This is a genomic window from Ruegeria sp. CH11, from assembly GCF_056537105.1.
Genome location: NZ_JBQFQX010000002.1, coordinates 223,283 through 280,707 on the forward strand (window position 1 = coordinate 223,283; position 57,425 = coordinate 280,707).

The window sequence follows — 57,425 nt, forward strand, 5'->3', positions numbered from 1 at the left end:
CGACAGCATATTTTCTACGGGGCGGCCTATCACGGCTTTCTCATGTTTTTGAACCGTGGGTACCGCAACTTTCGCAGACACCGTGAATTGCCGGTCGCGCGTGAGTTTCAACTGTATTTCAAACGGTTGATGCTGATGCCCCTGCACCGGCTGCAACGCCGCTGGGCCACCGCAATGGTGCGCCGGGGGGGCTTTCCCTATCATCTGGTGCTATTGCAACTGGGCCATGACAGTTCGGTCCAGTCGCATTCCGAGTTTTCGGGCATGTGCGATTTTCTGGACACGGTCATTGCGGGTTTTGCAACCGGCGCACCCGCGCATCATCGTCTTGTCATCAAGGAACACCCGCTGGAAAACCACCGCGAGCCACTTCGCAAGCGCGTGCGCCAATTGGCCCGGGACCACGGACTCTCTGACCGTATTCACTATGTCCCCGGCGGGAAACTGGCACGGCTGTTGGATGACGCGCGTTCGGCTGTCACAATCAATTCGACAGCTGGTCAACAGGTGTTGTGGCGCGGGATTCCTTTGCGCATCTTCGGACGTTCGGTTTATGACAAACCGCAATTCGTGTCGCAGCAATCTGTTGCTGCATTCTTTGCCAGACCCGATCCCCCAGACGCAGCCGCCTATCGCGTTTATCGGCGGTTTCTGCTCGAGACCAGTCAGGTGCCGGGCGGCTTTTATTCGCGCCGGGGAAGACAACAACTCTTGCGACGCGCCGTTGATATGATGCTGCGGGATCGGGACCCCTACGAGGCCGCCCTTTCCGGCAACGCGACCAACGCGCCACAGTTAAAACTCGTTGAATGACACGAAGCCAGCTGTCGCTGGATGTTTGTCAGTGAACAGGGTAACTTGCGCAAAAGAACAATAAACTGAGGACATTCGGCAGTGACGCGCATCCCAACCCGATGGATACGGGCGGTCTCCTTTGTGGCGGCCGCTGGACTGCTGGCAGCGTGCCAGCTTCCGAAATCCGGCCCGAACAAAACCGAAATTCTGGCTGGGTCCACGGCGAATGGCGGGAATGCCTTTGTTGTCGAGGTGGATGACCGGGTGACCCGCGAAACTGCAGCCATACCTCAGTTTGGATTCTCGCAAACTTTCCGCAGCGCCCAAAGCGTCGCCTCGGATACAGTGCGCCCAGGTGACGTTCTGGGATTGACGATCTGGGAAAACGTCGAAGACGGCCTGTTGACCTCGCAAGCCGGTACCGCCACGGCGCTGGACGAAGTTCAGGTCGACAATGACGGCTTCATCTTTGTCCCCTATGCCGGACGTCTACGCGCTGCGGGCAACACGCCCGAACAATTGCGCACGCTGATTTCCGAGAAACTGCAGGAACAAACCCCGGACCCGCAGGTGCAGGTGCGCCGCGTGGCGGGTGATGGCGCGACTGTTTCGCTGACCGGAACGGTCGGTGCGCCGGGTGTCTACCCGATCGAACGCCCGACCGGAAACCTGTCCGGCATGCTGGCCAAGGCGGGCGGCGTGTCCGTGTCGTCGGACATTGCACTGGTCACGGTCATTCGTGGCAGTCACAAAGGTACGGTCTGGTACGACGACCTGTTCCGTTCGCCCCAAACGGATATCGCCCTGCGTGGCGGTGATCGCATTCTGGTCGAGGAAGACAGCCGGTCCTATATCGCGTTGGGGGCGACCGGAGGACAATCTCGGGTGGCGTTCGAAAGCCAGGATCTGTCGGCGCTTGAGGCCATCGCACAGGTTGGCGGGTTGCAATCCCTGTCCTCGGACCCAACCGGTATTTTTGTTCTGCGCAAGGAACGTCAGGACATAGCGCGCAAAGTTATGGGCCGCGCTGACCTGCAGGGTGATCAGCGTATGATCTATCTGCTGAACCTGACCGCGCCCAATGGCCTGTTCATCGCCCGCGACTTTGTCATTCGCGACGACGATACGATCTACGTGACCGAGGCTCCTTATGCGCAGTGGACCAAATCGATCTCGTTGATCGCAGGAGGCCTGACACCAATCGCGAACGTGGCCACTCTGACAGGCAACTAACGCGTGTTTCCGGACATCGACCCAACGGTTGAAGACGAACGCAAACGGTTGTTTGTCTACAACGGCGGGTTTCTGACGCAGCGGCGGCTGCGCCGTATCCTCTCGCTGTCAGGGTACGACATCCGGCTGGGACTGCCCAAAGAGGGTGATCTGGTCGGTATCTGGGGCGATAGCCCAACGGCGCATCGTGGCTTGCGAGTCGCCGAGAAACGCGCGGTCCCTGTTCTGCGGATCGAGGATGCGTTTCTGCGATCGCTACATCCTGGCCGCAGCGGAGAAGCCCCATTGGGGCTTTTGTTGGATCGGTCCGGTGTGCATTTCGACCCGTCCCGCGCTAGCGATCTTGAGCAGTTGCTGGCGACGCATCCTCTGGACGACACCGCCTTGCTGGACCGCGCACGCGGCGCGATGGAGCGGCTGCGCGAACTGCAACTCAGCAAGTATTCAGCCTTTGACCCGGATATTTTGCCGCCTGACCCGGGTTATGTTCTGGTTGTCGATCAGACGCAGGGTGACGCGGCGGTCACCGCCAGCGCGGGCGACCTTGCGCGCTTTCGTGAAATGCTGGTCATCGCGCAGGAAGAAAACCCGGGCGCGCGCGTGATTATCAAATCCCACCCCGAAACCCTTTCAGGCTACCGCGGCGGCTACTTTTCGGATCAGGACCAAAGCGATCGCGTAACGTTGCTGAAAGAGCCAATCAGCCCCTGGCCCCTGCTGGAGGGTGCCGTTGGTGTTTACACCCTGTCCTCGCAACTTGGATTCGAAGCGATCCTTGCAGGCCACAAACCGCGCGTGTTCGGGCAACCTTTCTATTCCGGGTGGGGGTTGACGCAGGACGAAGACCCCCTGCCCCGCAGGCAACGCGCGTTGACACGGGCACAGCTGTTTACCGCAGCAATGATCCTCTATCCGACCTGGTACGATCCCTATCGCGATCAGCTCTGCGAATTGGAAACCGTGTTGGACACGCTCGAGGCCCGAACCCGTGCCTGGCGCGAGGATCGCAAGGGATGGACCGCCTCGGGAATGCGCGTGTGGAAGCGTCGGCATCTGCAACAGATGTTCGGATCACATCACAAGTTGAGGTTCACCAACGAGCCGCCCGCTAAACCGGATCGACCTCATATGGTCTGGGCGCGCCACGCTGGTCAATTGCAAGATGTGACCCGCATCGAGGACGGGTTTCTACGCTCACGCGGGTTGGGGGCAAAACTTGTACCGCCGCTGTCCCTGGTGACGGATGATGAGGGCATCTATTACGACCCGACACGTCCAAGCCGATTGGAGAACCTGATCGCAGCACGGGAAAACCTGCGTTCGGATCAGCAATTGCGCGCTGAACGGTTGGTATCGCGGCTGCTTTCCGAGGGGTTGAGCAAGTACAATGTGGGCCAGGCTGCACCCGATCTGCCCGAGGGTCACCGGATACTGATTCCAGGGCAGGTCGAAGACGATGCCTCAATCTTGTTGGGCACCAGCGCCACCCGCACGAACCGTGATCTTCTGGTTGCGGCGCGCGAGGCAAATCCCGATGCCATCCTTATCTACAAGCCCCACCCTGATGTCGAAGCCGGGTTGCGTGATGGCGGGATGGATACCGGTGGGCTGGCCGACATGGTGGTCAATGGCACCGACCCTGCCGCGCTGCTGCCGCAAGTTCACGAAGTCTGGACCATGACATCCCTGCTAGGGTTCGAGGCGTTATTGCGCGGCGTGAGGGTGACGACTCTGGGAGCGCCATTCTACGCCGGATGGGGGCTGACGACCGATCTGGATATCGTACCGGCGCGGCGCGGGGCGCGGCCTTCCCTGTGGGGGCTGGTCCATGCGACGCTGATCGACTATCCGCGCTATCTGGACCCGGTCACCGGTCTGCCCTGCCCGGTCGAGGTCGCTGTTGATCGGTTAGCATCGGGACAGCAACCTGCCACGGGTCTTGCGAACCGCTTGCTGGCAAAACTTCAGGGCGTATTGGCGACGCAATCGCATCTTTGGAGATAGCCCTAGCGGGCCATCCGGCCCCAACGATGCAAAACGTCCGGGCCGATAACCTGTGTGTCGATCAGTTCGAACCGGGGGGCAGCTTCCAACGTCTCGAGCCCTAACGCCCCAACCGCTGACAACCCTTCGGCACCAATTGTCAGCCCGGCGGTAAAGCCCACAAGCTCGTCTACAAGATCTTCGGCCAAAAGTGAGGCTGCCAACCCTGCGCCGCCTTCGCAAAATACGCGCGTCAACCCGGCGTGACCCAGTTGCTGTAACAAGTCCGCCGCATCAATCTGATGCTCATTCAGCGCGCAGGGGATCAGGCGCGCACCCAAGTCCTCCCATGCCCGCGCCCGTTCTGCGTCAGGGCGGGGCCCGTGGCACAGCCACAGCGGAACCTGAGATGCCGACCGCGCAAGCTGACCTAGAAGGGGCAGGTCCAGATGACGCGACACGACGACCCGGACAGGCTGTTGGTCGATCCCAAGATCGCGCACTGTCAGCGATGGATCGTCGGCGCGCGCGGTACCCGCCCCGACCATCACGGCGTCATGCCGAGACCGCATCGCGTGCACCGTACGTCGCGCTTTGGGGCCGGTGATCCACTTGCTGTGGCCAGTCTCGGTGGCGATCCTTCCGTCAAAGCTGCTGGCCAGTTTCAAAGTGACAAAAGGGCGGCCCTGTTCGGTTTTCAGAAAAAACCCCGACAAATCCCACGCTGCCTGCTCCATCAGGACACCTGTCGTGACCTCAATGCCGGCGGCGCGCAGCATTTCAAAGCCCTTGCCTGCGACCCGTGGATCGCTGTCCTCGATGGCCGAGACGACGCGAGCCACACCTGCGTCGATCAGAGTCTGGGCACAGGGCGGCGTCTTGCCAAAATGGGCGCAGGGTTCCAGCGATACATAGGCAGTAGCGCCGCGCGCGGCATTACCTGCCTGTGCCAACGCCACAGGCTCGGCATGCGGACGACCGCCCGGCTGGGTCCAGCCTCGCCCTACGATCTGCCCGTCACGTACGATGACGCAACCCACGGATGGGTTGGGCCAGCACGTCCCCTGGCCGCGTCGCCCCAAGGACAGGGCCAACGCCATATATCGCTTATCTGTTTCGCTCACTCGTCCGTAGAAGGCTGCGGCGGGCGCAGTTCGTGGACAAACTCCTCGAAATCATCGGCCGCCTGGAAATTCTTGTACACACTTGCAAACCGAACATAAGCGACCGTGTCGATCCGGGCCAGCGCCTCCATGACGATTTCACCGATTTTGTTTGAGGGAATATCCGTATCCCCCATGCTTTCCAGACGCCGCACGATTCCCGAGATCATCTGATCAATGCGATCCGGGTCGATCGGGCGTTTCTGCATCGAGATGCGGATCGAGCGTTCCAGCTTGTCGCGATCGAAATCCTCGCGCTTGCCGTTGGTTTTGATGACAACCAGATCGCGCAGTTGCACCCGTTCATAGGTGGTAAACCGGCCCCCACAAGCCGGGCAGAACCGGCGCCTGCGGATCGCGACATGATCCTCTGCCGGGCGTGAATCCTTGACCTGAGTGTCGATATTTCCGCAAAACGGGCAGCGCATCCGCCGTCTCCTCGTCCCTAGCTTACCTCTTTTTGTAAGCGCTTCGGCTTACTTATCCACAACTATAGGGCAGCCTCTAGGGTTTGGGTAGTCGGAATTTTTCACCGCAATATAAAGGGGTCACACAATATGGGCCGCGACCTTTCGTGTATGCGGTGCCCTGCGATGTTCGAACAGGTATATCCCTTGCCATGTACCCAGTGCGGGTTGGCCATTGGCCATGGGGATCGACAGTGACACCGGCATGACCGCCGCCTTGATATGGGCCGGCATGTCGTCGGGCCCTTCGTAGGTATGACGCAGATAAGACATCGCGGGATCGTCCGATGGCGGAACCAACCGGTCAAAGAAGGCTTTGAGGTCGGTTTGAACCTCGGGATCCGCATTTTCCTGAATGAGCAGCGAGCACGAGGTGTGGCGAACGAACAAGGTCAGCAGGCCAGCACCGGGTTGCTCTTTGACCCAAGCACGAACAGGCACCGTAAACTCATAGAGTCCGGCGCCTTGCGTATCGATCGAAAACTCGGTCTGCACCCTCAATTCCTGAAAAACGGCAGATAGTTGCAACGGGCATTCGCGCCCTGCACCGACATGCTGTCACCCACCTTAAACGGCGAAAGCGGATTGCTGCCCTGTTGCGGAACATCCGTGGGCATCGTCAACGTGAATTGCACCGCGGTTCTGCGCCCTGTCGTTACGCTTGGGCCATATCCGCGCAATACGTAAATCCTTTGCTGCCAACCCGCACCCAGCTTTCTGCGCGCAAAATCGGCAGCCGCGCACCAATAGCCGTCGACGAACTGATCGGTCCTTGGGATTACCTCGAAATCCGTACCGCTCATGGGTTCGGTCCGATAGCCGTTGGGCGCGGCCGAAACCAGCGCGGGAAGACTCAGCAGCATGGCAAGGGCGGAATATGCAATGATCTGTTTCATAAAATCCATCTTTCCTGTTCTGACATGACACATAGGTTAGGTCACCCCTTTTCGGAATACAGGGGACCTCACAGGTATTTAAGGCTGAAGCTGCGCTTCGTGATCACGCGTCAGCCAACCGTGATACCGGATCAACTGACCCAACCCTGGCATTCGGGCAGAAATATCAAAACGGAACCGCCCTAAATCATCTTGCCATTCGCAGGACGAGGATTTCGGCAGCAACGCTTTCGGGCAAGGCACACCCCAAAGCTTTAGCCGGATCACGTCAATGGTCAGTCGATCCCCGGCCAAAACTGGGCGTATCCAGATGGTCAACCCGCCGATCTGTTCCCGAACGCAATTGCGATGCGAGTCGTATGTCAGGTTGGACCGCGTCACATGACCCGCAAAGTCCCGTGACCAGATCCGCCCCTCACCCTTTGGCTGCGTCACCAGCGCGACTGGTAAATCTTGCCCGGACCGTGGGAACCGGCCGACGTGTAATGCAAAAGCCACAAGCACTCCCTTGCCCCGCTCTATATGGCAACGACCGCGAAACGTTCCCGGCTGATCGTGCAGATCAAAAACGGCTTTCGGCAGCGTGGCCCCCTCCGGCAGAGCGCACAAAAACGGGTCGCTCATCGCTTCAGTACCCGCCCGGCGCAAATCGACTGCGAAGTTCGGGTCCGGGAACCAGACAACTGCGGGCGCGGCCAAACAGTTTGTATCGGTTGCGTGCAATCAACCGATAGACCAGGGTCTTCGCGAAGTCGGGCAGATACCTGCATAAGGCCAATCCGCGCCATGGCCACGGCAGCGCGGCCATCGCCGCCGCAAACGCATCCAGTTTTTGGTGAACCTGCCCATTCACAATGACCAGATAGGTTTCAAAATCGTCTGTTCGCAGCCCAGAGGCCCGATACAGGCGCTGACCAAGCCGGGATTGCGCCGTTGCAAAGCGAAACCGGCGCGCTTTGTCGTGTCGGAGCATGAAGTGAAAGAACCGCGAACACAGCACGCATTCGCCGTCAAAGACGATCAGGTCGTGATCGGGCAATGATCCATCTGGCTGCATATCTGCATTCGCCTTATGCTGCATTTCGCCCATGCTGGCATCCCAGCCATTGCGACCGCAATGCGACATCTCGGACAGGTCAGAAGGATGTGGCGTGCCGGGGAACCCTTTGAAACGGTTTTGGTATTCCGCTCTCCCAGGCTCTGGCCCCATCCCCATAAGGGCGCTGACCCGACAACTCGGCAAATCTAGGCACACCACTGGCCCGGGTCTTGGTCTTACGGGACAATTCCTTTCGAGATTCAGCCAAAGGAGCCGCGAATACTGGCAAATCCCAGAGGGCACCTGCATGGGATAGCGGCATGCTGTATTTCTCTGCTAGAGTTACAGGAAGATTAACGCGCTGGCGCGGACTGGGCCATGGAAGTCGATATTTCAAGAATTCAATTGCTGACCAAAGTGTTGGAAGATCAGACGGGTGATCCGTCGGTGGTCGATCATGTCTTGCAGACAAGCGGATTGAGCAGACCCGAAATCGAACCCCCTGCCCAAACCTTCAGCGCCCATAACGAGGCCCGTTTCGTGCGTCACGCCTGTGACGCGCTCGAGGATATCACCTTTGGTGCGCAGGCCGGGCTGCAGTTCAACACGTCGTCGAGCGTGACTGCCTATATCAGCAAGTACTCCCGTGATTTGAGGCAGGTTCTGGAAAACACGACCCGGTTTCACCAGATAATCGACCCGTCGCTGGCCCTTACCCTGCGCGTGTCCGGAAACGCAGCCACGTTAGAGGCTGATTGGAAAGACGCCACATTCTCTCGTTACCATCGCAGGACGGAATTTCTGCTGTTTGCCGCGGTTGCCCGGATGCGGGCACTGACTCAGGTCGCGTTTCATCCGTTACAAATACGGTTTCAACACGAGGTTGGCCAACATGCCTCGCAATACGCCAGAATCGGCGGCTTTCCCGTCGAATTCGGAACCGAGAGCCTAGAAATCATAGTGTCCCTGTCGTCTCTTGACCTGCCGGTTCCGACCTATGACCCCAGCTTGCGGGCGCACCTTCTGGAATACGGCGAACGCCTGCTGGCAGAACGGCAGACACCCAAACAGAGAACACGCGCGCAGGTCGAAGGGTTGATCACCCGTTCGATGCCAGGCTGCATCCTTCAGGTCGAAGACGTCGCTGCGCAAATTGGCGTCAGCCCGCGCACCCTGGCGCGACGCCTGAACGACGAAGGCACGACTTATCGCGAGGTGGTCGATGACCTGCGATGTGATTTGGCACAGACCTTCATCAAGAATGGCATGAATCTATCGGAAATTTCCTATTCTCTGGGCTATGCCGACCATGCAGCGTTTTCGACCGCGTTCAAACGCTGGACGGGACAAGCTCCCAGCGCATTTCGCAAGCGGGTCGATCACCCCTTGCATCCGCACTAGGCGTGGCCGGGGGTCAACAGCGCGTCAGCCTCGCCCCGGCCGGTCCATGAGTGGACACCGGCGATATAGAAGGCCCGCCAGAAAAACCCTTTTGAGTTCTCGCCAAATTGATGTGACGTTGAGACAACGTGAGGCGCACCCGCCAAGAAAAAAGGCGCCCCGTTTGGAGCGCCTTGAATTCACTGATCCAGGAAAGACCGCAACTTTCGCGACCTGCTGGGATGTTTCAGCTTGCGCAACGCCTTGGCCTCGATCTGGCGGATACGCTCGCGGGTCACGCTGAACTGCTGGCCCACTTCTTCGAGCGTATGGTCGGTGTTCATGCCGATGCCAAAGCGCATCCGCAAAACCCGCTCCTCACGCGGGGTGAGCGAGGCCAGAACCCGGGTCGTGGTCTCTTTGAGGTTTTCCTGAATGGCGCTATCCAACGGCAGCACAGCATTCTTATCCTCAATGAAATCGCCCAACTGGCTGTCTTCCTCGTCGCCAATCGGCGTTTCGAGGCTGATCGGTTCCTTGGCGATCTTCATCACCTTGCGAACCTTCTCCAACGGCATTTGCAGCTTTTCGGCCAGTTCCTCCGGTGTCGGCTCGCGGCCGATTTCGTGCAGCATCTGGCGACCGGTCCGAACCAGCTTGTTGATCGTCTCGATCATGTGAACCGGAATTCGGATGGTCCGCGCCTGATCCGCGATAGACCGCGTAATCGCCTGCCTGATCCACCAGGTCGCATAGGTCGAGAACTTATAGCCGCGACGGTATTCGAACTTGTCCACCGCCTTCATCAGTCCGATGTTACCTTCCTGAATAAGATCAAGGAATTGCAGGCCGCGGTTCGTGTATTTCTTGGCGATTGAGATCACCAGACGCAGGTTGGCCTCGACCATTTCCTTCTTGGCCTGCCGCGCCTCTTTCTCGCCCTTCTGAACCTGCTGCACGATGCGGCGGAATTCGGGGATGTCGAGACCGACATACTGACCGACCTGCGCCATGTCATTGCGCAAGTCTTCCACCTTATCGGTCGAGCGTTCGATGAACATCTGCCAGCCCCGGCCCGGCTTTTCGGCCATTTCGGACAGCCAGTTCGGGTCCAACTCGCGCCCGCGATAGGCGTCAATGAACTCACGCCGGTTGATTCGCGCCTGATCCGCCAGTTTCACCATCGCGCTGTCCAGCGACATGACGCGGCGGTTGATGCCATAAAGCTGGTCGATCAGCGCTTCGATCCGGTTGTTGTGCAGGTGAAGGCCGTTCACCAGTTCAACGATCTCGGCGCGCAGCTTCTGATAGGTTTCCTCGTCCTCAGCGCTGAAGGTGCCGTCTTCGTTCAGCGTCGCCGAAATCCGGCTGTCCTGCATCTCGCTGAGTTGTGCGAAGTCGGTCGAGATACGCTCAAGCGTGGTCAGAACCTGATCTTTCAGTGCCGCTTCCATTGCAGCCAGCGACATGTTGGCCTGATCGTCTTCGTCATCATCGTCATCGCTGGCGATGGGGTTGCCATCGGCGTCCAACTCAGGACCGCTCTCTTCCTTCGCGGGTTTGGCGGCCTGGACGGTCGAGGTATCGACAACCGGTTCTTCGACGTCGCCGTCTTCGTCCAATTGATTTCCGAACGTTGTTTCCAGATCAATAACGTCGCGCAACAGAATGTCTTCGCTCAACAATTCGTCGTGCCAGATCGTAATCGCCTGGAAGGTCAAAGGGCTTTCGCACAGGCCGGCAATCATTGTATTGCGACCGGCCTCGATCCGTTTGGCGATGGCAATTTCGCCCTCACGGCTCAGCAGTTCGACCGATCCCATCTCACGCAGATACATGCGCACTGGGTCATCGGTGCGATCCAGCTTTTCGGTTGCGGCACCCGCCAGCGCAACCTCGCGCGGGCCTTCGGTGGTTACCAGTTCGGTCGAGCCTTTGTTCTCTTCCTCTTCGGCCTCTTCATCTTCGATGATGTTGATGCCCATCTCGGACAGCATCGACATAACGTCTTCGATCTGTTCCGAACTCACCTGATCAGGCGGCAGAACCTGATTGAGCTGGTCGTAGGTGATGTAGCCTTTCTCGCGGGCCTCGGCGATCATCTTTTTGACCTGGGCCTGGCTCATGTCCAGCGAGATTTCCTGTTCCTGCTCGTCGGATTTGCGGTCTTCGTTCGTATCCTTGGCGGCCATTCAATGCTCCTGCAGGGATGGGTGATTCGTTTGCTCCGAATCATTAGCGCGTGAAACTGATTCGGCCACCCGTTTACCCGTTTTTCTTTTCCAGTGCCTTACGAAAACATCACTTTAGCGACGTTTCCGTTCGAAATTGATGCCGGACATGATCGCCTCAAACGCGTCTTTCTCGTCGCGGTTGATTCGCGCACCATTGTCGGCGATGTCGAAAACGGCCTTGTCCTCATTCTGGCTGCGGCTCGTGCGGTTGCGCTCTTCGGCGGCTTGCGCCAGCCGGTAGGTCAGCGCCTCATCGGCCAGATCAGACAATTCCTCTGCCGCTTCGGCAATCTCAGCATCCAACCCCCGGAGCGCTTTGATCTTTGCGAGTTCCTCGGCCAGTGTCATCTCGGCCTTTTCGACGTCGCCCGGTTTGTTCACACAGGGGATCACTGCGACATGGCGAAGGGCCAGCAGCTTTTCAAGGGCTTCGCGGCCCAAATTTTGCTCGATGTGATCCTGAAGATTGTCAGGATCGTCAATCGCGTGGCGCAGAACGGCGTCGCGCAGCGCCGCATGGTCGGAGTTCTGGCACTCCATATCCTCAAGCTGATGTTCGAATTGAACAACCACCTGCGGGTTCAGGATCGCGATGGCCAGAATCGCGGCCTCGCGTAGTTGGATATCAGCATTTTCCGACGAGGCCAGAAACGAGGCCCTTGCGCCCGGCGTTGCAGGCTGCGGCGGCTGCCCTTTTCCACGCGGTTGCCAATTGCGGTTCTGAGGCTGCCGCTGCGGGCGGAACAATTGCCAGCGCAGGTCCTTGATCTCTTGCCCGTAGTGAGAACGGATCGAGGGATCGCGGATCAGTTTGATTTTCTCACGCAGGGATTTGTCCAGCGCCGCCTTGCGTTCTGGGCTGTCAAACACCTTTCCCTCGGTCTCGCGCTGCCACAGCAACTTGACCATCGGAATGGCCCCGTCCAGGACGGCCTGCACAGCGCCTGCCCCTTCGGCGCGCAGCAGGTCATCCGGGTCCTTGCCTTCGGGCATCAGCGCAAAGCGAAGCGACTTGCCAGCCTCCAGCAGCGGCAAGGCCAAATCAACCGCCCGCATCGCCGCTCGTAGACCAGCCGTGTCCCCGTCCAGCGCAATGATCGGTTCGTTCGAGACACGCCACAGCAACTGCAACTGATGCTCGGTAATGGCCGTTCCCAAGGGCGCTACTGACGCGCCAAACCCGGCCTCGGCCAGAGCGATCACGTCCATATACCCCTCGGCCACGACCAAAGGCTGGCCCTGCCCGGCCGCCTGACGCGCGGGTCCGTGGTTATACAGGCTGCGACCTTTGTCGAACAACTCGGTCTCGGGCGAGTTCAGGTATTTGGCGTTGTCACTGGGGTCCATTGCCCGCCCACCAAAGGCAATGCAACGTCCGCGCGGGTCTCGGATCGGGTACATGATCCGGTTGCGGAAGGTGTCATAGGGTTTCTTGCCCTTGTTCGACGGTTTGGCGAGCCCAGCGCCAAGGATCAGATCTTCGGGAACGTTCTTGCCGGTCAAATGATCCCATAGCGCCTGCCAGCCATCGGGGGCAAAGCCGATCTCCCACCGATCCAATGCCTGCGCATCCAACCCGCGACGGGTCAGGTAATCGCGGGCCTCGGCCCCCGCCCCGGTCTTGAGCTGAAGGCGAAAGAACTGCACCGCCTGCTCCATCACCTCGGCCAGTTGCGAGCGACGATCCTGCTTCTCCTGCGCTTTGGGATCGCGCGCAGGCATCGGCATCCCGGCTTCACGCGCCAGAATCTCGACCGCTTCGATGAACGAGACATTTTCGGTCTCTTTCACAAAGCTGATAGCATCGCCTTTGGCGTGACAGCCGAAGCAATAATAGAATCCCTTTTGGTCATCGACGTGGAACGAGGCGGTCTTCTCGTGGTGAAACGGACACGGCGCCCACATGTCGCCCTTGCCCTGATTGGACTTGCGCTGATCCCACATGACCTTGCGCCCCACGACCTGAGACAGGCTGAGGCGCGTGCGCAGTTCATCCAGAAATCCGGGGGGCAAAGACATGGATCAAACCTGCCAGAAATGAAAACGCGCGCCAAGGGGATGGCACGCGGTTGTCCACAGGGAATCGGCGCGACTGTGGATTACTGCTGCAAACACAGCTCCAACCAGGCCGCGCCAAGGTCCTTTTTGCGCACATCGCGCATCTTTTGCTCATAAACCCAAGGTGTGATCAGCGGGATCGCCGCATTGTAATTCTCGGGCCATGACGGGCCACTGTCTGACACCGCCTGCGCTACGTCGCGTTCCTTGACCCGGTCCAGACGAGCCTTCTGAATCGCCGCCACAACATCAGCCTGATACTTGCAGCTTTGTTCCTTGGTTTCCTGAGCAGCCACAGGGGTGGCCAGCAAGGCCGCGACGATGGCGATACGCAACATGGGGGTCTCCCGGAATCGTTTCTTTCAGCGCAGCTTACCCGCGCGCGGCGACACCTTCCATGGCCCTTTTCAAATCGTGAACCAAGGTCTGAGCCATTGATCGGAACACCATGATCTGGAACGCGTTTTCGCCAACGCGCGTGATCGACGCGGTCATGTGAAACAACAGCGTCCGTGCTGTATGACCACGTTTGAAATGAACCGCGCGCAGATCGACAGGCACCAGGCGGGCCAAAACGTCTTCGACCCCGGCCCCTTCAAGCCGAACAACAGCCCAGGCGTCGGACTGGTCCACGACCGCTGCATGCTCCGACAGTGTGGCCTCGGGCTCTGGTCCCATCAGCATGGCCTGTTCAGGGCCGAACCAAACGGCGCGGGAACCCGTTTTGCCGGTTGCACGATTGGGCGCCGGAAAGGTCATCCCTAGTGCCGCCTTCATGGCGTCCGACACTGCTTTCGTTTGGCCCTTCAGTGGCGAAATCGAATGGATCGACTCCACCTCCACTTCGCTCAACGTCACCGCTCCAACGGTCAGAGGCAACAACCCGTCGCAGGGCGATTTGGCTGTCAGCTTATCCACGAACGCGCCCTCCCTCTGGGTCAAAGAAGACCGGGTTCACCACTTCGCACAGCGTTGTCACACCGCGCAGATGATCCACCATCTTGACGATTTCACTATATCTTTCAGGGCCATCGGCCAAGAAGCCAAGGCCCAGCATCGTTTCCAAAGTCGGCGAATAACAAACCGAGGTTATGTACCCCTGATCGTTGGTGCGAACCGGTTCGGCCTCTTCCTTGTAGAGATGTGCGCCGGACAGTAGCTCCCGGCTTTCGCCGATCGGCTTGAGGCCCACCAACCGTTCGCGCCCTGCTTCTTCCAGACCAGGGCGTTCGGACATGGTTTTGCCAATACAGTCCTTTTTCTGAGACACCATCCGCCCCATGCCGATATCGTATGCGGTCGTGCGCCCGTGGATTTCGGCATGGGTGATGAACCCCTTCTCAATCCGCAGGACATTCAGGGCCTCCATGCCATAGAGCCCACCACCCAAGGCTTCGGCCCGCTTGGTCAGGATATCGAACAGGTTTGCCCCATAGCGCGCAGGCACTGCGATTTCGTAAGCGTGCTCGCCCGAGAAGGAAATACGGAACAGCCGCCCCTGCACCCCAAGCACCGAGACCGCGCCGCAGGCCATGAACGGCCAGCTTTCATCGTCTATTTCCTCGTCCAACAGGCCGTTCAGCACTTCGCGCGATTTCGGCCCGGCCACGGCAAATTGCGCCCATTGTTCAGTGACCGAAGTGAACGAGACGTCCATGTTCGGGCACAGGCCCTGGTGGACGAACTCCAGATGTTTCATCACCTCACCCGCAGCGGCGGTAGTTGTGGTCATCACGTAGTGGGTCTCACCCAGTCGCGCTGTTGTGCCGTCATCCATGACAAACCCATCCTCGCGCAGCATCAACCCATAACGCGTGCGGCCAACCTTCAGCGTCGAGAACATGTTGGTGTAGACGAAGTCCAGAAACGCCCCTGCATCGGGGCCCTGAATGTCGATTTTGCCGAGGGTTGAGACATCGCACACGCCGACGGACTGTCGCACCATATTGACCTCGCGGTCGCAGGATTGCCGCCACGTGGTCTCGCCATCCTTTGGGAAATAGCTGGGGCGATACCACAGGCCCGCCTCGATCATCGGCGCTTTGCGTGCCACGGTCGCTGCATGCGACGTTGTGAACCGCTGTGGCTTGAACGCCTGGCCTTCGGCCCCCGCACCCAGCGCCGCAATCGCGATCGGAGAGTATGGTGGACGGAACGTGGTGGTCCCGGTTTCAGGTATCCCCCGCCCGGTCGCATCCGCCAAAATGGCCAGCGCCGCAACGTTCGAGTTTTTGCCCTGGTCCGTCGCCATCCCTTGGGTGGTATAGCGTTTCATGTGCTCGACCGAGCGGAAGTTTTCAGTCGCGGCCTGTTTGACGTCCTTCACCGTCACATCATTCTGGAAATCCAGCCAGGCCCGCCCTTTACCAGGCACCGCCCAGAGCTGCGAAATTGTGTATGGGTCATCCTCTGCCGCCGGAACAGGTACCTTTGGCACCTTCAACCCCAGTTCCGTCACCGAAGCTTCGCCAGCCTTGAGCCCATCGCGCAAACAGGCACCGGTCGAGAATGACCCGTCACAGGCCCCTGCGGTGATCATGCCCGGAACCGATCCGGGAGTGGGAACAAACGCCTCAATGTCGCGGTTCCAGGTCGGGCGGCCGTTCATATGGCATGTCAGGTGCACCGACGGGTTCCATCCGCCGGTCATCGCCAGACAGTCGGTATGGATACTTTCCTCGCCACTGGCGCGGCGGACAGTAATCGATTCCAGCCCCTTGCGACCGGCACTGCCACAGACCTGCGCACCGCGCAGCACCTCATAGTCGGTGGACATGGGCGCGTCGTGGCGGCTGTCGATCACGGCAGCCACATGGATACCGGCATCCAGCAGATCCCGTGCGGTGCGATGAATGTCATCCGTGTTGCCAAAGATGGTCACGTTCCGGCCCGGGCTGACACCCCAGTGATTCAGAAAGGCGCGCACGGCCCCAGCATTCATTATCCCAGGGCGGTCATTGTCGCGAAAGGCCACAGGACGCTCCAAAGCACCCGCCGCCAGCACGGACCGCTTCGCCACGATCCGCCAATAGGTTTCAATAGGAGCGCCGTGGGGACGATGATCGGTATGGTGCGAAACACGCTCCAACGCGGCAAAGGTACCCTGGTCATAGGCGCCTGCAACCGTCGTGCGGGTCATAAGGCGGACATTGTCCATCCCTCGCAATTCGTCCAGCACCTCGTCAGCCCAGACCGCGCCGCGCTTGCCGTCAATCTCGTAGGTCTCGGCCAACAAACGCCCACCCATGCGGGCATGCTCGTCCACAAGCAAGACATCCGCGCCGGCCCGCCCGGCGACCAGAGCCGCCATCAGCCCAGCAGGCCCGGCACCGATGACCAGAAGATCGCAGAACGCAAAAGCGCTTTCGTATTTGTCAGAATTGTCCTGCCCGGAAAGCGCGCCCAAACCCGCAGCACGGCGGATCACCGGCTCATAGAGCTTTTCCCAAAAACTCTTCGGCCACATGAATGTCTTGTAGTAAAAGCCTGCCCCCAGAAACGGCGCTGCCAGATCGTTGACCGCCATCAGATCCAGATTGAGGCTGGGCCAGCGGTTCTGGCTGCGCGCCACCAGCCCCGGATAGATCTCCTGCATCGTGGCGCGCACATTCGGGTCCTGTGTGGACCCTTCTCCAACGGTCACCAGTGCATTCGGCTCTTCGCTGCCCGCGGTCAGCACACCGCGCGGGCGATGATATTTGAACGACCGCCCCATCAGGCGAATACTATTGGCCAGCAGGGCCGAAGCCAGCGTATCGCCCCGGAAACCCGTGTAGGTGACGCCGTCAAAGACAAACGACACCGTCTCGGACCGGTCGATCAATCCCTTGCCTTCGACCCTCATGCGTTCACCCCAGACGCCAGTTCCGAACCCAGCATTTCATGCGTTGTGGTATCCCGGGTTACCACGATCCAGGCGCCACAGCCGCCCTCGTGACACCACAGCTCACGAGTAGACCCAACCGGATTGTCGCGCAGGTAGACAAAATTGTCCCAGGCGTCCTCGCCCGCATCCGGTGCCGGTCGATCCAGATCAACCGCCGCCCCGCGATAATAGAACTCGCGGCGATCCCGTTCGCCGCAATATGGACAGGTGATCCTCATCTCTGCGCCCCCTGCTTCATCTTTTCACAAATACTCAAACCCGACATCGCCCCAACTCAATGCAGATTGTGTTGAGAGCCTTTGCCCTCTTCATCGATGATCCCGCGCCCGGTGCGGAACCGATCAAGTCGGAAGCCGGTGGCATTTTCATGATACCGATCCGTGGCGATCAGATGCGCAAACACATTGCCCGAACCCGGGACCGCCTTGAACCCGCCGTAGTTCCAGCCGCAGTTCAGATAGAGCCCTTCGGTTTCCGTTTTGTCGATGATCGGAGAGCCATCGGGCGACATATCCATGATCCCGCCCCATGACCGCAGCACGCGCGCCTTGCCGATCATCGGCATCAGCGCCATCCCGGCCTCCATCACGCTCTCAACCGTCGGCAGGTTCCCCCGCGCTGCATAAGAGGCGTAAAAGTCCAGATCGCCGCCAAAGACCAGCCCGCCCTTGTCGGACTGACTGATATAGAAGTGGCCCATCCCGAAGGTCACCACATGATCGATACAGGGCTTCAGCCCCTCGGTCACAAACGCCTGCAAGACGTGACTTTCAATCGGCAAGCGCATTCCAGCCATTGCGGCGACCTGCCCAGACCGACCCGCTGCAACCATCGCAACTTTCTTGGCCCGGATCGGACCGCGAGAGGTCTGAACCCCGCGCACGACACCGTTTTCGATGTCGATCCCAGTCACTTCGCAATTCTGGATCAGGTCAACGCCGCGCTGATCGGCACCGCGCGCGTAACCCCAGGCCACGGCGTCGTGCCGCGCCGTTCCGCCACGCGGGTGATACAGACCACCATAAAGCGGAAAGCGCAGATCATCGAAATTCAGATAGGGCAGCATCGTTTTCAATTCGTCGCGCCCTAAGAGAACGGCATCGTCGCCCTGGCTAATCATCATGTTGCCGCGCCGAGCCGCTGCATCTCGCTGCGCATCGGAATGGAACAGTCCGATGATGCCACGCTGCGAGTGCATGACGTTGTAGTTCAGGTCTTCCTCAAGACCCTCCCACAGCTTCAATGAGTGCGAATAGAACTGGGAATTGCCTTCAAGGAAATAGTTTGCCCGCACGATGGTCGTATTGCGCCCGACATTGCCCCCGCCGATATAGCCCTTTTCCAGAACGGCCACGTTGGTCAGACCGTGTTCTTTGGCCAGGTAGTAGGCCGTACTCAACCCATGCCCACCGCCGCCGATGATGACGATGTCATATTCGGATTTGGGTTCGGGATCGCGCCAGTGTGGCGTCCAGCCCTTGTTGCCGGTCAGGCCCTCTTTCAGGACACGCAAGCCGGAAAAACGCATTCAAACCTCCCTGCGGGCATCTGCGCAGTACATCTGTCCTGACAATCAGTACCCAGGCGGCACCGACAAACCCCTTCGTTTTCGACAAAGGCTTGTCTATGCGCGACTAATGTCAGCGAAACGCGATGATCCCCCGCTCAGTCAGAAAACTGCCAGCAGAGGATCCAAATGGCAACCGGGCCGTCGTTTCCGGCCCGATCGCTTAAGCGCTGCCGGGCTCAGAGACCCTTGGCGCGATAGCTTTTCGACACCCGGTCGATGGCCACCATATAAGCTGCGGTGCGCAGATCATCCACGTCGGACCGGTCATGCCACACCTCGCTCATCGCCTGATAGGCGATCCGCATCGTGTCATCCAGACCCGAGCGCACCAATTCAAGCTCATCCGCACCCTTGAGGTACTTGGACTTGAAATCCGGTGACATTGACCAGGCATCGCCCAGATAGCGATCCAGCCGCTCCAGCTCGCTGACGATCAGTTCGTGCCGGGATTCTTCCTGCCGACGCTGCATCCGGCCAAAGCGGATGTGGCTCAGGTTCTTGACCCATTCGAAATAGGAAACCGTCACGCCGCCCGCGTTCGCATACATGTCGGGGATGATCACGGTGCCCTTCTTGCGCAGGATTTCGTCCGCACCGGCGGTCACCGGACCATTTGCAGCCTCGATGATCAGGGGCGCCTTGATCCGTTCAGCGTTGGACAGGTTGATAACACCTTCAAGCGCCGCCGGGATCAGAATATCGCATTCCTCTTCCAGCACCGCGCCGCCTTCGGCGGTATGCGTGGCATCCGGATAGTCTTTGACGCCGCCATGTTTGACGATCCATTGGCGCACCGATTCAACGTCAATGCCCTCGGGATTGAACAGCGCACCATCCCATTCGATGATGCCAGTGACCAGCGATCCGTCTTCTTCGCTCAGGAATTTGGCGGCGTGATACCCCACATTTCCCAAGCCCTGAACGATCACACGCTTGCCGTCCAAGGTGCCGGACATCCCCGCCTTCTTGACGTCTTCTGGATTGCGGAAAAACTCTCGCAGCGCATATTGCACGCCGCGCCCAGTTGCCTCGACCCGGCCCGCGATACCACCGGCATTCAGCGGCTTGCCCGTCACACAGGCACGCGAGTTGATATCCGTTGTGTTCATCCGCGCGTATTGATCGGCCATCCATGCCATCTCGCGTTCGCCGGTTCCCATATCCGGGGCCGGAACGTTCTGAGACGGATTGATCAGGTCGCGCTTGGCCAGTTCATAGGCGAAGCGGCGGGTAATCTGCTCCAACTCGTGCTCTTCATACTTACGCGGGTCGATGCATAGCCCACCTTTGGATCCACCAAAGGGCGCTTCGACTAAAGCACATTTATAGGTCATAAGCGCAGCAAGCGCCTCGACCTCATCCTGGTTCACTGCCAGAGCGTAGCGGATACCGCCTTTCACCGGTTCCATATGCTCGGAATGAACCGACCGGTAGCCGGTGAAAGTCTGGATCTGCCCCCGCAGGCGCACCCCGAACCGGACGGTGTAGGTGGCGTTGCAAACACGGATCTTTTCTTCCAGCCCGGGCGGCAAATCCATCAGGGACGCCGCCCTGTTAAACATCAGATCAACACTCTCTCGAAAGCTGGGTTCATTTGTGCCGGTCATCTGGTCCTCCGTGTTGGCAGGTGACATTCGTCATGACTTTTTGTCGCACCACTGAGCCTTAACTGCAATTCTCATCTGCACTTTTTTTCATCGTTTTGCGAACCCGCCGCGTGAGCAACGGGGTGAGTCGCCATCGCCGGTAACAACCGCGCGATTGTCCGGCCCCAGGAAACAAAGGGGCAAAAAGACCCATAACTAAGGACAATTTTCGCGCAATAAGAGCAGCATAGTGGCTGGCGTGCCCAAATCTCGCCACGATCCATCTCTAAATTATTAACGTTGAAATTACCGACGGTGCATCTGGCCGACAAAGGAATTCGATATGCACAAGTTCAATAGGAAGTCGAAATTCGGAGAATCCAGCAACGCCCCTTTCCATGTGCGGCGACTGCGCAGATTTGCGGAAGAGACTGACGGGTCGATGACCATCCTGACGTTGTTTCTTGTCATCATCGTATTTACCGCTGCCGGGTTCGCCGTGGACACCATGCGGTATGACCGCGAACGCGTAAAGCTACAATACGCACTGGACCGCGCAGTATTGGCCGCTGCGGATCTGGACCAGGAACTTTGCCCCAAAGACGTTGTCCGCGACTATCTGGCAAAAGAAAACCTGGACCAGTATCTGATCGAAGACAGCATCGTCGTTACGCCCGAAACCTGCGGGGCCCAGAATGCAAGGCTGGCGGGCAAGCGCCGGGTTGAGGCGCAGGCGGAAATGCGGGTAAAAACCCATTTCATGCAGTGGAGCGGTGTCGACACGCTGGGCTCGTCCGCCGCAAGCGTGGCCGAGGAATCCATCGGCAACGTCGAGATTTCGCTGGTTCTGGACGTGTCGGGCTCGATGCGCGGTACCAAACTGGACAACCTGAAAACGGCGGCCATCGATTTTGTGCATGAGATGGACGAAAAGTCCGAAGACGGAAAGCTGTCGATCTCGGTCATCCCCTATTCCGAGCAAGTTTCGGTGCCTGATTTCCTGATGGATGAGTTGAAGACGCTTGGCAGAAACGAAGTTGCCAACTGTATCGATTTCGGTTCCTCGGACTTTACGAAAACCGATTTCACCTATTACGACATCGAAGACGAGAACGGGAATGTGATACAACCCGGCGATTTCGTCCCCCAGACGCTGCACTTTGTTGACTATGGTCGAAACGACTACAGATACGACGATGGATTGGTCAACAGCACGACCTGCCGCAAAGAAAGAGCGGGTATTGACGAGCGTGCGATGGCGATCCTGCAGAAGGACCCTGATGTTCTGGAAGATCAGATCGAATTGCTTCAGGCCGACGGTTGGACTTCGATTGATGTAGGTCTGAAATGGGGTCTGACCCTGTTGGATGACAGCGTTCAACCGCTGATCGCGCGCCTGTCCCAGACTTCTGCGATCCCCAGCGAGTTCAACAAGCGCCCAGGGCGCAACAAAACCGCAGATTCGCTGAAGGTTCTGGTCCTCATGACTGACGGCGAAAACACCAGACAGCATAAGGTGAATCCGCCGTACAATACGGGCGAGTCGGATATCTTCTGGAATGACTCTGCCCAAACCTATTCTGTCTATGATGAAGACGACGATCGCTATACCTGGTCGGATGTCCGGCGGACTGTTCGACATAGCGATGGCACGCGCTGGACGCGAAACTATTACCAGGATCACGCATATGGCGCGACCGAGGATGACGGAGTCACCCCACTCAGATTCAAGCGGTATCGCTGCACCGATTACTATGACGGCCAATGCTACCGGACCAGCAGTTCGTCGTACTACTACGACAACGGCTATGGAACATCAGAGAATCTGGAATGGCCAGATGTGTGGGCCCATACTCAAAAAGAGGCCGTCTACAACCTGCTCTATAATGCCCGGGGCAGCACCGAGGCCAACGAGTTCTGGAACGACTCCACAACGGAACTGAGACAGTGGAACAAAGACCCGCGCGTTGTGTCGCTGTGCCAGCAGGCACAAGAAGAGGAAGTTCTGATTTTCTCGATCGCCTACGAGGCACCGGAAGGTGTCAAGCAAATGCTGCGGGACTGCGCGGTCAAGGACAACCGCTACTACGAAGCGACCGGAGCCAAGATCGTGGGCGTCTTCGACTCGATCAGCGCCACCATTCAGAACCTGAGACTGACCCAATGAGATCATCGATCAAAGCACGCCTGCGGCGGTTTCGCCGCAGCGAAGACGGCAGCGCCTCGACGATCGAGTTCCTTTTCTGGTTCCCGGTCTTCGTCTATTTTGGGTGGTCCGGCATCGACCTGGGGCTGATGTCCTTCAGCCACGCCAACCTCGAACGCTCGCTTGACGAAACAGTGCGTCAGGTCCGTCTGAACAGGCTGCCCGAGGGTGAGGATGATTGGGATCATGATCTGCTTAAACGGATGATTTGCCAGGGGTTCAACAATTCACCAAGCTGCCTCAATGATCTGGCGCTTGAAATGAAGTCGATCGACCCGCGCGTCGGAAATCAGATCAACCCGACACCCTTCTGCGTCGATACTCCTGCGGAAATTCGCGATCCCGACCCGGTGGGACCGGGCGCAATCGCCTTTGATCAGGGGTCTTCAAACGAACTTATGATGCTGCGCGCGTGCCTAGAGGTGTCGCCGGTCTGGGGCTTTACCATGATCGGCGGCCCGGTCAGCGCAGACCCAGAAGGTCAATGGGAACTGCATGCGACCACTGTGTTTGTGCACGAACCTTTCGGGGGTGGTGCGGGTACCGCTGGCGAAACACCTACAGTGGAGGTTGCAGATGCGGGGAACTGATCGCTCTTTGGCGCGCCGCCTGTCAGCCAGGCTTAGGCTATTCTTCCGCCGCGAAAATGGCAGCATCACGGTTGAATCGTTGCTGATGATACCCATGTTGGTGTGGTCGATTTTTGCCTCATACACCTTTTACGACGGGTACCGGCAAAGCTCGCGGAACATCAAAGCGGCATACGCGGTTGCCGACATCGTTTCGCGCGAAGACAACGCCCTGAATCAGGCCTACGTCAATACTCTGTATGATCTGCTCGAAACGATGATTGCGACCAGATCGCCAGTCTCGATGCGCATTTCTTATGTAATCTACGAAGAACCCACAGAAACTTATGAAGTTGGGTGGTCCTGCATTCGTGGCGAGGCCATTGAAAATCAACTGACGACAGCGAATGCGACATTCCTGAAGGAAGCGCTTCCGACGATGCCGAACAATGGTAAGATGATCGTGGTGGAAACCACCAAAACCTATCGCGCGCCGTTCAGCATCGGGTTTGGATTCGATGATTTCGAAATGGGCAGCTTTGTCTTTACGCACCCCCGTATCCACGATCAGTTATACGGGCCCAGCGACGATCCTCTGTGTGTGTAACTGTCCGTGGCGCTAACGCGCCTCGGGCCGTTCCATCAACAGCATTTTCAGCATATCCGACATGACCTTGGCTTCGGCAGCAGCCGTCATGCCACCAATTCCGATCCGTCGGCCGATACGCCACCACATGCCAGGCTCCCACCGGTTTTGACCCGGCGTCCTGGCCAGAACCACGAACCCGTTGGACGGCTTGAAGGCAAAGGCACCGCTGTCAACGGTTTCGATATCCGCAATCTCGCAGATGATGCGCCCGGACCGGCTGCGCAGGTGCGACCGCGTCAACTCGATCCCATCCTGCGTGGCAATCCACATGCGATGCGCCAGCCAGAATGCCGTTGCCCCACCGGCCAACATGAACACCTGCCACCCCAGTTGCGGCGGCGTGGCAAGCGCTGCATAGCTTACCAATGCGCCGACTATGCACAGCGTCCCGACCCCGGCCCAGCGGCGGGATGGGGAAGCTTGGATTGTAGCCAAAACATCGTCCTGCATAAAATGCTCCTGATCGTCAGCTCCGGCTTACCCGTATTGCAAACAGAAGGACAGTGCCCCCTACCCTTCTGATCATTCTTGCACAGCGACAGTGTGTCTGCGCCAATTGATCGCTTTGCCGCAGGCCCTAAGTTGCGTGTCACACGAACAGGAGGATGCCATGTCTCTGAGACCAACCCTGGAAACCCGCAAGGCTGCTTTGACGCGCGAAGGTGCCGGTGTAAAACTGCACCGTGCGTTCGGGTTTCAGGATCCGTCTGAACTGGACCCGTTTCTGCTGTTCGATGATTTTCGCAATGACAATCCGCAGGATTATCTGGCCGGTTTTCCCTGGCATCCGCATCGCGGGATCGAAACCATCACCTATGTGCTGGCCGGCACGGTCGATCACAGCGACTCGCTTGGCAACAGCGGTTCATTAGGTGCGGGAGACGTGCAGTGGATGACTGCCGGGTCCGGCATTCTGCACCAGGAAATGCCGCAGGGAAACGCCGTCGGCCAAATGCACGGCTTTCAGCTGTGGGGCAATCTTCCAGCAGATCAAAAGATGACAGCGCCGCGATATCAGGATGTCAAAAGCGCCGATATCCCCGAGATCACCGATGACGACGGAACAAAGGTACGCGTCATCGTGGGCGAGTTCTGGGGCAAGACAGGTCCTGTCGACGGCATCGCGGCCGACCCGCAATACCTGGACATCCAAATTCCGGCGGGCGTCAGAAAAACCTTCAAGATCGACACCTACCGTCGCGCCTTTGCCTATGTCTTTGACGGACAGGCGGCCTTTGCGGACGCGTCACAACCTATCGGAGTTTTGCTGGAGAAGGAGGTTGCAGGGCAAGAGGTCAACATCCGCGACATGTCGGGCAATCGCACTTTAGTGCGCTTTGGCACGGGTGACGAGATCACCGTGCAGGCGGGGCCAGAAGGTGTGCGGTTTCTGCTGATCTCCGGTGCGCCGATTGACGAACCGGTGGCCTGGCACGGGCCGATTGTGATGAACACTCGCACCGAGCTGGAACAGGCTTTCCGTGACCTGCGAAATGGCACGTTTATTCGACCTGCACATTGATGCGTTATATCGGACTAAAGGGCTCAACCCGTGACCGACCGGTGGACCATGTCCCAATAGATGCCTTCGACCTCGTCCAAAGACAGGCGCCCCTCGGTCCGGTACCAGGTCATGACACCGTTCAACATGGCAATTACCGCCAGAGTGGCAATTTTGGTATCCGCTACCGAAAAGGCCCCTGACCTCAGACCGTTCTTCAGAATGCCTTCCAACCCGTTTTCGTATTGTCGTCGCAGCGCTTCGATCCGGGCAAAGTTCTCGGGCGTCAGGTTGCGCAGCTCCATATAGGCGATGAACACTTCGTCCGGGCGTTGCAGGTGAAAACGGATGTGAAAACCAACGAACTGTCTGAGCGCATCCGTCGGATCTTGGTGCGCGGATAAGTCATCGAAAGCGGCTAGCAGTTCGGTCATATGTTCGTGCATCAGACGGAACAGAAGGCTTTGTTTGTCGGGCGTGTAATTGTACAGCGCACCGGCCTGCACCCCGACTTCGGACGCGATTTGCCGCATGGAAACAGCAGCATAACCGTTTTGGGCAAAAAGGCTTAACGCCGCCTTGCGGATCCGGGGGCCGGTGATATCGGAATGTGAACCTTGAGTACGCGCCATAGTTCCACCGTATCTGAACAATCGTTCAGATAGAACCCCGCTTGAACCGGACCGGCAAAAGGTGCATCACAAGTCAACGCCGCAACCCAAAGGTCCGCAATGAAGCCATTGCCGCTGATACTCGTGCTGCTCGTCTGCGCCGCCTGCGCCGATATTCCCGAGCTTGAAGGCAGCGAGGGGCCTGCCCTGCGCAAAGCAGCCTATCCCAAGCTGATCCCGATCTCGGACACCCTCGGCCAGGCCGTCGACCCCGTCAGCGAGGCGGAAGAAGTCGAGGAAGAATTGACGGCGCGCAGTGAAGCATTGGCCGAAAAAGCGCAAGCGCTGCAAGCGGTCGATATCGACTAAGTCGTTCAGCGCACTGGCCTGTGGCATCGCGTTCAGACCCGCCAAGACGGATTGCACCCTTCCGCCGAACCCGCTAAGGCAACCCGCAAAGGGCGTATCGCCCGAACTGCAAATGCAAGCGGAAAGGACCCCAAAAGAATGACACAGGCGCTGAGGCTTGGAATTGCGGGTTTGGGCACCGTTGGCATTGGGGTCGTCAAGATCGTTCGCCGCCACGCGGATCTGCTGGCGGCTCGCACCGGGCGTCCCATCGAGATCGTTGCCGTATCGGCGCGCGACGCGCAAAAGGATCGCGGTGTCAGCCTTTCCGGCTATGCGTTCGAGACTGATCCCGTAGCGCTGGCGAAACGCGACGATATCGATGTGTTTGTCGAGCTGATGGGCGGCGAAGACGGGCCGGCAAAGGCGTCAGTCGAAGCGGCGCTGGCCAGCGGTAAAGACGTTGTCACCGCGAACAAAGCGCTATTGGCGATCCACGGTCAGGAACTGGCAGAACAGGCGGAATCAGCCGGGCGTGTCATCCGGTTCGAGGCCGCCGTGGCAGGCGGCATCCCCGTCATCAAATCGCTGACCGAGGGGCTGGCGGGCAACGAGATCACCCGGGTCATGGGCGTGATGAACGGCACCTGCAACTACATCCTGACCCGTATGCAATCTCAGGGACTGGGCTACAATGCGCTGTTCGAAGAATGCGCCCAATTGGGGTATCTCGAGGCTGACCCGAACCTGGATGTAGGCGGCATCGATGCGGCGCATAAACTGGCGCTGCTGTCCTCAATTGCCTTCGGCACCAAACCCAATTTCGACGGCATTCAGATCGAAGGGATACAGCGCATCAGCCTGGATGACATCCAGCAAGCTTCTGATATGGGCTATCGCATCAAGCTGCTCGGCGTGGCGCAACGCACCGCACGTGGTCTTGAACAACGGATGCAACCCTGTCTGGTACCCAGCGACTCGCCACTGGGTCAGCTTGAGGGTGGCACCAACATGGTGGTGATTGAAGGCGACGCCGTCGAACAGGTGGTGCTACGCGGTCCCGGTGCGGGCGAAGGGCCCACGGCAAGTGCCGTCATGGGTGATATCTGCGATCTGGCGCGCGGACTTCACATTCCAACATTCGGCCGACCAGTCGGCACACTGGAAGCGGCGCAGCCTGCCCAAACCGGATTGCCCGCGCCATACTATTTACGTCTGGCTTTGCATGACAAACCCGGCGCTCTGGCTAAGGTCGCCGCTATTCTGGGCGACGCAGGTGTGTCTATCGACAGGATGCGCCAATACGCGCATGCCGAAAGCACGGCCCCCGTTCTGATTGTGACACATAAGACCACGCGCTCGATGCTGGATCAGGCGCTGGATGGGCTGCGCGGTACAGATGTCGTCGCCGCAGAGGCCGTCGCGCTGAGAATCGAACAGGTCTGACCCCTTGCGGCCTGCGGCAATCGCGGGCTATTCCGGATCAACGCCCATGCTGACCAAAGGATAACCGAAGATGAACGCTGCCAAGACCGACTTCAATGATCGCCTACTGTCGCTGGGCCTTGCTCGGGTGGCCGAACAGGCCGCGCTCGCCTCGGCCTCGCTGGTTGGCCGTGGCGATGAAAAAGCAGCCGATCAGGCCGCCGTCAACGCCATGCGCGAACAGCTGAACCTGCTGGACATTGCCGGTGTGGTCGTCATTGGTGAGGGTGAGCGCGACGAAGCGCCGATGCTGTATATCGGCGAAGAGGTCGGCACAGGTAACGGCCCGGGCGTCGACATCGCACTGGACCCGCTTGAAGGCACAACCCTGACCGCCAAGGACATGCCCAACGCCTTGACCGTGATCGCGATGGGCCCTCGGGGTTCAATGCTGCACGCCCCGGATGTCTATATGGACAAACTGGCTATCGGCCCGGGCTTCGCCGAGGGTGTGGTCAACCTGGATATGTCTCCGCGCGAACGGGTCGAGGCTCTGGCCAAGGCAAAGGATTGCGAGCCCGCCGACATCACAGTGTGCATCCTCGAACGCCCTCGCCACGAGGCGATGATTGCCGAAGTGCGGGAAACTGGCGCGTCGATCCGCCTGATCACCGACGGCGACGTTGCTGGCGTCATGCATTGTGCAGAAAGTGAAGTTACCGGCATCGACATGTATATGGGTCAGGGTGGCGCGCCCGAGGGCGTTCTGGCCGCCGCCGCGCTGAAATGCATGGGCGGTCAGATCTTTGGTCGACTGCTGTTCCGCAACGATGACGAACGCGGCCGCGCTGGAAAGGCAGGTATTACCGATCTGGATCGCGTCTATAGCCGGGACGAGATGGTTACGGCAGACGTGATCTTTGCCGCGACCGGCGTCACAGGTGGATCGCTGCTACCGCGCATCAAGCGCGAGCCGGGCTGGGTCGAGACCACCACGCTGTTGATGCGGTCCAAGACCGGCTCGGTCCGGCGCATGTCCTATCGAACACCGATGTGGTCGCATGACAACGCCTAGCGGCTTGCGCCGCTGCCTCCGGCGGGAGTATTTTTGAAAAGATGAAGAGGCCGGGTCCGTGAGGGCGCGGCCTTGTTTCGCAAAGGGCGTGGGATGAGTTTTCTAGGGGTTGAGCAATCTTTGACAGGCCGGCGCTGGCTTGGGCCCGCCGCTGAAACGGAACGCGCAACAGAAATGTTGGCCCAGCAGACCGACCTGCCCCGCGCCGTGTGTCAGGTGCTGGCGCGGCGCGGCGTTCCGCCGATGGAGGCGCGCGGGTTTCTTGATCCCAAGTTGAAAGAGCTTTTGCCCGATCCACGCGCGATGAAAGATATGGAGGTCGCCGCGCGGCGATTTCTGAAAGCAGTGCGCGACCGGCAAAGGATCGCCGTCTTTGCGGACTATGACGTAGATGGCGGAAGCTCGGCAGCATTGCTGTTGGTGTGGTTGCGCCAGATGGGATTGCAGGCGACGTTATATGTGCCGGATCGGATCGACGAAGGGTATGGACCCAATGCTCCCGCAATGGCCGAACTGGCTGCGTTACATGACCTGATCATCTGTGTCGATTGCGGCACCCTGAGTCACGAGCCGATTGCCGCGGCCAAGGAAGCCGACGTTATCGTGCTGGATCACCACCTTGGCGGCGAGACCCTGCCGGATTGCGTTGCGGTCGTGAACCCAAATCGCCAGGACGAAAGCGGCGACCTTGGGTATCTCTGCGCGGCGGCGGTCGTTTTCCTGATGCTGGTCGAGGCCGGCAGGCAGTTGCGAGAGGACGGCACCAAAGGCCCGGACCTGATTGCCCTGTTGGATCTGGTCGCGCTGGCCACGGTGGCCGATGTTGCGCCGCTGATCAATGCCAATCGCGCCCTTGTGCGGCAGGGGCTGAAGGTCATGGCCCAGCGTCAAAGACCGGGGCTTGTAGCCCTGTCGGACGTCGCCCGTATGGACACAGCGCCCAACAGCTATCATCTTGGGTTTCTGCTTGGACCGCGCGTGAACGCGGGCGGGCGTATTGGCCAGGCCGATCTGGGTGCACGACTGCTGAGCACTGACTCGGTTTCCGAAGCAGAGGCCATCTCGCAAAAACTGGATAGTCTCAATACCGAACGGCGCGAGATTGAGAACGCCGTCCGCGCCGCAGCCATGGCGCAAGCCGAAGAACGCGGTCTGGATGCGCCATTGGTCTGGGCAGCGGGTGAGGGCTGGCATCCGGGCGTTGTCGGTATCGTCGCGTCGCGCCTGAAAGAGGCCGCAAACCGCCCCGCCATCGTCATCGGTTTCGACGGCGACGAAGGCAAAGGGTCAGGTCGGTCGGTCTCTGGCGTCGATCTGGGCGCATCCATTCAACGTCTGGCCACCGAAGGGCTGCTGGTCAAAGGTGGCGGTCACAAGATGGCTGCGGGTCTGACCGTTATGCGCGACCAATTGGAACCGGCGATGGAGCGGCTGAGCGCCCTGCTGGCCAAACAAGGCGCCGGGCAAGGCGGTCCCGCCGACCTGAAGCTGGACGGTGCCCTGATGCCCGGTGCGGCAACGGTCGAGTTGGTGGAACAGATCGAACAGGCCGGCCCATTCGGTGCCGGTGCCCCTGCCCCACGATACGCGCTGCCGGATTTGCAGGTGCGCTTTGCCAAACGTGTGGGAGAGTCGCATTTGAAATTGTCTCTGTCTGATGGAATGAGCGGCGGTCTGGATGCCATTGCCTTTGGCGCCTTTGACGGACCGATGGGGGAACGCCTGTCGAACCACGGCGGTGCGCGGTTTCATTTCGCAGGTCGGCTTGAGGTCAATTCCTGGGGCGGTCGTCAGACTGTACAGCTGAGGCTTGAAGACGCTGCGGAGGCCAATTGACGGCCGATTTGTCCGTAAATCGGGGACGTCAAAAAAGTTTCACAGCCTTGCGTTTTTCGGCTTGCGGGGGTGCAAGGTAAACCGTAAAAGGCCCTCCACAAGCCAGCGTGGCCCGTTCGTCTATCGGTTAGGACGCCAGGTTTTCAACCTGGAAAGAGGGGTTCGATTCCCCTACGGGCTACCACTTGTGCTTGTTTGGTCTGGATGGCCCGTTCGTCTATCGGTTAGGACGCCAGGTTTTCAACCTGGAAAGAGGGGTTCGATTCCCCTACGGGCTACCATTTCTTTCGTCCAACATGAATTGCTCTTTCGGTCGTTGTCGCAGGATCGACAAACTTTCATCCAGCGCGATGCAGGCGGAGACGCCCTCTATGGCACTGAAAGCACTTACATTCGTGCGTGGGTTGGAATCAACGCTTTAGTTCGAGCGGCTTGAAAAGCCTCGAAAGTTGCACATGCACCTCAGTTCACCCGCCCCAAAGAGTCGCGCATAACGATGCCGGTTTCCAGTCGCAATGACTGCCCCGGCGACGATGTTTCGATCATGCTGATCAACTCAACCGCAGCGGCGCGCCCCATATCCCGGTGCGGAACATGGATCGTTGTCAGGCCGGGCTGCACGATCCTTGCCAGTTCGATATCGTCAAACCCGGTGATGGATATGTCATCGGGCACGCAAAGGCCCATTTGACGCGCCTGGTGCATCGCGCCAACCGCCAGAACGTCGTTGCCGCATAAAACAGCCGTCGGCGGCTGGTCGCTTGACATCAACTGGCGAAACGCATCGGCTCCGTTTTCGATCTCATAGGTCGTTTCGATGACCGGCAGCGATTCAGGTCGCAGACCGTTCTGCGCCATGGCGTCCCGGATGCCCTGCGTCCGCAGCCGGGCTCGGTCGTTTCCCTGACTAAGTCCCGATATCGTTGCAAGGCGTGTGTGGCCCAGGCCGATCACCTGGTCGGCCAGCGCCATCATTGCGCGCCGGTTGTCGAACCCGATCGAAGGAATTTGTTCCCCGGCATCAAACGACCAGGCGACCAACGCAGGTACTTTCTGTCGCGCCAGATAGTCGCAAATGCTCGGATCCCGGTCATGGCCGATCAACAGCAGACCGTCGGCCCCTCGGGCGACCAGAGTGCGGATCTGCTCTTCCTCGACCTCTGGCTTGTAGGCAGAGCTGGACACCAGCAGAGTGTACCCGCGCTTATGGATCTCTTCCTGAAAGGCCTGCAATCCACGGGCGAAGATGGCGTTTTCCATTGTCGGTATGATCGCCCCGATGGTGAACGACCGCTTTGCAGCCATTACCCGTGCCGCGAAATTCGGGGTATATCCCAACGCGTCCACAGCAGCCATCACCCGGTCACGCGTCGCCTGAACCACGCGCTGCGGATCGTTCAGGCACCGCGATACGGTGGCTGTCGAAACACCTGCCCTCTTGGCGACATCGTCCAGGGTCGGAGCCGACCGGAGATTTGACATTCTCGATCCCGATATTTGCTTTTTCTGAATACTAACCGCTTCTGGGGCGCGACGAAAGCATCAATGTAAGCGCTTGCATTATCGATGTAAGCGCTTACAAAGGAGACAGGGCTGATTCTACAGGGAGTCCCGGAAATGTTCCTTGCCGCATCCACCATCGTGTTTGTCATCTACTTTGCGAACGTGGCGCTGGGGGCATTTGCAAACAGCGCATTTCTTGGCGACGTCGGAGAAATGCTGGTCCTGTTCGCGGCGTCGATCCTGTTCGTTGTCGCAATTCTGAAAAAGGAAGCCGATCGCGACGCGAAAAACGGCGGCTGAATTTTGCTTGGGAGGGCAATCTATGAACAACGACAAAAACGAACTGGCGTCTGCGGAACGGCGCAACTTTCTGAAGCTCAGCGCCAGTGGCGCCTTTACTGCGGCGCTGGTCGCCGGTGCCAGCGGTGTCCTGTGGTCGTCCGAGGCCGCAGCGCAGACCGCCAAAGAAGAGAGTGAGCGCGAAAAGGCCGCCGACCATATCATGACCGTCGCGACAGCATACGTACTGGGCGCGTCGCGCAGCTATCCGATCATGCAGCTTGATCTGAAGGAAAACATCCAGAACGCGACCAACGGCAAGGTCTATGTCAAACTGGCCCCGGGCGGCCAGTTGGGTGCAGGCGGTGCGCTGGTGCAGAAGGTTCAGGGCGGGACCATTCAGGCCGCGCAGCATTCGCTGTCGAACTTTGCGCCGTTTGCTTCGACCGTTGACCTGATCAACATGCCGTATCTGTGCGGTTCGAACCAGCGATTCACCAATCTGGTACACTCCGACACCTGGCAGAACGAAGTCCACCCCAAGGTCGAGGCCGCCGGGTTCAAGGCGCTGTTCTACGTGGTGATCGACCCCCGTGTCGTTGCTGTGCGTCAGGGCGGCAATCCGATCGTGACACCCGGCGATATGAGCGGTGTGAAGTTCCGCGTTCCGGGCTCGAAAATGCTTCAGCAATACTACCGTATGGTTGGCGCGAACCCGACGCCTGTTGCCTGGGGTGAGACCCCCTCGGCCATCAAGCAGGGCGTGGCAGATGCGCTGGATCCGTCGGTTGGCGCGCTTTACGTGTTTGGGTTCAAGGACATCCTCAGCAACGTGACCTTCACACAAGCGGTGCCGGACAGTCAGGTCTATTCCTGCAACCTCGAGTGGTTCAACTCGATGCCCGCCGACGTTCAGGAAGGCATCATGTGGGGCGCCGAGATGACCAGCCACCAGAACCTGTCCAAGGTTCCCTCGGCACGGGCTTACGCCATGGCCGAATTGAACAAGGCTGGCGTGCAGTTCCAGTCCCTCACCGCGGATCAATTGGCCGAATGGCAGGATGTCGGCGGCTATCAGCGTTCCGAATGGGATCCGTTCAAGACCGAGCTTGCCGGATCGATGGACAACTTTGAGAAACTGGTCGAAGCAGCTGGTACTCAAGGCAAATACTACGTCCACGACGCGTAAGGCCACCATGGTGGGCACCCGATCCGGGTGCCTTCTACATCCACTGACAGTCTAGTCCCAGAGACCCGCCCAAGAAGGTTCGGGACTGGCTGCTTTTTCGCCGAGGGAAGCGATGCCCATTCTAAAAAACATAGACCGCAACGCCGAACGCTGGCTGCTGCTGGTGTTCTACGTGATGCTGGTCATCACCATGGCCATCGAGGTTCTGCGGCGAGAGATCTTTGCTTACTCCTCGATTTGGGGCGAAGAGATCGTTCGCTATTCCTTTATTTATCTTGCCTGGATCGGGGCTGCGGCTGCTGTGAAAGAGCGTGCTCATATCCGCATCGACGTGATCATGCACTACATCGGACAGCGCCCGAAGGCATTGCTGTATATCTTCGGCGATCTGGTGATGTTCGCGGTTGCGATCATCGCGCTGTACTGGTCCTACGAGGCGGTACACGTTTCCGCCAAGTTCGGGTCGGTTACCGATGGCCTGCGGGTTTCCAAAGTCTGGTTCCTGATGGCGGTTCCCACCGGATTTGCGCTGATGATCTGGCGACTGATCCAATCCCTGATGCGCGACCTCAAATCGCTTCGTGACGGCACGCCCGTTTTCGAAGGCGACAAGCTGTTTGACTGAGGAGATCTGAGATGCTCTGGAATTCCCTCAATCAAACGGTCGAGCTTGGCTGGGATTTTTACCTGCCAGTTATCCTGTTTGTCGGCCTGATCGCGCTTGCGGTTCCCGTCTGGGCAGCGATTGGCACGGCGGCGATTGTCATGCTGGTCATGTCCGGCGATCTGCCCCTGAGCCTTGTGGGCGAAAGCCTGTTCACCGGCATCGACGCGTTTGCCCTGACCGCCGTTCCCCTGTTTATTCTGACGGGCGACGTCTTGGTCCGCACCGGACTGTCGCGGAAATTCCTCGACGTGGCCGAGGCGCTGACCTGTTTCGCAAAGGGCGGATTCGGATCCGCCACTGTTCTGGTCTGCGGCATGTTCGCGGCGATCTCGGGCTCGGACGCCGCAGGCGCGGCAGCCGTGGGACGCATGACCATCAACCGACTGGTCGAAAGCGGCTATCCCCGCCCCTATGCTTGCGCGCTGGTGGCCGCCGGTGCCTGTACCGGCATCCTGATCCCACCTTCGATCGCCTATATCATCATCGGTCTTGTGCTGGGTATTTCGGCCTCGACCCTGTTCCTTGCAGCACTGATCCCGGGTCTGGCCATTCTGGTGTCTATCCTGATCACCAACATCATCATGAACCGCATCTATTCCTATGAGGGCGGCGGCATGATGACCATGGGCGAATGGTTTTCCAATCTGGGAAAGGCGCTGAAATCCGGCTGGTACGCTTTCATCGTGCCCGGCATCATCTTCTACGGCATCTTTTCGGGCCGCCTGACCCCGACTGAGGCAGGTGCGACCGCTGTTGTTGTGACCATCATCATGGGTTTCATCATGCGCACGCTGTCGCTGGCCGACTTCCCGTCGATGCTGGTCAGTTCGGCCAAGGTGAACGGTGTGATCTTGCCGATCATCGCGTTTTCAGCCCCCTTGGCCGAAGCGTTGGCCATCATGGGCGTCCCACAGGGTTTCGTTACATCCGTCACCGCACTGACCGACGATCCCTATCTTCTGATCCTGCTGATGATCGGAATTCTGGTCGCTGCGGGCTGCGTCATGGAGACAACGCCGAACATCGTGATCCTTGCACCGATCCTAAAGCCGCTGGCGGACAATATCGGCATGAACGAGATCCAGTTCTGCATCATGATGATCACCGCATTGGGTGTCGGCTTTATCACCCCGCCGCTGGGTCTGAACCTGTTTGTCGTATCTGGCATTACCGGCGAGTCAATTCTGAAGATAGCCGCCCGTGCCGTACCTTTCGTATTGACCATGTTGATCGTGGTTCTTCTGATCGCCTATGTTCCGGCGGTTTCGACCACTCTGCTTCCTGCAATCTACCAATAGGATCTGCTGAAAATGCCTCGTGACTATCTGAAAAAGGCAACTTTGACCGCGCAATCTCATGCAACTGAGGTGCATGATACGGTCAAGACTATCCTTGCCGACATCGAAACCGGCGGCGACGCCAAGGCGCTGGAATACGCGGCCAAGTTCGACAAGTTCGAAGGCAACGTCCTGATGACCGCGGAAGAGATCGAAGCGGCCTGCGCCCTGGTGCCAGAGAAGCTGAAGGCTGATATCCGCTTTGCCCATGACAACGTGCGCCGCTTTGCCGAAACGCAAAAGGCGACCGTCTCGGATGTGCAAATGGAGATCGTACCCGGCTTTGTCGCCGGTCAAAAGGCGATCCCGGTGGATGCGGCGGGATGTTATGTACCCGGCGGGCGCTATAGCCACATTGCAAGTGCGATCATGACGGTCACCACAGCCAAAGTCGCTGGTTGCCGCCACATCACGGCCTGTTCCCCACCCCGCCCCGGCGAAGGTGTTGCGCCGGCGATTGTCTATGCAGCGCACATCTGCGGCGCGGACAGCATTCTGGCGATGGGGGGTGTGCAGGGCGTTGCTGCGATGACCTATGGCCTGTTCGGTCTGCCGCGCGCAAACATTCTTGTCGGCCCTGGCAACCAGTTCGTGGCCGAGGCGAAGCGGATCCTCTACGGCAAAGTTGGCATCGACATGATCGCCGGACCAACCGACAGCCTGATCCTTGCGGACGCGACCTCGGACGCGCATGTGGTGGCGACTGATTTGGTGAGCCAAGCCGAACATGGGTACAACTCGCCTGTCTGGCTGGTGACCGACGACCGCGCACTTGCTGAGAAGGTCATGGAACTGGTTCCCGCGCTGATCGAAGACCTGCCCGACCTGAACCGCGAGAACGCCTTTGCCGCGTGGCGCGACTATGCCGAGGTCATTGTCTGCTCGGATCGCGAGGAAATGGCCGCCTGTTCAGACGACTATGCGCCCGAGCACCTCACCGTTCAGGCCGAGGATCTGGATTGGTGGCTGAACCGCCTGACCTGCTATGGCTCGCTGTTTCTGGGGGAGGAAACCACTGTATCTTATGGAGACAAAGCCACCGGAACCAACCATGTGCTGCCCACATCGGGCGCGGCCAGCTATACTGGCGGTCTGAGTGTGCACAAATATATGAAGATCGTCACCTGGCAGCGCGCCACGCGCGAAGGGTCAAAATCCATTGCCGAAGCGACCGCCCGTATTTCCCGCCTTGAGGGAATGGAGGGTCACGCCCGTGCGGCAGACGTGCGTCTTGCCAAGTATTTCCCGAACGAACAGTTTGATCTGACCGCTGATGGATGACCCGCGCGCGCTCTTTGATCTGACGGGCAAGGTGGCGTGTATTACGGGTGCCAGTTCCGGGCTGGGTCGGCAGGTCGCCAAAGTCTTGGCGTCCGCCGGGGCCAAAGTGGTTGGTGTTGCACGCCGCGCGGATGCGCTGAACGCGATGTGCGCCGAGATCGGCGACTCCGCCACAGGCGTCGCCGCCGACGTAGCGGATCGCGACAGGATGCCGGATCTGGTTCAGGCGGTCTCGGACAGGTTCGGCGCGCCGGATATTCTTGTGCACGCGGCCGGGGTCAATACCCGCGAGCCTGCAGATGACGTCACCGATCAGGGCTGGGATGCGACACTGGCCCTGAACCTCAGCGCGCCATTCTTTCTGAGCAAGGCGATGGTTCCCGCGATGAAAGAGAAAGGCTGGGGGCGGATCGTCAACTTCGCCTCACTTCAGACCACAAGGGCGTTTCCCGGTGGGATTGCTTACGGTGCAACCAAGGGCGGCATCGGTCAGTTGACGCGCGCCATGGCCGAAGCGTGGACGCCTTTTGGCATCACCGCTAACGCCATTGGTCCGGGATTTTTTCCGACCGAACTGACCCAGGCGGTTTTCGACGACCCGGAACGCGCGGCCCGCAACGCCGCCCAAACCTGTATACAGCGCAATGGGCGGCTCGAGGATATCGACGGCCCGATCCTGTTTCTCTGCTCGACGGCATCCGACTACGTTACCGGGCAGGTACTGATGGTCGACGGGGGGTTCACGGCAAAATGAAGGCGCTTGTCTATCACGGGGTTGAACGGCTTGAGTTCGAAGACGTTCCGGACGCCACCCCAAATCTGGGTGAGCATCTCATCCGCGTTGATGCCGTCGGGATATGCGGGTCGGACATGCACGCCTATCTGGGCCACGACGCGCGCCGCCCTGCCCCGTTGATCCTTGGCCACGAGGCAGCAGGCGTCATCGTCGACGGCCCTAAGGAGGGGACGCGAGTCACTGTCAACCCGCTGGTATCGTGTGGCGTATGCGCTGCCTGCAAGTCGGGTCGTGAAAACCTCTGCGGCAAGCGGCAGATCATTTCGATGCCACCACGCGAAGGCGCATTTGCGCAGTTTGTCGCGATGCCCGAGAGAAATCTTGTCGAAGTTCCCGATCACGTTTCGTTGGCAAAAGCGGCGCTGGCGGAACCTCTGGCCGTATGCTGGCACGCCGTCCGGCTCGCGCTCGAAGCACTGCACCCGGCAACGGACAAGCGCGCACTGGTGATCGGCGGTGGGGCCATCGGTCTGGCCGCGGCGCTGGCCTTGCATGCCATGGGTGTTGAGGACGTGACGATCACGGAACCCAACGCCTTGCGCCGCGAATATTTGCGCAACCTAGTCAATCTGAATGCGCAGGACCAACCCGACGGAACCTACCCGATTGTGATCGATGCTGTCGGGTTTTCCGCCACGCGTACGGCAGCCTCGGCCTGTGCGGAACCGGGTGGCGTCATCGCGCATGTGGGGCTGGGCGAAGATACCGGCGGGCTGGACATACGCCGCATGACCTTGCAGGAGATCACGTTCATCGGGACCTACACCTATACGGCCGAGGATTTCAGGCAAACCGCCCAGGCGATCTTTGACGGGCGACTGGGCGCGCTGGATTGGGTCGAGGAACGGGCCTTGTCCGATGGTGCGCAAGCCTTTCGTGACATCCGCTCTGGCGCGGTTGCCGCACCAAAGATTATCCTGAACCCATGGGGATAGACCCGTAAGAATTGGAGGCATCCATGTACAAAAAAGTAATTGTCCCGATGGCGCTGGATCATGGCATTTCACAGCACACGTTAGAGGTCGCACGCGCCCTGTCAGAAAAAGGGGCAGAAATCATCGCGCTGCATGTCTATGAACTGCCGCAGGGCTCGGTCAGCACGTTTCTTGACAAATCCGTTGTCGAGGAAGCCTTTCAGCGCTCTCGCAGCAAATTGCTGGAAAAGACCGAAGGGCTGGACGGCGTGAGGCCTGAAATTGTCAAGGGCCACACCGCGCGTACGATCATTGACTACGCAAAGGATAACGATGTCGATTGCATCGTCATCGGATCGCACAAGCCGGGTATCAGCGACTATTTTCTCGGGTCGACCGCCTCGCGTGTCGTCCGCCATGCGCCTTGCGCCGTGCACGTGCACCGCGGGCTTTGAACCGTCAATCGCGCCACCGGCGCCCCATACAGGACTGACAGATCGGACATGAACATAGACAAGAAGATCACCGATGATCTGGTGGCGAACGATATCTCGTTTGTCACCACCGTGCCATGCAAACAATTGGCCGGTGTGATCGAGGAAATTGACCAGCGCGACGGCATCTATCACATCCCTTCGAACAAAGAAGATGAGGGTATGGGTTTGTGCGCAGGCGCCTGGATGGGCGGCAAACGCCCCGCCATCATCATGCAGAACACCGCCATCGGGGTGACAATCAACACGTTGGCAACGCTGATCCAGTATTACCGGATGCCGTTGCCAATGCTGATCTCGTACCGGGGCGAGCTGCGCGAGCCCATCGCCTGCCAGGTCGAAATGGCCGTGCATACCAAGGCCCTACTGGCGCAGCTGAATATCCCGACCTATCACTTCCACCACAGGGAAGATGTCGAGGAATTGGATGCGATCCTGAAATACACCTTCATGTGCAACAAACCGGTCGCCATCCTGACCGATGCCAACTTCTGGGGAGGCTACGGCGACCAATGATCCGTTCTGAGATTCTGAAAGAAATCGCTCCGATCCTGCGGGATCAACTGGTTGTCTGCAACATCGGCATCCCCAGCCAAGAGCTGCACGCCATCGACGACCAGCCCAACAACTTCTACATGCTGGGCACGATGGGGCTTGCGTCATCGATTGGCCTTGGGTTGGCGCTGTCGCAGCCCAAACCGGTTATCGTGATTGACGGCGATGGTTCGATCCTGACCAATCTGGGCACCCTGCCCACGATCGCCAATAATGTGGCCGACAATTATGTTCTATTGATCGTCGACAATGGCTCCTATGGCTCGACCGGAGATCAGCCCACCTATGCCGGCCAGAAGACCTCGCTTGCAAAAATGGCCGAGGCTGCCGGATGTGACCGCGTCATCGAATGTCAGGCCGAAGACACCTGCCGCGTGCTGCAAGAGGCGCTGGACGACGGGCAGATGACGATCATCGTCAGCAAGTGCGAAAGCGGCAATGCCAAGATGCCTCCGATCACGATGGACCCCGTGGTAATCCGCGATCGCTTTATGAAAGCTGTTCAGGCGTAATGCCGCAAAGCGCCATCCACTGCGCCGAAGACGCCCGCCGCCTTGCGCGGCGGCGTTTGCCGTGGATGGTGTTCGACTATATCGATGGCGCGGCAGGCGCCGAGGTTGGGGCCACCCGGAACCGCGCGGCTATGGATGCGATGACGCTGCGCCCACGCATCCTGCGCGACGTCAGTAAGCGGTCTTTGGAGAGTTCGGTCTTGGGCACTCCGGCAAATGTCCCTTTTGGCATCGCGCCGATGGGTATGTGCAATTTGTCCGCCCCGGGGGCCGACCTGATGCTGGCCCGTCTGGCCGCGTGTCAGTCGGTTCCGCTGGGTGTTTCGACGGTGGCTTCGACCCCAATGGAAGAGCTGTTGGAAGCCGCCGAGGGTAACGCGTGGTTCCAGCTATATTTCAGCGGCGATGGGACCGGCACCTTCAAGCTGGTCGACCGGGCCAAAGCCGCAGGATATGACACGCTGGTGCTGACTGTCGATGTCCCCGAAGTGGGACGCCGTCCGCGCGAATTGCGGCACGGGTTTCGCATGCCCTTTCGAATGGGTCCGCGGCAGGTTCTGGATTTCGCCCTACATCCGCGCTGGTCGCTGTCAACGCTGTTTCGGGGCAAGCCGCAAATGGCTAACTTTCTGATGGAGGGCTACGAGTTTGACCGCACGGAAAGCCGCGCCAAGGCGGATTGGGAAACCTTTGCCCGTCTCAGGGATCGCTGGCCCGGAAACCTTGTCGTCAAAGGCGTACTGGACGTCGAAGACGCTATTGCCCTGAAATCCGCAGGTGCGGACGCCATTCAGGTGTCGTCACACGGCGCGCGGCAGCTGGAAAGCGCGCCCGAGCCTTTTCTGATGCTGCCAAAGATTCGCGCAGCCTTGGGCGATGATTTCCCCCTGTTCTACGACAGCGGGCTGCGATCAGGCGAAGACGTGATCAAGGCACTGACCAGTGGCGCTGATTTCGTTTTCTTCGGGCGTATCATGCAATTCGCCATCGCGGCCGAGGGCGAGTCCGGGCTCAATCAGCTCTGGTCGGTGCTGCGCGACGAGGTCGACATTGCGATGGCGCAGTTGGGTGTCACTGAGATCAACCAATTGAGAGACATGGGCGTCTGACCTGCCAGGACTGCAGGCCGGGGGACTCGACTTTGGCCTGAGCGCAAGCAAAACTGAAGACGCTGTGGTTTTTGTCAGATGGGGGGATGCGATGCCCAATGCTGTTCCTTTTGGGGTCCGCGTCGGATCGGCCTTGCTTGCGCTCGTTCTAACGACCATTCTCGGCTTTACCAACCAAGCACGGGCACAAGCGACCAACGCCAGCACGACCATATCGGAACCGGAATGGAGCACGGTAAAGTCGATTCTGGATCACCGCTGCGTCGTCTGTCACAGTTGCTATGACGCGCCCTGTCAACTGAAGCTGACCTCGCCCGAGGGTCTGCTGCGCGGGGCCAGCAAGCAGGCGGTCTATCACACGCAGCGCTTGTCTGACGCGCAACCCACACGCCTTGGCATCGATGCGCAAACGTTCCCCGAGTGGCGGGGGCTGGGGTTTCATCCGGCACTTGGCTCTGACGGGTCCAAATCGCTGCTGGAAAGCTATCTGAACCTTGGTCGCACCGCGCCCCTGCCAGCCGACGCGCCATTGCCCGAAACGCTGAGGCTGGCCCTGGATCGGCCGCTTGTTTGCCCGACAACGTCCGAGTTCGACGCGTTTCGCGACAATCATCCGCTTGCAGGTATGCCCTATGGCACCGCACCGCTTACAGAGTCGGAGTATCAAAAGCTGATGTCTTGGGCAGGCAACGGGGCACCTCTGCCATCGGTGCTGCCCGAAATCCCAACGCAGATCCAAGATCAGATTGCAATTTGGGAAGATTTCCTGAACGCCCCCGACCTGCGCACGCAATTGTTGAGCCGCTACTTATATGAACATCTGTTTCTGGCCCGGCTGCATTTCGACAATGACGACCCCAGACGGTTCTTTCAACTCGTGCGATCCTCGACCGCTCCGGGGCACGAGATCAACATCATAGCATCGCGGCGTCCATTTGATGCGCCAGGTGTGGATCGGTTCTATTATCGTTTGCAACTGGTAGACGAAACAATCGTGCACAAAGAGCACCTCGTCTACGCCATCGGCCCCGACCGTTTGGCCCGTTTTCAGAGTTTGTTTCTGGACGATGCTTGGTCGGTTTCAACCCTGCCCGATTATGGGACGTCCGAGGGTGGCGATCCGTTCAGCACGTTCTCTGCCATACCCGCGCGCAGCCGATATCAGTTTCTGCTGGATGATGCGCTATTCTTTGTGCGCAGCTTCATCCGTGGTCCCGTCTGCCACGGAGAAACCGCCGTTGATGTAATCGAAGACAGGTTCTGGGTCAGCTTCCTTGATCCCGACGCCGACCTGTCTGTCACCGATCCCAGTTTCCTTGCCGATGGGGCAGCCTTTTTGGAGTTGCCTGTTTCAAAGGTCAACGACGGGGCTCTGGGTGATCTGCAGGCGTTTTCGCACAAGGCCCAAATCGAATATCTGCAATTCCGGGACGCGCGGTATCGGGACAGCCCGCTGTTTGAATCCGGCTTTGACTATAGCGCGATCTGGGACGGCGACGGTACCAATCCCGATGCACGGATCACGGTGTTCCGCCATTTCGACAACGCGTCGGCGATGAACGGGTTTCATGGCGGTATACCCGAGACCGCATGGGTTATCGATTTCCCAATTTTCGAACGCATCTACTATGATCTTGTGGCGGGCTACGATGTCTTTGGCCGGGTCGAACATCAGCTTTCAACGCGGTTGTACATGGACGAGCTGCGGATGGAGAGTGAGGACCTGTTCCTGACATTCATGCCCCGCAAGATCCGGCGGGATATGCACGCAACCTGGTATCAAGGCACGTTGGCTGAGATTCACACCTATTGGCATCGCCGGCAGGTGGACCACGATTTCCCGTCAGGCATTGACTATGAAACCAGTGATCCCAAACGTGAATTCTTGCTGAATTTAATTAGCAGCTACAATGGATTATGGCCCGAAATTGATGCAATCAACAGATGTGCGAACGATGATTGCCAGACCGACGAGCTCGCCCCTCTGCGCGCGCTTGCGAATAAGGCCGGCCCTTGGGTCAAGTTCCTACCCGATCTTTCTGTTCTGGTGGTTCAGACAAGCGATGGTGGGTCCGAGGTCTATTCGATGGCCCACGACAAGGCACATTTCAACGTTGCCTTCCTGTTTGACGAAGCCGCACGCCGTGACCCCCAAGCGGATGTCTTGACGATCCTGCCGGGTCTTTTCGCCAGCTACCCCAACTTCTATTTTCGGGTCCCACAGGACCAACTGAACGCGTTTGCTGACGCGGTGCAGGCCATCAGATCCCAGGGCGACTGGCTGGACGTCGTTGCGGCCTATGGCGTGCGGCGAACCAGCCCAGCTTTCTGGCCGACAAGCGACGTCCTGAACGCCAGTTTCCTGAAACAGGACCCGGTTCAGGCAGGCATTCTGGACCTCAACCGCTACAAAGACCCCAAACCGGGGGATGACATCAACTGACATTCTTGTAACCCAGGTTACATACAATTGAATGCAAACTCTTGGCCGCGCGCCTTGCCGAAACGCGGGTGCCGCAATAAATTATACATTAGGTTTGCAGGTTAAACGGTATGGTGTCATTTGCAGAAATGCGCCCGGCCTATAGCCGGGCTGAACGTGTCAGCGACGGGGTTGTGCACATTCTGGGCATAAGCTTGGCCGTCGTCGCGGTTCCTGCACTTATCATCATGACAGCCTATCACCGGACCGAACCCGAGGCCCTTCTTGGGGCTTCGGTCTATGGGATCACACTGATCCTGATGCTTGTTCTGTCAGCCCTGTACAATATGATCGAAAGCGACCGTTGGGCCGGGCTATTACGCCGACTGGATCACTCGGGCATTTATGTCAAAATAGCTGGCACTTACACGCCGTTCCTGCTGTTGTCCGCTGGGCAGACACCGGGCTTGCTTTTGGGTCTGTGGTCCTCGGCCACGCTGGGGTCATTTCTGAAAATGGTGGACCCGAACCGGTTTCGTTGGTTCGGACTGGGCCTTTACGTCATGATGGGTTGGGCGGTAATCTGGGCCGGACAACCGATGCTGTCCGAGCTTTCGACGACGGTTGTCGTCCTGATGATCGCCGGGGGGCTTGTCTATACAATCGGTATTACCTTTTACCTGCTTGATTGGATGCCGTTCCACAACACGATCTGGCACGTCTTTGTCCTGACCGGAAGCGTTCTGTTCTTCATCGCCGTTGCGGTGCGTATTTCTATCGGCCCGGAGATACATATCTGACGGAAGCAGCGAGGCTAGTCGTCGCGGACAGTCATCCAAATGCGTCTAAATGCAGGAAATTGAACGCTTAGATTCCGCTGACCTTTCGGCGCTTCGTATCGGCACCTACTGCGCCTAACGGCCCATGAGCGTCAAGTTAGACTTTTTCGCAAATTTGTGAAACACTTACCACGTTATTTTTTAAGTGGAGAGTTGGCGAATGGTCTCGTCGCGCCTGATTGTTCTGGCATTCATTGTAACGTCTATTGGTGCGGTGGCCCCTGTCGCTTTGGCGCAAAACACCGCAGACTCTACGGCTGCGTCAGCCGAGTCACCGCAGACGGCGGCCTCACTTCGGAAAATCCTGGCTTTGTTACAGGAAGAAATCGACCGGGCGCGGACGACCAAAGACGGTTTGGTCGCAGATATCACGCAAGCTGAAAGCGATCTGTCCGATCTGCGCGCACAAATTACAGCAGTTGATTCCGAACGGCTGGAAAACGCATCCCGGATCGCTGAACTGGAAGAGGCGCGCAGCCAATTGGCCTCGGAAACGCAGGCCAACGAAGACGCGATGGAAAGGCGCCGGACCGAGCTTGTGGAACTGGAGACCAGCGCCCAGGAAGCCAGCGTGAAACTGGCCGACCTGAACGTTCAGATCGAGACGGCAGCGGCTGAGGTAGGCAATCTTGAGCAGTTGAAACTGGAAATGCGCGATCTTGAAAACAAGATGGATGCCGATCGACTGCTGGCAGACCAGCTCAAGTCCGAGGTCGAGGCATTGACGCGCAGTCAGGTCGAAGCAAGCACGCAGTTGGACAGCCTGAACGAAACGCTGACCGGTACGCAGGCGAGTCTGAGCGCAGCGACCTCCGATCTGGGTGCCAAACAGAACGAACTTGATCAACTCACATCTTCGGTTAGCAGCAAACAGACCGAACTGGATCAAACCCAATCTGATCTTACCAAGCGACAAGAAGAGCTTGTCGGTGTCACCGAAGATCTGAAAAGGCTGCAACGGGTCGTAAATATGCGGCGGCAGGAAGAAACCCAACTGCGGCAGGAACTGGAAACACTGGGCGCTGAAAAGACCAAACTGTCCGAAGATACCAATGGGTCTGCGGATCAGATTTCTGCGGCAGAGCAGACGCTTCAGTCGCTATTGGATCAACAAAAAGCAGCCCAAGCCGATCTGACCGGAATGCAGCAGGATTTGGCCGCAACTCGGTCTGATCTGGAAAAGGTTCAGGCCGAATTGGATGAGACCCGCGAAGCAGCCTCGGTTGAAATCGCGTCCCTGTCGGCCACACGCTCGAGTGCGGAATCCGCAGCCCGCGCAGCGCAGGAGAAACAGCAAGAAGCCGAGTCTGCCCTGTCCGAAGTGCAGGCTGGATTGGCCTCGGCACAAGAGCAGCAGGAAATCTCGGATCAATTACTGGCCGATAGAAACAGCATTGAAGGTGAAATTGAAGTTGCACGCGCGCGGCTGACGGAATTGCAAGCTGAAATCGCTGACGACGAAACGCAGCGCGCGCTGGCTGCGTCAGAGATGCAGGACCTGATTTCGCAATCAGAGGCGGCGCGCGAGGAAATCGCGCAGAGCGATGAACGTTTGGCCGAGGTAGTTTATGAATTGCAAGTTGGCGATCAAGTGCGACTGGACTTGGTGGCCGCATTGGACACTCTGCAGCAGGATCGCGATCAACTGACCGGTGACATTGCGGCGTTGCGTGAAGAACTGACGCAGACGCAAAACGCGGCAAAACAGGCCAGGACCGAAGACGAACAGGCGAGGTCTGCGATCAGTCAGGAATTGGCCGACCTTCGCGACGAACGCGACCAGGCAGCGGCATCCTTGCAAGAAATATCCGCCGACACTGCGACGGCGCAGGAAGAATTGAACACGGTTGCCGGTGATCTGGAAGCACGCCGCGCAGAACTTGCCCAGATGACCGAGAAACTCCAAGCAGCCGAGGATCAGGCAGCACAAGCAACGGCGGCCGGGCAAGCTCTGCAAGACATCACGGCACAGATCGCGGATGCGGAAAACAATCTGCAGACGATGCAGGATGACGTCGGCAACGCCCGGCAGGAGCTTGATAGCGCAAAGGCCGACGCTGCCGAGGCCGCATCGCTGCGCGACGCTGCGTTGTCGCGTTTGGCAGAATTGGAATCCGCCAAGACCGAGGCGATACAAGAGGCCGAGTTGGCCAAGCAAAGGCAATTGGACAGTCAGGCGGCGCTATCGGAAACGGTAACCAGCACTGAAACTGCAAAGCAGGAACTGGCTGCTTTGCGCCTGCAAACGGCAACGTATCGTGAGGAACTGGCTGGTCTGGCCGCCAATCTGGCAGAATTGGAACGCCGAACGCTTGATGCTGAATCGCGGCTTGCGGCTGTGACGAACGCCGCGCCCGAGGCCACCGTGACACCCGACCCGCAAACCGAAACGGCCGCTCCGGTTGCAGCTGCGACACCTGTCGCCACAGGCCCAAGCAGACCGATTGAAACGGTTCGCATCATTCTGAGCGGTGCGCCCGGGCTAACCGAACTGCCGCTGGAGGTCGTCGAGGCGCTGGCCACCGAACTGGCCAGTGGCACATGCGCTGTTGACGCGCTGCAATCGGCCACCGGCGAGATCAACCGCCATACGCTGCTGCATTTGGTACGGTCCGGAGAATTCTGTTAAATTTTGTTGTTTAAAGGGAGGTAAAGATGGATTTTTTCAAACTGGTGAAGGTCTTCGCCAGAACCGCTGTTCTAGCGGCTGCGAGCGTTGTGTTGCCAAATTCCGCGTCCGCATTCGAGCGCAATATTCTGACCGGCGGTCCGACGGGGACATATATCCAGATCGGTGGCGATCTGAGTGGTCTGGCTGCGAACTGCGGGATCAATTTGAATGTGCGCGAAAGCGCCGGTTCGCTTGAAAACTTTCTGGGCGTGCGCAAACGCCGCCACACTCAGTTAGGCATCGTGCAAAGCGACGTGCTGGAATATCTCAAAACCTATTCAAGCGAGGATCCCGAGATTGCGCGGGCGATCTTTGGGGTGCGGATCGCCTTTCCTCTCTACAACGAAGAGGTTCACATCCTGGCCAAAAAAGACGTCAAGTCGCTGTCGGACCTGAATGGCCGTCGCGTCGGTGTGGGCGTTGAGGACAGCGGTACGTTTTTGACCTCGTCGCTGGTGCTTGATTTGGCCGGAGTAACCCCGTCGGAACGTCTGACGATCAATGCGGACACCTCGTTGCAGATGTTGCTGGACGGCAGTATCGATGCGTTTTTCTATGTCGCAGGGGCCCCCACCAAAATCTTCCAGACCGATCAGATCGACCCGGAAAAACTGCATCTTCTACCAGTCACAGACCCGACGCTTGCGGCGGTTTACACTCCGTCCAAAATCGAGGCAGGGACATATCCGTTCCAACAAGAGACGATCGACGTGGTGGCCGTGAAGGCAGTACTCATGACTTATGAATACACGCCGGCGCGCAATGCATACCACCGCGAAAGCTGTAAGGCGGTATCTGACGTGGCGCATCTGATCGCCAAAGAGTTTCAGACCCTCAAGCAGTCTGGTCATCCGAAATGGAACGACGTGGATCTAAACGACATCCCGCCGGGTTGGAATATTTCGGAATGCGTGAACCTTGGGCTTGGCGAGGGCTATGAACTAAGCTGCGGGCCGATCGCGGCCCCGGAACAGTCAAGCATCGAAAGCGAGGCAAACGCAGCCTACCGCAACAGAATCTGCGCCGTAATCGGCTGCTGATCAATGCGGCCCGTGGCGCCGCCGTCACGGGCCGATCGCAACCCAGGGCGAGGCCGCTGCGTCTTGCCCTTCTGCCGTCAGCGCAATCACACGCCACTGCCCTACCGCATCAGGTGCGACCGCGCGAATGGCCGAGATCGTCATTTCCGGGATGTGATGCACCGGATCGCCCGAAAGGGGCGAAAGCTCGATACGGTACGCGGACGGGTCCTGGCCTTGTGCGCTGGTCCAGATCAGGTCCAACTCACCATCCGGGGTTCTATTCGCGTATAGCGGCACCGGCGCGCCCGGTGCACCATCGGTGCTTGCGGGCTGTATCTCGTCCAACCGAGCCGACGCTCCGTCGATCTGTGAACTTGCCAATCTGTACCAGGCCCGCGCCAGGGTAAGGTCCACCGGAACGCCTTCGCCCGTTTCATAAATCTGTCCGAGGTAATAGGCGGACCGCGCATGGCCGGCCAGCGCCGCCCTCGCATACGCGACGACTGCCGCGTCCGGTGCCGCTTCGGCCAGATCCAGCGCGGCTAGGTACTGACCGGTTGCGGTTGGTTCGGTCCCCGCCAGACTGTCCGCGATTCGAGTCAAGCGCGCGTTAGTTTCGGCAAGCAGGTCCGGTTCAGGGACGGGCTCGGGAACAGGTGCCGGGGCCGAACTTTCTGACGCTTCCATCGCAACGTCTTGCGGAGCGGGGGTTTGCCCTTGCAAGGCAGCCAGACGGTCTGCAAAGAATGCCTGCGAGCCCGGCAATAGCATCAGACCGCCTGCACCCAGGACAACAAACGCTCCGGCGACAATCCACGTTTTTCCCGCAAGCCCCTGCCCTGCCTCCACAGTCTCGTCGGAATGGGCATCCTGAACCGAACTGTCCCCGGCACCAGCACCGTCCCGCGCGTGGACAACGTCGTCCGCAGAGAAAGACTGATCGTCCAAGCGCCCCTGATCGTGGGCCTGTTGGCCAAGCTCGTGGATTCTGACGAGCGCGCCGATCTTGCGCATCTGCGCCTTGTCGATCTCCCGCGTATCAACTTTGGTCGCGAACCGCGTGAGGGTCGCGTTTTGCCTTAGACCCTCGCACAGAAGGTTGAGCCGCGCAGGGATGCCGCTGGTCAGGGCAAAGGCTTCGGATATGGCGTTTTTGCTAAGCGCCCGGTCTGTCAGGCCAATCTCGTCAAGCCGCGCGCGCATAAAGCTCGCGACGTCATCTTTGCTCAGACAGTCCAGGGTGAAGGCCGGGCCGGTTAGGTCGGGCCTGACGCCGGACAGGATATCGGTCGTTCCCGGACGTCCGACCAGAAGCAGCTTCAACAGGGGGCGCCCGTCGACACTTTGGGCGCAAAATTCGCATAGTCCGCCCAGATAAAGGTTTGACATCTGATCAGCATCGTCCACGACCAACACCGGAAACCGTTCGGCCGCGTGCAGTGACTGCAACACGCTGAACAGTTCATTGCGATCATGTTCGACATCCTCGGAATAGCCGCGCTTGGGATTGAAGGCCGAGAGCACATCCGAGAACACCTCTCCGGCAGCCCCATCAGGGTTGTTCATCAACCGTATGACACAGTCCGACGTGTTGGTCGCAATCAATTCGCGCACCAGACGCGTTCGCCCGGTACCTTCGCGACCCACAAACACGGTCATCGGCGCGCCGCTGGTGACAGCAAACGTCAGCCGTTCAAACGCAAGCTTGTGCGCTTCGCTCCAAAATATCGAACCGGATTGCTCTGATCCGAAATTCGCCCCCGAGGAAACCTCCGGTTGCGCCATGGTGCCTTCCATTTCCCCCAACGCTCGCCCTACATAACAACCTACTTGCTACCCCCCTGCCCCGGACCTTGGCTGTGAATGCGTCGACCTGAAATACAGTGTGTCGATGCAATTGGGCGCAAACCCCGCCCGATCCGTTCAGGTGCGCGAAAGCCAAATTGCCTCCCCGCGTCAGGTATCTTGCCGGAAAACCGGCCAAAAATCTAGGCTCATGTCTCTTTGCGGGTTGGCAGGTGCCGGGCACCTCTCATGATCGTTCAGCTGATCCGATCATCATTTCCCCGACAGATGGGCGGTCGACGCTGTCCAGGCCGGTCAGCTGCGCAAATCTGAGAGCGTTCCCGGTTCCCAGCGGGCAAATCGCGAGGTTCATCGCCGCGCCCGACAATTGGACAGTTTGGAATACGGCCCCGACCTCTTTCAGCACCAGCGAATAGGCCAAATCCCCGTAGCTTGCGCGCATTTTTGGCATATCCGCTGACAGCAGCAAAAGGACTTGCGAAAGCGATTTGCAATCGGCCGCAGCGGCGGCATCCGCCAGAAGCGCGTCAAGAGAGCGATCCTTGTTCGTCAACAAGCTCAGGCCGTGATGTCGAGCGTCATAGCGGTAAAGTCCGGATTCCAAACCGTCACAGCGGTTCACGACAAGATACGCAGTCAGCGGATGCAGTCCGCCCCCACTGGGATATGGACGGCGGCCATTTTCCTCGTAAAAACACCTGAACAGCAACGCTCCGAGTTGCTCGCAAGATATCGGATCGTGCGCCTGTGACCGTCGGCTTTTGCGGCGATGCGCGACAAGCGCATAAGGCGGGTCCTGAGCGATGAGATCTGCCAGATCTGGCTTTTCCAGAAGAATTTGCGGTTCGGGCGACGCTTTGCTTGTTGGTGCCGCGAAACCGGTCTTGCCAACCGGCGCCTGAGAGAATCCCATGCGGGTGCGGCTGTGAAACAGCGCCTCATGCACCGGCACCCGGTTTGCATCAGAGGTTTCCAGCAACTCGCACCAATCAAACAGGCGCAACAACGCATCCAGAACCTGCGGGTTCAGGTCATAATGTTCTGCGTTGATCCGATCCGCCTCGATTCCGATCACCAGATCGAACAGCAGTTCCCCCAAACGCGCATCAGTAAGCTCGATCTCAGCCCACCCGCCCGGACGCTGCACGCGAAAGCCAGCGCCGAAGGGCTGCAACAGCGTTTGGGATGACAGCTTGAGGGTCCGTGCCGACAAACCTTCTGGCAGACCACCAGCCGGAGCGCGTCGCGGATTGCAGGTCGCAACAATTTTTTCGCCGACGATCAAAGACCGGCTTAGAAATCCGCGCTGATCCAGTCGAAAAAGAAACGCTGCATAAACGTCTCGGGTCCGGGGGTTTGAGGCCATCACAACCTCGGCCACGGTGTCCTGCGACAGAATTTTGGCCAGCTCTGCGTGTTCTGTGCCGGGAAACCGCAAGCCGCCAGCGGGGCTGCGCAAGTGCACCTGATCATCGACCACTTCGCAAGAAACATCCGGTGCCAGACGATAGGACCAGAGATCGGGTTGAACCATTAATTCGCTCCGCGCAAGGTGGTCGGATGACGGTTATACAGACAGATTTGCCACCCGGACCGACCGGAGCGCAGAACGCACGGCTCAACGCCGGGTTCTTCAAACGGGATCCGTTGGGTTTTCTGGGTCAACTCTGGCGCAGTTTCGGTGATGTGGCCAGCTTTGATCTGGGGTCCGGGCCCGTAATTCTGATCAACGATGCAGCCCTTGTGCGCGACCTTTTTCGCTTTCATGAGGCACATTTGTGCAAGCCCGGCTTCCTGCGCGCCTCGAATCGTGGGTATTGGGGCGATGGGCTGACCACGCTGAATGATCCCACGATCTGGCGCGCGCGTCGGCATCAGTTGCTGCCGCTTTTCCGGGCGGCGATGCGGCAGCCACGGCTGCACATCGCTGCCGAGCTTGCGCGCGCCATGGCAGAGGATTGGGCCGATCGCACCGTCATCGATCTGCGCCACGAGATGAGGGTGCTGACAACGCGAATAGCGTTGCGCACCGTGCTTGATGCCGATCTCGATGGCTTTTCGGACGGTCGCGGACGCAGCAGACTGGTGCCCTTTTCCGAGGGCTACGGCGAAAATTTCACCACCCCAGCCGAAGCAACTCCCGGCGGCGCGCTGCAAATGACACGCCCCCGTGCGCCCAAAGTGATGGAATCCGTTCAGGCCATCATCGACACACGGTTCCGCAATTTCTCTGATCGTGGTGACGTCCTGTCGGCATTGGTTCAGGCTCATTTGACAGATCCGATGTCGCTGACGCGAGAGGAGATTGTTGGCGAGGTCATTCAGATGCTCTTTGCGGGACACCTGACGGTCCCCTTTGCCCTTACGGCCTTTTGGCGCGATGTCGACCGCCACAATCTGGATCGCCTTGTCGCTGAAGACGCCGCAACACTCAGCGCATTCGCAGAGCCGGACGTCCAGACGCTTGGAGAAAGCCAAACGTTGGCGTTTCTGCGCGAGTCCATGCGCTTGTCGCCACCGGCCCCGATCCTGTACCGAGAGGTGGCGCAAGGCTTCCAACTTTTCGGGTATATGTTTTCCAAAGGGCTGGGCATCTGGGTAAGTCCGGGACTTCTGCATCGGGATTCTCGTTACTTTTCGCGACCGGAAACATTCCTGCCGGACCGCTTTGCCGCAGGCCGTCTGCCGCCGGAGTCGTCAAAAGCCTACATGCCCTTCGGGGCCGGACCAAGAGTGTGCATCGCCGCCGCGCAATCGCAGTTGCAGATGGCCACGATCATCGCGACACTTTCACACCGATGGATGCTGACACGGGTTCCAGAGACGTCTGAGACCTTTGAATTGAGCCGCCGGGCGTAACCAATCAAAGACAAGTATGGTGAACAAAACGATTTTGTGTCGCCACGCATGACCCGAAGGTCAACATGCCGCTTGATTGAAGCTTGGGGCTATGAAAAGGTTAACGCAATGCGCGTGGCCGGTAGATCGCAGACTTTGCGGCGCGAAGAAGCCACATGCAGACGGCAACAACATACACAAGAGGGAGTGATTTTCGATGAGCGCACCAACCAATGAAGACTGGGGCAAGATGCACGCCAAAGCGTGGAAAGACCCCGAGTACCGGACCTTGCTCGAACAGGACCCGACGTCCGCAGTCAAGGCGTATGGTGACGAGATCGGCAAGACGTTCACGAAGATCGTCAATGTTGGCGACAAGCCCAGCGATGTCTCGGATGACGACCTTCACACGCATGATGACGCTGTCGCCCCGCCCGCCTGCTGCTAGGGGCGCTGGCGCCCATGTATGACAGTGCCATTGCGGCACCGCGTTTCAAATCCAGCATCGAGCCTGTCGTCGATCCGGACGAAGGTTTGTTCCTGTTCAGCGAACGGGGGCATGTATGCCTGACCGGCAGGATTTATTGCGATCTGGCCCCTTTGCTGGATGGAACGCATCAGATCGAGGACATTTTTGACACCTTGTGCCGGCATCATGCCAGCGCGGATGTTTTTGCCGCCCTCGATCTGCTCAAACGGCATGGCTTTCTGGCCCACGAAACCTCGGCCATGCCGCGCGATCAACAGGCATTTTGGGAACTGGCCGGGACCAGCCCGGCGCAGGCAGCCCAGCGCATTGCGACCACGCCAGTCGACGTGATCAGCCTTGGCCAGACCTCTGCCCAAGAAATGCACGTGCTGTTAGAACGCAACGGGCTGAACGTGGCCACAAGCGGTGCAGTGACGATCGTCATCGCAGACAGCTACCTTGATGCTGAGTTGGCATCGTGGAACCAAAAAGCCATCGCAGAAGCGAAACCCTGGGTCTTGGCAAAACCCGACGGGCTGCAAAGTTGGTTGGGACCCGCCTTTGTACCGGTTGAAACTGCCTGCTGGGACTGTCTTGCCCATCGTCTGCAATGGCACAAGCGGGTCGAGGTGCATCTTGGTCAACACGCTCAGTCCATCGCCCCGCCTTCAGGTACAGGCGCGTCAACAATTTCCGCTCTTGCAGAGCTTGCGACCGAAGTGACACGTTGGATCGGCACGGGCGGCGCATCTATTCTCGCGGACCGGGTGATCAGCACGGATCGTCTGACCATGGATCGGCAAAGCCACGTCCTGACCCGCAGACCCCAATGCCCGGTCTGCGGAGATGCCAGTGGCCGGGCCAGCAGCTCGAAGCCTATACTGAGATCCCAACCAAAGCTGGCCGGTACCGACGGCGGTCATCGCACCAGCGATGCCAAAGACATATTGCAAAGGCTGGATCGCCACGTCAGCCCAATCACCGGGATCATTGGCACCGTCACCCCCGGCAGCCGCAGCGGAAGGGTCGAAGGCGAGGATTGGATCACCCCTACCTTCTCTGCCGATCACAACTTTTCCGACATGCACGACAACCGCTTTTTCCTACGTGAAGGCTTGCGGCGGCGATCCGGTGGCAAGGGCCGCACCCCCGAACAGGCGCGCCTCAGCGCGGTGGCCGAGTCGCTGGAACGGTATTGCGGTGTTTTCGACGGGACCGAGACACGCCGGCTGGCCCGGTTCACCGACCTTGGCGAATCCGCCATCGCGCCGAATGACTGCATGGGGTACAGCGCGCGTCAATTCTCCGAGCGCGACGCGCATAATCGCAAAGATCACAAGGCCCACTGGGTGCCGGAACCCTTTGATCCGATGGTCGAGGTCGAATGGACACCGCTTTGGTCGATCAACACCGGGGACTGTCGTTATCTGCCAGCTTCAATGTGCTATTTCGGGTATCAGGGTCCCGGCCCCCTCTTCGGTCGCGCGGATTCCAATGGCTGCGCTGCGGGTGCGACGATGGAAGAGGCGATCCTGCAAGGCTTGCTGGAACTGGTCGAACGCGACGCAGTTGCGATCTGGTGGTACAACCGCCTGATCCGGCGCGGTGTTGATTTCAAATGTCTGGGCGATGCCTATGCGACCCGGCTTGCCGCGCAATACCGCCGGATGAACCGGACGCTCGACGTCATCGACGTGACCAGCGACATCGGTATTCCGACCTTCGCCGCGATCTCGGGCAGAACTGACAAGGCGGAACAGGACATCATATATGGCTTTGGGTGCCATCTCGACCCTCAGGTTGCCTTGTTGCGCGCATTGACCGAGGTCAATCAATCGCTCGAAGCTGTTCCGAAAGCCGGCGGAACATCGGATCAGACAACCTATCTGGGCGGCGCGGACGCCGTTGAATGGTGGCGCACCACCCGATTTGAGGATACGGCATATCTTGTTCCTGACCCAGAAACCGCGCGTCTGGACGCTTGGGACTCGCTGGCCGGGGCCGATATTCTGACCGATATCGAAACCTGTCTGACGCTGCTGAAGGCCCACGGGATCGATGTGTTGGTTCTGGATCAGACCCGCCCCGACATTGATTTCCCTGTCGTGCGTGTCGTCGCCCCTGGACTGAGGCATTTCTGGGCGCGGTTTGGACCCGGGCGGCTTTTTGACGTGCCGGTCAGTCAGGGCTGGTTGCCGAGCCCAACGCCCGAGGCCAACCTGAACCCTCGTATCATCCAATTTTAACGCAAATCACAAAGGACCCATCGCATGACGACCTCTGCAACAACATTCGATTACGCCATTCCTTTCGACATCATGATCGGCATGTGGACAGGTCATTCCATCATGTACGACCACAAGGGCAACTATTTGTACACCGGTCCCAGCATCCTGACGATAGACTGGAAGGAACCCGGCAAGATCATGCACTACCGGCAAGAGGATCTGGGCAATTTTGATGAGCTTGTCGCGGAACATGAGCATGGCGAGACCTTGAAGGATCTGTTCGTTCTGCGTGAATTCGACCTCAAGGTTGACGGCAAGGCGTGTGAGTCCACCACCGGAGATATCAAAGTGCATGGCGTCGAAAGCTCACCCAGTATCTATCTGTTCCACCTCAATTTTCCGAATGGCGACTATTACAACAACCAGTATTTCCTCAACCCGAACCAACGCCGCATCATCGGACCATTTGTGCCGCGCGACGCAGATGGCCGGACCGACGGGTTTCGCTATGTCGTGTCGCAGACCTTCGAGCGGATTTCCTACGACGTGCCAAAAAACGCGTTCTGAAACCGATGACCCGGCCAGCCGATCCACCACAAGCTGATCCGCAACGGACAAACGCACATGCGCTTGTTATCGGAGGTGGGGTCGCCGGGTTGCTGTCGGCCCTGATGTTGAAGGAACGGTTTGCCCGGGTTACCGTGCTGGAGCGGTCGGAATTCGCTGAATTGTCGCATGATGCCCCTTCCACCCGACCCTCGGTACCTCAAAGCCATTGCCTGCATATGCTTATGGGGGCGGGTGCAAACGCGTTTGATGCTTTGGCACCTGGATGGCGCAATGCGCTGCTGGACCGCGGTGCGATTGCCTATGATGCCGGGACCGATGTTGCCCTTCGCGTAACCTCGGGTTGGCTGCCGCGCGTCCAGACCGGAATCACCCTCTACGGCGCGTCACGATGTCTGATCGAGGCCGCACTGCTCGACCTTTTGCCGGATGCCGGATCGGTCGAGGTGCGCACAGGCGCTTGGGTGACCGGATTGGTTCTGACGCCGGACGGCACACGGGTTCAAGGGGTTCAGGTCAAGGAGGAAGGCGGTCGCGCACTGGTTCTGGAAACGCCCGACATCGTCGTGGATGCCAGCGGCGCGGCCTCGCGCCTTCCGCGCTGGCTGGCGCAGCATTTTGGCGATACGCCCGCAATCGAAAGAACCGAGGTCGCAACGGGTCGTCAATATGCCTCGTGCTGGGTGCGATTTGCGCCCGATCAGACGCCAGGATGGAATGGGCTTGCCATCGCACCCTCACACGTGTCGAACGGCTATGCGGGTATGATGATGCGGGCTGAGAACGACCTCTGGGGGGTCGTCTTGCAGACACCTGAAAGCGCGGAGCTTCCTAACGAAACCGATAAATTCATGGCGCTGTTGGCCAACTTGGCCGACTCTGAGCTGTATAATGCCCTGAGGCACGCATTACCGGCGAGTCCCGTTCATGTTTATGGCCGGATCGCCAACCGGCGGCGTCATTACGAGGACTTTCCCTCATGGCCGAGAAACCTGTTTGCAGTCGGAGACAGCGTTTGCGCGTTGGACCCATATGCGGGTCTGGGCATGACGGCAGCAGCCCGCGGGATTCAACTGCTGGGGCATTATCTTGATGAAAACCCGTCGGTTGAAGCGAAGAACCGGTTTCAATCCCGGCTTGCACGGCATAACATCTGGCCGTGGCGCATTGCCACCGGCGACTGGAACGGCCCAACGTCACCGCCCGGGTTGGCCAAACGGATAGACAGTCTTGTGCAGGCTGCCCCGTTTGACCCATCCCTGGCGCGCGAGTTGCTGGACATTCTGCATATGTTGCGCGAACCGGAAACGCTGACACAGGAGGCCGTCGCATGAAAATAGCCGTTTTGGGGGGCGGCACCGCAGGCTTCATCGCCGCCGCGCATGTGACGCGCTACTTTCCCGATGCCGCATTGTGG

52 protein-coding genes and 2 tRNA genes (2 of these 54 running past the window's edge) are annotated in these 57,425 nt (G+C 59.0%); 35 read left to right on the forward strand and 19 right to left on the reverse strand.

Annotation, left to right across the window (positions count from 1 at the left end):
* The 3 genes from ACR0LX_RS05020 to ACR0LX_RS05030 all read left to right on the forward strand — a co-directional run.
* Positions 1–813, forward strand: partial view of a capsule biosynthesis protein gene (locus ACR0LX_RS05020; protein WP_480570880.1) — the 3' portion only. It extends 486 nt beyond the left edge of the window; 813 of the gene's 1,299 nt are visible here — the last part of the coding sequence; its start codon lies off the left edge, out of view; it ends in the stop codon at positions 811–813.
* An 81-nt stretch (positions 814–894) separates the two neighbouring features.
* Positions 895–2,028, forward strand: coding sequence for a polysaccharide biosynthesis/export family protein (locus tag ACR0LX_RS05025; RefSeq protein ID WP_480570883.1), 1,134 nt, complete (start codon positions 895–897; stop codon positions 2,026–2,028).
* Between the two features lie 3 nt (positions 2,029–2,031).
* Positions 2,032–4,032 carry a capsular polysaccharide biosynthesis protein gene (locus ACR0LX_RS05030; protein ID WP_480782773.1) on the forward strand — a complete coding sequence of 667 codons (2,001 nt, stop codon included), beginning with the start codon at positions 2,032–2,034 and terminating at the stop codon, positions 4,030–4,032.
* A 2-nt stretch (positions 4,033–4,034) separates the two neighbouring features.
* On the opposite strand, the gene ribD is transcribed toward ACR0LX_RS05030, so the two are convergent.
* The 6 genes from ribD to ACR0LX_RS05060 form a co-directional block, all read right to left on the reverse strand.
* Positions 4,035–5,135 (reverse strand): bifunctional diaminohydroxyphosphoribosylaminopyrimidine deaminase/5-amino-6-(5-phosphoribosylamino)uracil reductase RibD, encoded by a 1,101-nt coding sequence (ribD, locus tag ACR0LX_RS05035; protein ID WP_480782774.1) that lies wholly within the window; start codon positions 5,133–5,135, stop codon positions 4,035–4,037.
* Positions 5,132–5,602, reverse strand: a complete 471-nt coding sequence (nrdR, locus tag ACR0LX_RS05040; RefSeq protein WP_039525240.1) for a transcriptional regulator NrdR — start codon at positions 5,600–5,602, stop codon at positions 5,132–5,134. Before nrdR ends, ribD begins: the two co-directional genes overlap by 4 nt.
* 120 nt (positions 5,603–5,722) lie before the next feature.
* Positions 5,723–6,136: a secondary thiamine-phosphate synthase enzyme YjbQ gene (locus ACR0LX_RS05045; protein ID WP_480782775.1), complete on the reverse strand. Its 414-nt coding sequence runs from the start codon at positions 6,134–6,136 to the stop codon at positions 5,723–5,725.
* Positions 6,137–6,138: 2 nt separating this feature from the next.
* A complete protein-coding gene (locus ACR0LX_RS05050; RefSeq protein ID WP_480570895.1) occupies positions 6,139–6,537 on the reverse strand; it encodes a hypothetical protein in 399 nt (132 codons plus the stop codon).
* 78 nt (positions 6,538–6,615) lie between these two features.
* Entirely contained in the window at positions 6,616–7,161 is a 546-nt protein-coding gene (locus ACR0LX_RS05055; RefSeq protein ID WP_480782776.1) for a DUF4166 domain-containing protein, read from the reverse strand.
* Positions 7,162–7,165: 4 nt separating this feature from the next.
* Positions 7,166–7,627: a thiol-disulfide oxidoreductase DCC family protein gene (locus ACR0LX_RS05060; RefSeq protein ID WP_480782777.1), complete on the reverse strand. Its 462-nt coding sequence runs from the start codon at positions 7,625–7,627 to the stop codon at positions 7,166–7,168.
* A gap of 327 nt (positions 7,628–7,954) precedes the next feature.
* On the opposite strand from ACR0LX_RS05060, the gene ACR0LX_RS05065 reads away from it, so the two are divergent.
* On the forward strand, positions 7,955–8,977 hold the full coding sequence (locus ACR0LX_RS05065; RefSeq protein WP_480570903.1) for a helix-turn-helix domain-containing protein: 1,023 nt from the start codon (positions 7,955–7,957) through the stop codon (positions 8,975–8,977).
* 179 nt (positions 8,978–9,156) lie between these two features.
* Here ACR0LX_RS05065 and rpoD read toward each other — a convergent pair whose 3' ends face one another.
* From rpoD to ACR0LX_RS05105, 8 genes are all read right to left on the reverse strand, one after another.
* Entirely contained in the window at positions 9,157–11,148 is a 1,992-nt protein-coding gene (gene rpoD / locus ACR0LX_RS05070) for an RNA polymerase sigma factor RpoD (protein ID WP_480782778.1), read from the reverse strand.
* A 114-nt stretch (positions 11,149–11,262) separates the two neighbouring features.
* Positions 11,263–13,209: a DNA primase gene (gene dnaG, locus ACR0LX_RS05075; protein ID WP_480782779.1), complete on the reverse strand. Its 1,947-nt coding sequence runs from the start codon at positions 13,207–13,209 to the stop codon at positions 11,263–11,265.
* Positions 13,210–13,289: 80 nt separating this feature from the next.
* Positions 13,290–13,586: a hypothetical protein gene (locus ACR0LX_RS05080; protein ID WP_480782780.1), complete on the reverse strand. Its 297-nt coding sequence runs from the start codon at positions 13,584–13,586 to the stop codon at positions 13,290–13,292.
* Positions 13,587–13,620: 34 nt separating this feature from the next.
* Complete coding sequence (locus ACR0LX_RS05085; RefSeq protein WP_480782781.1) at positions 13,621–14,166, reverse strand: sarcosine oxidase subunit gamma; 546 nt, start codon at positions 14,164–14,166, stop codon at positions 13,621–13,623.
* Positions 14,159–17,092, reverse strand: a complete 2,934-nt coding sequence (locus ACR0LX_RS05090; protein ID WP_480782782.1) for a sarcosine oxidase subunit alpha family protein — start codon at positions 17,090–17,092, stop codon at positions 14,159–14,161. Before ACR0LX_RS05090 ends, ACR0LX_RS05085 begins: the two co-directional genes overlap by 8 nt.
* On the reverse strand, positions 17,089–17,352 hold the full coding sequence (locus ACR0LX_RS05095) for a sarcosine oxidase subunit delta (RefSeq protein ID WP_480782783.1): 264 nt from the start codon (positions 17,350–17,352) through the stop codon (positions 17,089–17,091). Before ACR0LX_RS05095 ends, ACR0LX_RS05090 begins: the two co-directional genes overlap by 4 nt.
* A 56-nt stretch (positions 17,353–17,408) precedes the next feature.
* Positions 17,409–18,662 (reverse strand): sarcosine oxidase subunit beta family protein, encoded by a 1,254-nt coding sequence (locus ACR0LX_RS05100; protein WP_480782784.1) that lies wholly within the window; start codon positions 18,660–18,662, stop codon positions 17,409–17,411.
* 218 nt (positions 18,663–18,880) lie between these two features.
* Entirely contained in the window at positions 18,881–20,311 is a 1,431-nt protein-coding gene (locus tag ACR0LX_RS05105) for a Glu/Leu/Phe/Val family dehydrogenase (protein WP_480570925.1), read from the reverse strand.
* 322 nt (positions 20,312–20,633) lie between these two features.
* Here ACR0LX_RS05105 and ACR0LX_RS05110 point away from each other — a divergent pair, with 322 nt between their 5' ends.
* From ACR0LX_RS05110 to ACR0LX_RS05120, 3 genes are read left to right on the forward strand one after another with little or no spacing between them, the layout of a single operon-like run.
* Positions 20,634–22,457: a pilus assembly protein TadG-related protein gene (locus tag ACR0LX_RS05110; RefSeq protein WP_480782785.1), complete on the forward strand. Its 1,824-nt coding sequence runs from the start codon at positions 20,634–20,636 to the stop codon at positions 22,455–22,457.
* On the forward strand, positions 22,454–23,086 hold the full coding sequence (locus ACR0LX_RS05115) for a TadE/TadG family type IV pilus assembly protein (protein ID WP_480782786.1): 633 nt from the start codon (positions 22,454–22,456) through the stop codon (positions 23,084–23,086). The genes ACR0LX_RS05110 and ACR0LX_RS05115 overlap by 4 nt, the downstream gene beginning before the upstream one ends.
* Positions 23,073–23,672, forward strand: coding sequence for a TadE/TadG family type IV pilus assembly protein (locus ACR0LX_RS05120; protein WP_480782787.1), 600 nt, complete (start codon positions 23,073–23,075; stop codon positions 23,670–23,672). The genes ACR0LX_RS05115 and ACR0LX_RS05120 overlap by 14 nt, the downstream gene beginning before the upstream one ends.
* Positions 23,673–23,684: 12 nt before the next feature.
* Here the strand turns inward: ACR0LX_RS05120 and ACR0LX_RS05125 are convergent, their stop codons facing one another.
* Entirely contained in the window at positions 23,685–24,164 is a 480-nt protein-coding gene (locus ACR0LX_RS05125) for a hypothetical protein (protein WP_480782788.1), read from the reverse strand.
* Between the two features lie 160 nt (positions 24,165–24,324).
* Here ACR0LX_RS05125 and ACR0LX_RS05130 point away from each other — a divergent pair, with 160 nt between their 5' ends.
* Entirely contained in the window at positions 24,325–25,236 is a 912-nt protein-coding gene (locus ACR0LX_RS05130; protein WP_480782789.1) for a pirin family protein, read from the forward strand.
* Between the two features lie 23 nt (positions 25,237–25,259).
* Here ACR0LX_RS05130 and ACR0LX_RS05135 read toward each other — a convergent pair whose 3' ends face one another.
* Positions 25,260–25,847 carry a TetR/AcrR family transcriptional regulator gene (locus ACR0LX_RS05135; RefSeq protein ID WP_480782790.1) on the reverse strand — a complete coding sequence of 196 codons (588 nt, stop codon included), beginning with the start codon at positions 25,845–25,847 and terminating at the stop codon, positions 25,260–25,262.
* A 99-nt stretch (positions 25,848–25,946) separates the two neighbouring features.
* Between ACR0LX_RS05135 and ACR0LX_RS05140 the strand changes: the two genes are divergently transcribed.
* The 6 genes from ACR0LX_RS05140 to ACR0LX_RS05165 all read left to right on the forward strand — a co-directional run bounded on the left by ACR0LX_RS05140 (position 25,947) and on the right by ACR0LX_RS05165 (position 30,791).
* A complete protein-coding gene (locus ACR0LX_RS05140) occupies positions 25,947–26,195 on the forward strand; it encodes a hypothetical protein (protein ID WP_480570943.1) in 249 nt (82 codons plus the stop codon).
* 138 nt (positions 26,196–26,333) lie between these two features.
* Positions 26,334–27,620 (forward strand): homoserine dehydrogenase, encoded by a 1,287-nt coding sequence (locus ACR0LX_RS05145; RefSeq protein ID WP_480782791.1) that lies wholly within the window; start codon positions 26,334–26,336, stop codon positions 27,618–27,620.
* Positions 27,621–27,690: 70 nt separating this feature from the next.
* Positions 27,691–28,674, forward strand: a complete 984-nt coding sequence (glpX, locus tag ACR0LX_RS05150) for a class II fructose-bisphosphatase (protein ID WP_480570949.1) — start codon at positions 27,691–27,693, stop codon at positions 28,672–28,674.
* 93 nt (positions 28,675–28,767) lie between these two features.
* The gene (gene recJ, locus ACR0LX_RS05155; protein ID WP_480782792.1) at positions 28,768–30,510 is read left to right on the forward strand and encodes a single-stranded-DNA-specific exonuclease RecJ; all 1,743 of its coding nucleotides are present in this window, start codon (positions 28,768–28,770) and stop codon (positions 30,508–30,510) included.
* Positions 30,511–30,619: 109 nt separating this feature from the next.
* A tRNA-Glu gene (locus ACR0LX_RS05160) sits at positions 30,620–30,694 on the forward strand.
* A 22-nt stretch (positions 30,695–30,716) separates the two neighbouring features.
* Positions 30,717–30,791: transfer RNA gene (locus tag ACR0LX_RS05165), tRNA-Glu, on the forward strand.
* 181 nt (positions 30,792–30,972) lie between these two features.
* On the opposite strand, the gene ACR0LX_RS05170 is transcribed toward ACR0LX_RS05165, so the two are convergent.
* The gene (locus ACR0LX_RS05170) at positions 30,973–31,992 is read right to left on the reverse strand and encodes a LacI family DNA-binding transcriptional regulator (RefSeq protein WP_480782793.1); all 1,020 of its coding nucleotides are present in this window, start codon (positions 31,990–31,992) and stop codon (positions 30,973–30,975) included.
* A gap of 135 nt (positions 31,993–32,127) precedes the next feature.
* On the opposite strand from ACR0LX_RS05170, the gene ACR0LX_RS05175 reads away from it, so the two are divergent.
* The 15 genes from ACR0LX_RS05175 (at position 32,128) to ACR0LX_RS05245 (ending at position 48,118) form a co-directional block, all read left to right on the forward strand.
* A complete protein-coding gene (locus ACR0LX_RS05175; RefSeq protein ID WP_480570957.1) occupies positions 32,128–32,313 on the forward strand; it encodes a hypothetical protein in 186 nt (61 codons plus the stop codon).
* 22 nt (positions 32,314–32,335) lie between these two features.
* The gene (locus tag ACR0LX_RS05180) at positions 32,336–33,481 is read left to right on the forward strand and encodes a TRAP transporter substrate-binding protein (RefSeq protein ID WP_480782794.1); all 1,146 of its coding nucleotides are present in this window, start codon (positions 32,336–32,338) and stop codon (positions 33,479–33,481) included.
* A gap of 112 nt (positions 33,482–33,593) precedes the next feature.
* Positions 33,594–34,106, forward strand: a complete 513-nt coding sequence (locus tag ACR0LX_RS05185; protein WP_480570962.1) for a TRAP transporter small permease — start codon at positions 33,594–33,596, stop codon at positions 34,104–34,106.
* Between the two features lie 11 nt (positions 34,107–34,117).
* Entirely contained in the window at positions 34,118–35,446 is a 1,329-nt protein-coding gene (locus ACR0LX_RS05190; RefSeq protein WP_480782795.1) for a TRAP transporter large permease, read from the forward strand.
* A gap of 12 nt (positions 35,447–35,458) precedes the next feature.
* The gene (hisD, locus tag ACR0LX_RS05195; protein WP_480782796.1) at positions 35,459–36,766 is read left to right on the forward strand and encodes a histidinol dehydrogenase; all 1,308 of its coding nucleotides are present in this window, start codon (positions 35,459–35,461) and stop codon (positions 36,764–36,766) included.
* Complete coding sequence (locus ACR0LX_RS05200; RefSeq protein WP_480782797.1) at positions 36,759–37,520, forward strand: SDR family NAD(P)-dependent oxidoreductase; 762 nt, start codon at positions 36,759–36,761, stop codon at positions 37,518–37,520. Before hisD ends, ACR0LX_RS05200 begins: the two co-directional genes overlap by 8 nt.
* Entirely contained in the window at positions 37,517–38,497 is a 981-nt protein-coding gene (locus ACR0LX_RS05205; RefSeq protein WP_480782798.1) for a zinc-dependent alcohol dehydrogenase, read from the forward strand. Before ACR0LX_RS05200 ends, ACR0LX_RS05205 begins: the two co-directional genes overlap by 4 nt.
* Before the next feature lie 23 nt (positions 38,498–38,520).
* Positions 38,521–38,931, forward strand: a complete 411-nt coding sequence (locus ACR0LX_RS05210; protein WP_480782799.1) for a universal stress protein — start codon at positions 38,521–38,523, stop codon at positions 38,929–38,931.
* Positions 38,932–38,979: 48 nt separating this feature from the next.
* A complete protein-coding gene (gene comD, locus ACR0LX_RS05215; RefSeq protein ID WP_480570979.1) occupies positions 38,980–39,486 on the forward strand; it encodes a sulfopyruvate decarboxylase subunit alpha in 507 nt (168 codons plus the stop codon).
* Positions 39,483–40,037, forward strand: a complete 555-nt coding sequence (gene comE / locus ACR0LX_RS05220) for a sulfopyruvate decarboxylase subunit beta (RefSeq protein WP_480782800.1) — start codon at positions 39,483–39,485, stop codon at positions 40,035–40,037. The genes comD and comE overlap by 4 nt, the downstream gene beginning before the upstream one ends.
* Positions 40,037–41,146 carry an alpha-hydroxy acid oxidase gene (locus tag ACR0LX_RS05225; protein WP_480782801.1) on the forward strand — a complete coding sequence of 370 codons (1,110 nt, stop codon included), beginning with the start codon at positions 40,037–40,039 and terminating at the stop codon, positions 41,144–41,146. The genes comE and ACR0LX_RS05225 overlap by 1 nt, the downstream gene beginning before the upstream one ends.
* Before the next feature lie 91 nt (positions 41,147–41,237).
* Positions 41,238–43,589, forward strand: coding sequence for a fatty acid cis/trans isomerase (locus ACR0LX_RS05230; protein ID WP_480782802.1), 2,352 nt, complete (start codon positions 41,238–41,240; stop codon positions 43,587–43,589).
* Positions 43,590–43,699: 110 nt separating this feature from the next.
* Positions 43,700–44,368 carry a PAQR family membrane homeostasis protein TrhA gene (gene trhA / locus ACR0LX_RS05235; RefSeq protein WP_480782803.1) on the forward strand — a complete coding sequence of 223 codons (669 nt, stop codon included), beginning with the start codon at positions 43,700–43,702 and terminating at the stop codon, positions 44,366–44,368.
* Between the two features lie 199 nt (positions 44,369–44,567).
* On the forward strand, positions 44,568–47,036 hold the full coding sequence (locus tag ACR0LX_RS05240) for a hypothetical protein (RefSeq protein ID WP_480782804.1): 2,469 nt from the start codon (positions 44,568–44,570) through the stop codon (positions 47,034–47,036).
* Positions 47,037–47,062: 26 nt separating this feature from the next.
* Entirely contained in the window at positions 47,063–48,118 is a 1,056-nt protein-coding gene (locus ACR0LX_RS05245) for a TAXI family TRAP transporter solute-binding subunit (protein ID WP_480782805.1), read from the forward strand.
* A gap of 24 nt (positions 48,119–48,142) precedes the next feature.
* On the opposite strand, the gene ACR0LX_RS05250 is transcribed toward ACR0LX_RS05245, so the two are convergent.
* Positions 48,143–49,885, reverse strand: a complete 1,743-nt coding sequence (locus tag ACR0LX_RS05250; protein WP_480782806.1) for an AAA family ATPase — start codon at positions 49,883–49,885, stop codon at positions 48,143–48,145.
* A 247-nt stretch (positions 49,886–50,132) separates the two neighbouring features.
* On the reverse strand, positions 50,133–51,440 hold the full coding sequence (locus ACR0LX_RS05255; RefSeq protein ID WP_480782807.1) for a SagB family peptide dehydrogenase: 1,308 nt from the start codon (positions 51,438–51,440) through the stop codon (positions 50,133–50,135).
* A gap of 26 nt (positions 51,441–51,466) precedes the next feature.
* Here ACR0LX_RS05255 and ACR0LX_RS05260 point away from each other — a divergent pair, with 26 nt between their 5' ends.
* From ACR0LX_RS05260 to ACR0LX_RS05285, 6 genes are all read left to right on the forward strand, one after another.
* Positions 51,467–52,765, forward strand: a complete 1,299-nt coding sequence (locus tag ACR0LX_RS05260; RefSeq protein WP_480782808.1) for a cytochrome P450 — start codon at positions 51,467–51,469, stop codon at positions 52,763–52,765.
* 196 nt (positions 52,766–52,961) lie between these two features.
* On the forward strand, positions 52,962–53,192 hold the full coding sequence (locus ACR0LX_RS05265; RefSeq protein ID WP_480571005.1) for a hypothetical protein: 231 nt from the start codon (positions 52,962–52,964) through the stop codon (positions 53,190–53,192).
* Positions 53,193–53,206: 14 nt separating this feature from the next.
* Complete coding sequence (locus tag ACR0LX_RS05270; protein ID WP_480782809.1) at positions 53,207–55,459, forward strand: TOMM precursor leader peptide-binding protein; 2,253 nt, start codon at positions 53,207–53,209, stop codon at positions 55,457–55,459.
* A gap of 24 nt (positions 55,460–55,483) precedes the next feature.
* Positions 55,484–56,008: a hypothetical protein gene (locus ACR0LX_RS05275; protein WP_480782810.1), complete on the forward strand. Its 525-nt coding sequence runs from the start codon at positions 55,484–55,486 to the stop codon at positions 56,006–56,008.
* Between the two features lie 5 nt (positions 56,009–56,013).
* Positions 56,014–57,342, forward strand: a complete 1,329-nt coding sequence (locus ACR0LX_RS05280) for an FAD-dependent oxidoreductase (protein ID WP_480782811.1) — start codon at positions 56,014–56,016, stop codon at positions 57,340–57,342.
* On the forward strand, positions 57,339–57,425 hold the beginning of the coding sequence (locus tag ACR0LX_RS05285; RefSeq protein WP_480782812.1) for a tryptophan 7-halogenase. It continues 1,227 nt past the right edge of the window; only the first 87 of its 1,314 coding nucleotides appear in the window; it begins with the start codon at positions 57,339–57,341; its stop codon lies off the right edge, out of view. Before ACR0LX_RS05280 ends, ACR0LX_RS05285 begins: the two co-directional genes overlap by 4 nt.

What these genes read in the sequence shown, in the direction of transcription:
- ACR0LX_RS05250 (WP_480782806.1), bottom strand. Translation starts at nt 49,885, where the DNA reads ATGGCGCAACCGGAGGTTTCCTCGGGGGCGAATTTCGGATCAGAGCAA.
- ACR0LX_RS05240 (WP_480782804.1), top strand. Translation starts at nt 44,568, where the DNA reads ATGGTCTCGTCGCGCCTGATTGTTCTGGCATTCATTGTAACGTCTATT.
- ACR0LX_RS05100 (WP_480782784.1), bottom strand. Translation starts at nt 18,662, where the DNA reads ATGCGTTTTTCCGGCTTGCGTGTCCTGAAAGAGGGCCTGACCGGCAAC.
- ACR0LX_RS05145 (WP_480782791.1), top strand. Translation starts at nt 26,334, where the DNA reads ATGACACAGGCGCTGAGGCTTGGAATTGCGGGTTTGGGCACCGTTGGC.
- ACR0LX_RS05245 (WP_480782805.1), top strand. Translation starts at nt 47,063, where the DNA reads ATGGATTTTTTCAAACTGGTGAAGGTCTTCGCCAGAACCGCTGTTCTA.
- ACR0LX_RS05130 (WP_480782789.1), top strand. Translation starts at nt 24,325, where the DNA reads ATGTCTCTGAGACCAACCCTGGAAACCCGCAAGGCTGCTTTGACGCGC.
- ACR0LX_RS05060 (WP_480782777.1), bottom strand. Translation starts at nt 7,627, where the DNA reads ATGGGCGAAATGCAGCATAAGGCGAATGCAGATATGCAGCCAGATGGA.
- hisD (WP_480782796.1), top strand. Translation starts at nt 35,459, where the DNA reads ATGCCTCGTGACTATCTGAAAAAGGCAACTTTGACCGCGCAATCTCAT.
- ACR0LX_RS05185 (WP_480570962.1), top strand. Translation starts at nt 33,594, where the DNA reads ATGCCCATTCTAAAAAACATAGACCGCAACGCCGAACGCTGGCTGCTG.
- ACR0LX_RS05055 (WP_480782776.1), bottom strand. Translation starts at nt 7,161, where the DNA reads ATGAGCGACCCGTTTTTGTGCGCTCTGCCGGAGGGGGCCACGCTGCCG.
- ACR0LX_RS05050 (WP_480570895.1), bottom strand. Translation starts at nt 6,537, where the DNA reads ATGAAACAGATCATTGCATATTCCGCCCTTGCCATGCTGCTGAGTCTT.
- glpX (WP_480570949.1), top strand. Translation starts at nt 27,691, where the DNA reads ATGAACGCTGCCAAGACCGACTTCAATGATCGCCTACTGTCGCTGGGC.
- ACR0LX_RS05280 (WP_480782811.1), top strand. Translation starts at nt 56,014, where the DNA reads ATGACCCGGCCAGCCGATCCACCACAAGCTGATCCGCAACGGACAAAC.
- ACR0LX_RS05270 (WP_480782809.1), top strand. Translation starts at nt 53,207, where the DNA reads ATGTATGACAGTGCCATTGCGGCACCGCGTTTCAAATCCAGCATCGAG.
- ACR0LX_RS05200 (WP_480782797.1), top strand. Translation starts at nt 36,759, where the DNA reads ATGGATGACCCGCGCGCGCTCTTTGATCTGACGGGCAAGGTGGCGTGT.
- ACR0LX_RS05210 (WP_480782799.1), top strand. Translation starts at nt 38,521, where the DNA reads ATGTACAAAAAAGTAATTGTCCCGATGGCGCTGGATCATGGCATTTCA.
- ACR0LX_RS05125 (WP_480782788.1), bottom strand. Translation starts at nt 24,164, where the DNA reads ATGCAGGACGATGTTTTGGCTACAATCCAAGCTTCCCCATCCCGCCGC.
- ACR0LX_RS05275 (WP_480782810.1), top strand. Translation starts at nt 55,484, where the DNA reads ATGACGACCTCTGCAACAACATTCGATTACGCCATTCCTTTCGACATC.
- rpoD (WP_480782778.1), bottom strand. Translation starts at nt 11,148, where the DNA reads ATGGCCGCCAAGGATACGAACGAAGACCGCAAATCCGACGAGCAGGAA.
- ACR0LX_RS05180 (WP_480782794.1), top strand. Translation starts at nt 32,336, where the DNA reads ATGAACAACGACAAAAACGAACTGGCGTCTGCGGAACGGCGCAACTTT.
- ACR0LX_RS05230 (WP_480782802.1), top strand. Translation starts at nt 41,238, where the DNA reads ATGCCCAATGCTGTTCCTTTTGGGGTCCGCGTCGGATCGGCCTTGCTT.
- nrdR (WP_039525240.1), bottom strand. Translation starts at nt 5,602, where the DNA reads ATGCGCTGCCCGTTTTGCGGAAATATCGACACTCAGGTCAAGGATTCA.
- ACR0LX_RS05260 (WP_480782808.1), top strand. Translation starts at nt 51,467, where the DNA reads ATGACGGTTATACAGACAGATTTGCCACCCGGACCGACCGGAGCGCAG.
- ACR0LX_RS05110 (WP_480782785.1), top strand. Translation starts at nt 20,634, where the DNA reads ATGCACAAGTTCAATAGGAAGTCGAAATTCGGAGAATCCAGCAACGCC.
- ACR0LX_RS05120 (WP_480782787.1), top strand. Translation starts at nt 23,073, where the DNA reads ATGCGGGGAACTGATCGCTCTTTGGCGCGCCGCCTGTCAGCCAGGCTT.
- ACR0LX_RS05105 (WP_480570925.1), bottom strand. Translation starts at nt 20,311, where the DNA reads ATGACCGGCACAAATGAACCCAGCTTTCGAGAGAGTGTTGATCTGATG.
- ACR0LX_RS05205 (WP_480782798.1), top strand. Translation starts at nt 37,517, where the DNA reads ATGAAGGCGCTTGTCTATCACGGGGTTGAACGGCTTGAGTTCGAAGAC.
- ACR0LX_RS05140 (WP_480570943.1), top strand. Translation starts at nt 25,947, where the DNA reads ATGAAGCCATTGCCGCTGATACTCGTGCTGCTCGTCTGCGCCGCCTGC.
- comD (WP_480570979.1), top strand. Translation starts at nt 38,980, where the DNA reads ATGAACATAGACAAGAAGATCACCGATGATCTGGTGGCGAACGATATC.
- comE (WP_480782800.1), top strand. Translation starts at nt 39,483, where the DNA reads ATGATCCGTTCTGAGATTCTGAAAGAAATCGCTCCGATCCTGCGGGAT.
- ACR0LX_RS05090 (WP_480782782.1), bottom strand. Translation starts at nt 17,092, where the DNA reads ATGAGGGTCGAAGGCAAGGGATTGATCGACCGGTCCGAGACGGTGTCG.
- ACR0LX_RS05225 (WP_480782801.1), top strand. Translation starts at nt 40,037, where the DNA reads ATGCCGCAAAGCGCCATCCACTGCGCCGAAGACGCCCGCCGCCTTGCG.
- ACR0LX_RS05135 (WP_480782790.1), bottom strand. Translation starts at nt 25,847, where the DNA reads ATGGCGCGTACTCAAGGTTCACATTCCGATATCACCGGCCCCCGGATC.
- ACR0LX_RS05095 (WP_480782783.1), bottom strand. Translation starts at nt 17,352, where the DNA reads ATGAGGATCACCTGTCCATATTGCGGCGAACGGGATCGCCGCGAGTTC.
- ACR0LX_RS05170 (WP_480782793.1), bottom strand. Translation starts at nt 31,992, where the DNA reads ATGTCAAATCTCCGGTCGGCTCCGACCCTGGACGATGTCGCCAAGAGG.
- dnaG (WP_480782779.1), bottom strand. Translation starts at nt 13,209, where the DNA reads ATGTCTTTGCCCCCCGGATTTCTGGATGAACTGCGCACGCGCCTCAGC.
- ACR0LX_RS05255 (WP_480782807.1), bottom strand. Translation starts at nt 51,440, where the DNA reads ATGGTTCAACCCGATCTCTGGTCCTATCGTCTGGCACCGGATGTTTCT.
- ACR0LX_RS05065 (WP_480570903.1), top strand. Translation starts at nt 7,955, where the DNA reads ATGGAAGTCGATATTTCAAGAATTCAATTGCTGACCAAAGTGTTGGAA.
- recJ (WP_480782792.1), top strand. Translation starts at nt 28,768, where the DNA reads ATGAGTTTTCTAGGGGTTGAGCAATCTTTGACAGGCCGGCGCTGGCTT.
- ACR0LX_RS05190 (WP_480782795.1), top strand. Translation starts at nt 34,118, where the DNA reads ATGCTCTGGAATTCCCTCAATCAAACGGTCGAGCTTGGCTGGGATTTT.
- ACR0LX_RS05080 (WP_480782780.1), bottom strand. Translation starts at nt 13,586, where the DNA reads ATGTTGCGTATCGCCATCGTCGCGGCCTTGCTGGCCACCCCTGTGGCT.
- trhA (WP_480782803.1), top strand. Translation starts at nt 43,700, where the DNA reads ATGGTGTCATTTGCAGAAATGCGCCCGGCCTATAGCCGGGCTGAACGT.
- ACR0LX_RS05115 (WP_480782786.1), top strand. Translation starts at nt 22,454, where the DNA reads ATGAGATCATCGATCAAAGCACGCCTGCGGCGGTTTCGCCGCAGCGAA.
- ACR0LX_RS05265 (WP_480571005.1), top strand. Translation starts at nt 52,962, where the DNA reads ATGAGCGCACCAACCAATGAAGACTGGGGCAAGATGCACGCCAAAGCG.
- ACR0LX_RS05175 (WP_480570957.1), top strand. Translation starts at nt 32,128, where the DNA reads ATGTTCCTTGCCGCATCCACCATCGTGTTTGTCATCTACTTTGCGAAC.